Raw genomic sequence first — 57671 nt, forward strand, 5'->3', positions numbered from 1 at the left:
CCCGTGTAATTATGGGCTGCATCGTAGTTATAATAGTTGATCAAATCTCGATCATCACCAGTATTTTTCTGGTAATTGATAGCATTTGTCCAAAATGTAGATGGCGTTATGGTCCATTCAACACCAGCTCTTCCGTTAAAACCTTTTCTAATACGTTTTGTGTCACGGTCTTCATCTAAGAAACTTTTTGTTGTACCATCTGGATTTAAATATTCAGAATTTGTCTGACCAGCGCCTTCTGTAGTTCTGTAGTTGTAGCCAGCTGTTGTAAAATAGTTTAACTTTTCAGTTTTATAATTCAAATTGGCACTTGCGCCATACGTTTCAGGTAAACCTGTTGACGCAATAAAAGTTCCGTTGAAACCTTGGTTTTTTCCTTTTTTAAGAACAATATTGATAATTCCAGAACCACCTTCTGCATCATAACGCGCAGATGGATTTGTGATTACTTCAACTTTATCAATAGCATCTGCAGGAAGCTGTCTTAAGGCTTCTGCTATGTTTATAGCTTGTGAAGGTCTTCCGTCAATTAAAATACGAATGTTGTCGCTTCCTCTCAAACTTACATTTCCTTCTGTATCAACAGAAACAGACGGAACGTTGTCTAGAACATCGCTAACGCTTCCGCCTTTTACAATCATATCCTGTCCAACGTTGTACACTTTTTTGTCCAGTTTAATTTCGACTGTCGATTTTTCGGCGCGAACTACCACTTCGTTCAATTGTGCAGCATCTTCAGATAGGTTTACAACACCTAAATTGGTGTCATCCTGAATGCTTTTTTGCTTAATTTCAGTAGATTTAAATGAAATAAACTCCACTTTTATATCGTAAGTTCCGGGTGCAACCGCAACTTCAAATTCTCCTTTCGGGTTTGTGATACCACCTGCAACAACTTTTGTGTCATTTGGTTTGGTAAGCGAAATTGTAGCGTATTCTAATGGTTGCTTGCTTACTTTCTCGAAAACTTTTCCGGTGACTTTTACTTTGGGTCTGCCACCCGGACCTTGTTGAGAATAATTGTAAAAACTTGTAAACAAGAATACAAGTAATACAGCAAATTTGATTTTTTTCATTTTCTGGTTTTCTTTTTCTCTTTAGACGCCAAATGTAGTTTTTGGTTTAAAGAGAAAAATCACAAAAAAATGTTAATGAAATATTTTAGAATCAATCTAAAAAAGAAGCAACGAGTTCTGGGTCTCGTCCAATTATCGCTTTCCCATCTTTTACAACAATAGGGCGCTCGATCAAAATCGGGTTTTCTGCCATTGCGGTAACAATTTCGTCATTGCTCAAGGTTTTTCCTTTAAAATTTTCGATCCAAATTTTTTCTTTAGTTCTAACAAGTTGGATTGGTTCAAGATTTAATTGGACTAAAAGTGTTTTTAACTGATCAAAAGTTGGAGTTTCTGTTAAGTAAGGTATAATTTCAAAATTTTGATTCGATTGTTCAATAAAAGCAAGGCAATTTCTTGATTTTCCGCATCTCGGATTATGGTAAATTTGTATCATTTTGTTATATTTAAATGTTTAAAAAATCGTCAAACAAAAAAGAGGTATTTTCGCATACCAAAAGTAAGATTAACTTATCGAATTAAATTCTCATTTTTTTTAAAATTTTAAATTTATGTTTTTAGAACAAGGGATTAAACCCGAAAATAAATTTTGGAAATATCTTTTAGGATCTGTCTTTATTATTTCAGCGTCTTTTATAGGGCAAATTCCGATTACTGCGGCTGTATTTTATAAAACATTTATAGATCATACAGCTTTTCCAACTGCAAATGAAGGGGTAATGAAAATGTTTGAGTCTAACACAACTCTTTTTCTGGTCATGATTTCATTTGTTTTTGCTTTTGCAGGAATTTATTTTGTTGTAAAATATATCCATCATCAAACTCTATTGTCGGTTACCACTTCAAGATCAAAAGTAGATTGGAAGAGAATTTGGTTTTCTTTCTTTTTGTGGTCGTTTTTCTCATTGCTCAGTTTTTTGTTTGTATATTTAAGATCTCCTGAGCATTTTGTGTTACAGTTTAAATTAGTTCCTTTTTTGATCTTGGCTTTTTTAGGATGCATTTTAATTCCGATTCAAACTTCTACTGAAGAATATGTTTTTAGAGGATATCTAATGCAAGGGTTTGCCAATTTAGCTCAGAATAGATGGTTTCCACTCCTAATGACTTCTCTTATATTTGGCTCTATGCATTGGACTAATCCAGAAGTTGAAAAAATGGGAAGTATTATCATGATTTATTATATAGGAACTGGATTGTTTTTAGGGGTTATCACTTTGATGGATGAAGGAATGGAATTGGCACTAGGATTTCATGCGGCAAATAATCTCGTAGGAGCTTTATTGGTTACTTCAGATTGGACCGTTTTTCAGACGAATTCTATATTTAAAGATCTTTCAGAACCTTCGGCAGGAATTGACGTAATTCTGCCAGTCGTTGTTATTTACCCAATCCTGCTTTTTATTTTTAGTAAAAAATATGGCTGGACCAATTGGAAAGAAAAACTCACAGGAAAAATTAGTAATGTCGAATTAAATGCTTAAGAATATGCAAAACTTAACTCATAATAAAGTTCACAATTATTTTAAATTAAATGGATATCATTTAAATGCAAAAGATTTGTGTCAAATCGCTTATAGTTACATAAAAGAAGGTGATGCTTACGAACAGTCCATTGGAGAATTCTTTTTGGATTGGTTTGATAAAAAGGATTATATCGAAATGACGACTTCTGGAACAACAGGTCTTCCAAAGTTGGTTAGATTACAAAAACAAGCCATGATTCAGTCAGCGTTGGCAACAGGTGATTTTTTTGGTTTGGAGCCGGGAGACAAAGCTTTATTGTGTCTGCCAACGCAGTTTATCGCTGGAAAAATGATGCTGGTGAGAAGTTTAATTTTAGGATTAGAATTAGATGTGGTTTCACCAGGTTTACATCCATTACAATTCAATACAACGACTTACGATTTTGTTGCGATGGTGCCGCTTCAAGTTCAGAATTCTATTGCTGGACTTTCTAAAGTGCGAAAACTTATTATTGGTGGAGCAAAATTAGATTCGGCTTTAGAAGAAAAGCTTTTGCCACTAAAAACAGAGATCTACGAAACATATGGAATGACCGAAACAATTACGCATATCGCTGCAAAACGTTTGGGCGATTCTGTTTTTTCAATTCTTCCAAATGTAAAAATATCCCAAGACGATCGTCAGTGCTTGGTTATTAATGTCGCTTCTATTTCTGATGAGCCAATTGTAACCAATGATTTGGTTGAATTATTAAACGAACAGCAATTTAAATTTTTAGGTAGAATTGATAACGTAATCAATAGTGGAGGGGTGAAGCTGATTCCGGAGCAGATTGAGGCTAAACTAATCGGGAAAATTGCCAATAGATTTTTTGTAACAGGGCTTCCTGATACTACTTTAGGAGAAAAATTGGTTTTAGTTATTGAAGGAGAAAAACAAGAATTTGAACCTGATTTCTTTGATGTCTTAGGGAAGTATGAAAAACCAAAAGAAATAGTTTTCGTTTCAAAATTTAAAGAAAATGAAAATGGAAAGTTACTTCGTAAACCAACCCTTCAGGATTAAAATTCCAATATTTAAAATTCCAAATTCCAATGCTGTGCGTTTAGAACTTTGTCAAAGTTTTAAACTTTGACAAAGTTGGAATAAAAATAAAAAATCCCAAATTTCAATAACTCAGATTGAAAATTGGGATTTTAAATATTAAGCAATTCCAAGGTTGGAATTTGGAATTTAAATATTGGAATTTCTTATTTTTTACGTTCCAGTAGTGCCATATAGAACCCATCAAAACCAGATTCTGAAGCTAACATTTTACGGTCTTCAATAAAAGTAAATTGTTGCCCGATTTCTGTTTTTAAGAATTTCTCTACTTGCTCTTGGTTTTCTGATGGAAGAACAGAACAAGTAGCATAAACTAATTTTCCGCCTGGTTTTACAATTTTAGAATAGCTTTCTAAAACTTCGCTCTGAACTTTACGGATGTTATCGATAAATTCAGGTTGTAATTTCCATTTAGAATCAGGGTTTCTTTTTAAAACTCCTAATCCGCTACAAGGTGCATCAATTAAAACACGATCCGCTTTTTCGTGTAATTTTTTGATCACTTTTGTACTGTCAATAATGCGGTATTCGATATTAAAAGCGCCATTTCTTTTTGCTCTTAATTTCAATTGTTTCAATTTACTTTCGTACAAGTCCATTGCGATCAATTGTCCTTTATTTTCCATTAAAGAAGCCATGTGCAATGTTTTTCCACCCGCTCCAGCGCAAGTGTCTACAACGCGCATTCCTGGTTTTACATCCAAGAATCCAGCAACTAATTGAGAATTGGCATCTTGAACTTCAAATAAACCTTGTTTAAAAGCATCTGTCAAGAATACATTGGCTCTTTCTTTTAAAACAAGAGCTTCAGGCTGGTCTTTTAAATATTCAGTTTCAATATTTAAGTCCATTAAAGTATTGCGAAGACTTTCTTTAGTACCTTTTAAAGTGTTGGTTCTAAGAATAACTTTTGCAGGCTGATTTTGAGCAGCAATTTCTTTTGCCCAAACTTTTTCTCCAAGTTCTTTCACACCCAATTCATCCATCCAATCTGGAATAGATTCTTTAATTGCTCTCGTTTTAGATAATTCGTCAAAACGTCCTTTAATTTTTCTTTCAGGAGTTCCTTCTAATTGTCTCCAATCTGGAATTGGATAACCGCGTAAAACAGCCCAAACGGCAAACATTCTCCATAGATTGTCTCTGTCATAAGGTTCTTTTACTTCGGCAATTTCAGCGTATAATCGTTTCCAGCGAACAATTTCGTATATGGTTTCAGCAACAAACTTCCTGTCAGAACTTCCCCAACGTTTGTCTTTTTTTAATGCTCTAGCTACCACTTTATCGGCATATTCTCCTTCGTTGAAAATTGCATTTAAAGAGTCAATGGTAGTATAAACTAAATTTCTGTGTAATCTCATTTCTATATTTTGAGTTGCAAAGGTACTATTAATTGATTGAAAGTTAAATTTTTAATACTGAATCTTACTTTAGACTTTCACTAAATGAAAAAAACACTCTAGTTTAGAGTGTTTTTTGAAATTATTGTTAAGCTTTTATTCTTTTGAAATAATTCGCGTTAAACCAATATTTTCTGGAGCATGAAGCACCATCGGGAATTTCTCTATTTTAACAGAACTGCTGTCCAGACCGAAAGCTCTTTCTTCAGACAAACTCAGTTTTTTGATGAAGAAGTAAGAATTCATGATAATGTTTTCATGCCATCTTAAATCGTTGTCATTTGATAAGAATTTTTCAGACAATACAAATTTAAAGTCTCCAATAATATTGTTTTTGTTCAAAGATTCGTAACGGCTCGTAATATCTACTTCGCCACGTTTTACCATGTCTTTGATAACTTCTCTAAACATCAAATTGATTTTGGTTGGTTCTCTAAAACCTAAATTGAAATCAATTCTATAAATGTCGTCTTTAGCAATTTCGGTTACTTTATATTGCGTTTTATAAGGCTCAGTTAAAATATTAACGTGAACAAACCAATAAATATCAGCTCTTTTCGGACGTTTTTGAAGAATAGAATAAATGATTTTTTCCTCCAATTCGTCAACGCGATTAGCATTGGTCATGTAAACCAAATGTGTAGCATATTTCGGAATAGATAAATCTTGGCTTAACTCAACAAGAACTTGTTTGTAATCGTCAACCTTAACCACTTTTGTATAGTTTTTGTTGATTTTCTTAGCTAAATACCAGATTGTCATTACAGAAATCAGCAAACTCGCAATGATTAAGGTTACATAACCACCTTCTGCAAATTTGGTAATATTAGCAAAAAGGAAACTGAACTCAATCAATAAATAAATAGTGATCAACGGTACCATAAAATACAGTTTTACACGTTTCATGATTAAGTAGTAATTTAATAATATGGTAGTCATAATCATGCACAAAATGATGGCAAGACCATAAGCATGCTCCATGTTTCCTGATTTCTCGAAATGTAAAACGATTCCAACACAACCAAAAAACAATAACCAGTTGATTGACGGAATATATAATTGACCTTTTACTTCTGTCGGATATTTGATTTTTACTTTTGGCCAGAAGTTCAGACGCATTGCTTCGTTAATTAATGTAAACGAACCTGAGATAAGCGCTTGAGAGGCAATTACCGCAGCAAGAGTCGCAACTACAATTCCGAATGGTAAAAACCAATGCGGCATTATTAAGTAAAACGGATTTCCGTTTTCGCCTCCTAATTGTTGTAATGTGCTTCCTTCGTGGTGAATTAAATAAGCTGCTTGTCCGAAATAGTTTAAAACTAAAGTCGTTTTTACAAACATCCAGCTAATTCTGATATTTTTTCTACCACAGTGTCCCATGTCAGAATACAAAGCTTCTGCTCCAGTTGTACATAAGAATACGAAACCAAGAACAAAGAAACCATCTGGGTGTATCGATAATAAATGATAAGCGTAGTACGGATTGATCGCTTTAATTACTTCTGGATAATTCAATACCTGGATTGTTCCTAAAGTTCCCAGCATAGCAAACCAGATTAACATCATTGGGGCAAAGAATTTACCAACCAATTTGGTTCCGAACTGCTGAATGGTGAATAAAACGAATAAAATTGTAATTACGATATACACAATAGTTTGTGTTTGCATCGTTGGGTAGAATGCTCTAATTCCTTCTACTGCAGAAGAAATCGAAATTGGCGGCGTTATGATTCCGTCAGCGAGCAGGGCGCTACCTCCAATAATTGCGGGTACAATGAGCCATTGAATTTTTGTTTTCTTGACTAATGCATATAAGGCAAAAATTCCTCCTTCACCATGGTTGTCTGCACTTAAGGTAATAAGTACATATTTTATTGTAGTTTGTAATGTTAAGGTCCAAAAAACACAAGAAATACCACCTAAAACAATGTCGGCATTTATCGTGTGATCGCCCAAAATAGCCTTCATTACGTATAATGGAGAAGTTCCAATATCTCCATAAATAATCCCTAAAGTAATCAATAAACCCCCAATAGACAACTTACTATGTAAGTTTTTATGCGATGCGCTCATGTATAGTTTTATAAAAAGACGGTTGCAAATTTACTGTTTTAAAACAAATTAGCGACAATTAAAATTAAAAAGATAAAAAAAAGCACAATCGTAAAATTGTGCTTCTCTTTTTAAATATTATTTATTTCTAAAATTAACCTCTTCTGCCATTTCCTCTAGAACTTGAGCTATTGTCTCTTTGGCTTTGTCCACCTCTAGATTCTTGGTTTCCTCTAGAAGATTCTTGGCTCATACGTGGAGATTCTGAACGTTGGCTTTGTTGTGGTCTCGCAGAATAATCTCTGTTTGAATTGCTAGATTGGTTTTCAGAATAACTTCTTGAGCTTCTTTCAGCTCTTGGAGCAGATGTCTCACGATTAGAATATCCTCTAGATGTGTTAGAAGCATTTCCGTTTCCGTAGTCTCCTCTCTGCGTATTTTGTACTCTTACGCTGTTTTCAGCTCTTTGAGAATTATTTCCATTGTTATTTGAATAGCCACCACGGTTTGTATTTCTTTCTGTGCTTACACTTTCAGAATTTCTGCCAGTAGGGTTATAGCTTCTGTTGCTATTGTTGCTTCTGTCAACAGATGATCTGTTTGTTGCGTTTCTGTTTTCAGCATATGTTCTGTTAGAAACACCATTATCAGATGTTGTTCTTCCAGTGTAATTTCTATTTGTGTTATATGTATTTCTACTAGTTTCTCTGCTCGCTACACGTCTTTGGTCAAGTTCATATCTGTTTGATGTGTTTGCGTGTCTTTCAGCAAAACTGTAGTTAGGACGCATTCTTTCATAACCATAAGTACGTCTAGTTTCATAGATTGCGGGAGCTCTATAGCTTCTTCTCGTATTTACATAATTATATGTGTTATGTACATTGATGCAAACATTGATGTTATTTCTGTATCTGTAAACAGGATAAGGTCTCCATGCAGCATAGTACGTTGGGTAATAACCCCAGTACCAAGTTGAATAGTAAGGTCTATAATTTGTTACCCAGAATGAAGTGTAAATAACAGGAACAACACTGTAAACAGGCTCATAAATGTAATTTGCTCCATATAAGTAAGAGTTTCCAACAATTTGAACACTTACTTTATTGTAATTGTCTCTTTCTACATCAATAGTGGCAACGTCTTGGTAAACATCACGATCTAGAACCGCTTGGATAATAACAACGTGAGTTCTGTTTTCAACGCTTTCAATTACACGTAAGTAATCTACTTCGTCATCACCGTTAAGGTCGAGATTTGATATTTGATATTTTGGATCATTTAAACGTCTTTCAAAATCTTGAAGGTTAGCTGATTCTCCAAACATCGAAGCAACAGCTCTTAAATCTAAGTTATCGCTTATATCTGAGTTTTTTGCATAAACAGTAGTTTGACTTTGCGCAGAGCAAGAAGCAAGAACTAAGGCTGATATCGCTATTAAAAGTAAATTCGCTTTCATGGCTAATTTGTATTAAATTATTTTGTGTTATGCGATATCCAATTACTGTGCCACAAAATTTATTTGTTATAGCTTGGATTTTATAGTGTTGATTTTTAATGTGTTAAAAGTAGAAAAAAGATGTATTAGTGAATTTTTTATATAAAGTTCTGTAAATGAAATAATAAATAGTCTTCTTGAAAAAAATTAGAAAATTAATTTTCTATGTGGGAATTAATTGTATTTTAGCGTTAACCAAATTTTAAATTTCCTATGAAAAAACTAGCTTTATTTTGTGTTATTTTTATTTTGCTGATGTCTTTTAGGACATTTAACTATAAAACTGACGTTGTTTACAATAATGGCTTTACATCGATGACGATAGATACATTATTTAAAGACAGAATTAGTATTAGAGCAATTCTAATTGATAAAAATAAAGTTTGGTACGGAGCCGATAATTCTCGATTCGGTTATTATGACTTAGATAAAAAAGAAAAATTTGAAGAACATATTTATCGCGATACACTTAAATTAGAATTTAGAAGTATTGCGCAAACTTCAAAAGATATTTTTTTGCTGAGTGTTGCAAATCCAGCACTTCTTTATTCGGTTTCAAAAAAGGACCGCAAAGTTAAATTGGTCTACAAAGAAGTTAATCCGAAAGTTTTTTATGATAGTATGCAGTTTTGGAACGATAAGGAAGGAATTGCAATTGGAGATCCAACTGAGGATACTTTTTCAATTATAGTTACTCGAGATGGGGGAGAAACTTGGACAAAACTGCTTTCTGATAAATTGCCAACAAATAGCACAGGAGAAGCTGCTTTTGCTGCCAGTAACACTAACATCGTTATAAAAGGAAATGATACATGGCTAGTTTCGGGCGGAAAAAAAGCACGTGTTTTTTATTCTCCTGACAAAGCAAAAACATGGAAAGTTGTAGAAACTCCAATTGTACAGGGAAAACAAATGACAGGAATTTTTACTGCCGATTTTTATGATTCTAAACAAGGTTTTATTGCAGGAGGAGATTACGATCTTCCTAATAATAGAGCCAATAATAAAGCTTTTACAAAAGACGGTGGCAAAACTTGGCAATTAATTGGCCAAAATATGGGATTTGGTTATGCATCATGCATTCAATATGTTCCCGGCGGAAATGGTAGAGAAATTGTTTGTGTAGGTTCTGAGGGAATACAGTATTCTCAAAATGGAGGCGAAAACTGGATGCAGCTTTCTACAGATAACAGATTTTTTACCATTCGATTTGTGAACAGAAATACTGCAATTGCTGCAGGTCATAATAAAGTAGTTCGACTTAATTTTAAATAAAAAAAATAAGAACCCTAAATAATAAAGTAAGTATTATTATATAGGGTTCTTATCGCTGTTGTATCGTTAAGCTTAATCTTTATTTCCTTTGTCTCGATATTGCTGCAATAATTTTCGATTAAAGTCATCTTCAGATTTTTTAAGCAATAATATTTTCTTTGCAGGAAGCACTTTTTTCAAACTGTTCATGTATTTTTCACGAAGCTGATATATTTCTTTATCCGTGCTTTCAATTTGAGATAATAATGTTGCTGCTTCTTTATCTGAAAGGTTTTTAAAATTGTCATCTTTTAATTGTCTCAGATACGTTTTCATTTTCAAATACTTTAATTCATACTGCTTATCATCATAAGCATTATAAATCGGCCAGAATTTTTCGGCTTCAGTTGAAGTTAATTCTAATTCGGTCGTTAAAAATGACACTTTAAAAGCTTTAATCTTTTCTCGCTTTTCATCAATTTTTCCATTTTGGGCAAAAATTGAAAAACTTGTCAGAAATAGCAATAGCGGTAAAATATTTTTTATTTTCATTGTTAAGCTAAGTTGTTGAGTTAAGTTTGATTTAATTTTGTTCTGATATTAAGTGTTCGATGTTCGGGCTTGTTGCTAAAATATCTTCAAGAGTCTCATCTTCTAGAGTAACATCATTGCCTAATTTTTCAATATCGCTGTCATCTAATTTTTGAATCAAGTCGTATTGGCTAATATTAGAATGATACGACAAATAGTTTTCTAAAGTAGCTTCGTCTAGATCAGTTGAATTTGCTCTGTAATTATTTATGACAGGAATCAATAATGCAAAGCCAACTACAGCAGCGGCAGCCGTCCAAAGTGTTTTTTTGCGTTTGTAAAAAGGAATTACTTTAACCTCTTTTTCGTTTAATTGCTGTAAAACCTTTTCTGAAAAATCATCAAAATAGTTTTCTGGAGTTTTAAAGCCAGATTTTATTTTGGGTTCGTTTTCTAATTTAAATGTTTTCATAATACTTATAAGATAGTTTTAGTTACAAAAGGTTTAATTTGATGTAACATATAATTCGATTTTTTTTACTGCATGATGATATGATGCTTTAAGAGCTCCGACAGATGTTCCTAAAATATCTGCAATTTCTTCATATTTTAATTCTTCAAAATATTTCATTTTGAAGACTAATTGCTGTTTCTCTGGAAGTGTTACAATTGCCTTTTGAAGCTTGATTTGAATTTCGTCTCCGTCAAAATACAGATCGGCTTTTAAACCATCAATAGTTTTGTTTTGCAGATCTTCAGACGAAATACCGCTCAATTTTGCTTTTTGCGACAAAAAAGTCAGAGCTTCGTTGGTGGCAATGCGATACATCCAGGAAAAAAGTTTGCTTTCTCCTTTAAAGTTTTTAAGATTTTGAAAGACTTTTACAAAAGTGTTCTGTAATACATCGTCAGCATCATCATGATTCAAAACAATGTTTCGAATATGAGAATACAGAGGACGCTGATAATCAGACAAGAGTTTTTGAAACGCAACATTTTGCGTTTCAGGGGTTAATAATTGTTTTATAAATTCTTTCTCGTCTATCAAACTTTTTGTTTTGTAAACTTTTTTAATAGAAGTTAGACAGAATTTATAGTAAAAGGTTTAATGCGCCTTTAGAAATTATTTAAAATTCTGAATCTTCTTCTTGTGCAGGTGTTTGTGTTGGAGCAGGAGCTGGTGCAGCTGGTTTGCGTTTTACAGGTTCTGTACGTGGTTGTTCAGTACGTGGCTCGCTAGGAGTTTCGCCAGTGCTTTCTGGACTATAAACTGGTTCAGTAGTAACAGCAGCAGCGGGAACTACTTTTGGTTTTATTGGGAAATAAATTTCGGTTACCAATTTTGAGGAAGCTTTTACATCCAATTTGCTTAATGTCAAAATTTCAAGATGCGACCAGCTTAAATCTGGAATAATCTTTTGATTGTTGATGTAAGCTGTTGTTTTTGCAATTGCTTCATTTCTATGAGAGTAATCCCCGTTAAGCGTTGTTTTTACGGCATCAAAACCATTTAGTTTTCCTGCTAAAATATCACTTCCAGAAGCAGTTGAAATTTCTTTGTTGATTGGCAGACAGATCGAAATTTTTGCTAAACCAGTTTTAGTGTCGTAAGTATGATAAATGATAAAAGGTTTTCCTACTGCAGACAATCCATTTGTTTCGCTAAAATGAATAAGCTTTGGAATTACAATTCTAGCATTTTTGCTTATTTTGGCAATTTCGCTTGTAAAAGTCTGTTTGATGTAAGGAGTTTCAGTTTTCTTCACCACTCCGTCTACTGCAACAGCAAAAGTTTTGGTTTCGTAATCTAAGTTTTTGTCAATATTAGCCAAACTTTTTTCGTAGATAGTTCCAATAACTCGGTCAGAACCACCATGAAGCGCGGTGTATATTTTAAACAAAAAGCTCATTGTTCCTTTTCCTTTCCAAGTAACTTTTGTTTTCCCGTTCAAAGTGTCTTTTAAAGTCCAATTTACATCAGCTTCTGTACCATCAAATTGCATTTTCTGGTCGATGCTTTCACCATCTTTCGTTTTAAGGATAATAGAATTTCCTTTTCCGTCTGCACCATCCCAATAAAATGTAGCGCCATTTCCGCTAGTTTTATTTGCATAAGTCATTTTGATAGAAGGATCTTCAATAGACCATGATTCAAAATCTTCGTAATTTCTAAAGTCGTTCAAGTAGTTATAAACCGTTGCACGAGGCGAATTGATAACTTTACTTCTTTCTACAGAAAAATCTCCTTTCTGAGTAGCAACAAAAACAGTAAGAGCGACAAAGCTTAAAAGTGCAAAAAGAAATAAATACTTTAGAATTTTCATGGCAGATTAATTGGTTTCGGTAAAGTTATAAATTTTATTATGAGTCTTACTAATAACCCATAATTATTAGGTTTTATTTTATTGCGACCAGAATAATTTATCTTTTTAGAAAGATTTTAATTACGAACAAAAGGACAATGAAAAGTAGAAAGGCAAGGAGTACTTTGTAGTTTCCTTTGTAGAAAACTTTGTGTAATTTCAAATCTTTTCGATAAGCAAATATCATAATGATTACAAATGCAATAAAAAAACATACTCCAAATAGTATTTGTCCTTGACTAAACATAGTTATAAAAATTTTTAGCAAATTTAGAGATTTGTAAACGATTTGCTGCTAAATTGCCTTTTCATTTCATTGAATAAATTTTCAGATTTATTAGAAAGTGACTTAAATTAGCAAAAAAAAGAAAACTACTATATGAAAAAACAACTTGACGCCGTAACCGAATTTCACACTGCTTTTAAAATTGGCCACAGTGCAACTCCAATTGCCGATGTAGGAGCAGAGAAAAAATTACTTCGTTATAATTTAATGAAGGAAGAAAATGAAGAATATTACGAAGCGGTTCAAAATAATGATTTGGTTGAAATTGCAGATGCACTTGGAGATATGATGTATATTTTGTGCGGAACCATTATCGAGCACGGACTTCAAGATAAAATAGAAGCTGTATTTGATGAAATCCAACGCAGTAATATGAGTAAATTAGGAGAAGATGGAAAACCAATTTATCGCGAAGACGGAAAAGTAATGAAAGGTCCAAATTATTTTAAACCTGATTTTTCTAAATTATTATAAAAAAGTAATATTTAAACACATAGAAATATAGTTTTTAAATTGAGAGAGAAAGACGTTTCACTTGCATCAATACACATAGCTATGTGTTAAGAAACGTGTTTCTTTTTAATTATTCTCTTTACATCACTATAATTCTATGATTCTATGTGTTTAAAATTTATTTTATAGAATAGTGGTAAAAAAAGAAACCCGATAAAATTAAATTTATCGGGTTTCTTTTTTTATATGGTTTTGGATTATTGAACCTTAACTGTCCATCCAAAAGTATCTTCAGAAAGTTTGTTTTGAAGATTTGTTAATTTTTCTTTTAAGAAAGAAGCGTAAGAATTCTCGATTGGAGCCATTTCAAAATATTCATCTTTATAAGAGAATCCTTTGATAACGCTGATAACAGCAGCAGTTCCCGCTCCGAAGATCTCTTTCAGAGATCCGTTTTTAGCAGCTTCAACCAATTCTGAAACAATTACTGGGCGAACTTCAACTTTTAATCCTTCTTTTTCTGCCATTGCAATTAAACTTTTTCTGGTAACACCATCTAAAATTCTTTCGCTTGTTGGAGCAGTTAATAAAGTATCGTTGATTCTGAAGAAAACGTTCATTGTTCCAGCTTCTTCTAATTTTGTGTGCGTTGCATCATCAGTCCAGATAACTTGTTGGAAACCATCTTTGTTTGCCAAGTTAGTTGGGTAAAATTGAGCAGCGTAGTTTCCAGCAGCTTTTGCAGCACCGATTCCACCATTTGCAGCTCTACTGAAATGCTCAGCAATGATAACTTTTACTTCTCCTCCATAATATGCTTTTGCAGGAGAAAGTAAAATCATAAATTTATATTCGTCAGAAGGATTTGCAATAACTCCAGGACCTGTAGCAATCATAAATGGACGAATATACATACTAGCTCCGTTTCCTCTTTGAATCCAATCTTTATCTAATTTCAATAATTCATTTAAACCATCCATAAAAATAGCCTCAGGAACTTCTGGCATCGCCATTCTTACAGCCGATTTGTTGAAACGGTTGAAGTTTTCATCTGGTCTAAACAACCAAACATCATTATTGTCATCTTTATAAGCTTTCATTCCTTCAAAAATTGCTTGTCCGTAATGGAAGACTTTTGATGACGGGTCCATTAAAATAGGAGCATACGGCTTAATGACAGGGTTTTGCCATTGCCCATTTTTAAAATCGCATTCGAATAAATGGTCTGTAAATACAGCACCAAAACTTAAGTTGTCAAAATCTACTTCGTTGATTTTTGTAGAAGTAGCTTTAATGATTTCAATTTTGCTTGTTTGAGTTGTACTCATAGTTATGTAAGTTTTTTGTGAGATATTCTTCACTGTCAGAAATACTAAAGTGATGATATCGTGTAAAATGGAATTTATTGAATGCAAAATTACGTAAAAATATGTAAAATGCTTAGCGAAAATTCATTATTTAATGGTTTTGATTGAGATTTATTTATCCTATAATAAACTCAAATATTTGATTGGTTTTTATAAAGATTTTATGAAAAAAGTACGGTTTTTTAAGGCTTTACGCATTAGTTTTGATTAAATTTGATTATTAAAATGGCTTGAAAACCAATAAAAAGCCATTGTAAAATTCTGAAAAAAGTGAAAAGAGAAATAATTAAAACGCTAGATGGCTCAACTACAATTCGTTTGCCTGAATGGGACGAATGTTATCATTCTAAACATGGTGCAATTCAAGAAGCGAAGCATGTTTTTATTAAGAATGGATTGTCATTATTCGATAATCCTATAAGTATATTAGAAATAGGTTTCGGGACTGGTTTAAATGCTTTTATTACTTTTTTGGAAGCCATTAGAAAAAATCAGAAAATTGATTATGTTGGAGTAGAAGCGTATCCTGTTGATGCAGATGAAATTTTGGAAATGAATTATGCTGCTGAACTTGAGGCATTGGAATTTGAGAACATTTTCGAGAAAATGCATAAAAGTGAATGGAATGAAAAAGCAGAAATTTGCGATCTGTTCTCGTTAACCAAAAGGAAACAATTTTTTCACGAAATAAACGATTTTGAAATTTTTGATTTGATTTACTTTGACGCCTTCGGATATAGAGTACAGCCGGAGCTTTGGAGTACTGAGATTTTTCAGAAAATGTACAATAGTTTAAAACCAAACGGCGTTTTGGTTACATACGCAGCTCGAGGAGTTGTTAAAAGAAGTATGATTGAAGTCGGATTTACCGTGGAAAAATTAACAGGGCCTTCAGGAAAAAGAGAAATGTTTCGAGCTTTTAAAAAGGTTTAAATGAATTATTTAGAATAATTCTACATTGATTTATGTGTTTTAAGAAAACGTATTCGTTGCTAAATTTTTTAAAAAAATAAGTTAAAAGTAGAATTTATGTTGGTTATTTGTTTAAATTTGGTTCGAGTTTAAAAAATAGATAACCCCCGAAAATCTTATTTTATTATGTCAAAAATGATGTTTGATTACACGAAATCAATACTTGAAAGAGTTAGTTTCGATCCGGTACTTTTCTGCAAAGAGCTAGAAAAAGCTATCAAAACACTGTTACCTTACGAAATGGAACAATTGCAAGAGTGGTTACTGAATTTCGTTGTCGGAAAACCAGAATTAAAACCAAGTCTACAGCTAATTAAAGTATAAAAAGAAAGGAGCCAATTTGGCTCCTTTTTTATTACGCTTTCTTTTGTAACGGACTAATGATTTGAACATTCTGAAAAACAATTGCGCCTTTTACAACGCCTGCAATTGTAGATCTAAGTGCGTCAATGATTTGCATTTTTAATTCGCTCTTAGGGTAAATTAAACTTACCTCTCGAGCCGGTTTTGGTTCCTTAAAGTTACGGAGTTTCAGTTTATCGGATTCTTTTAAGTCTAAAGTGTGCAAGTACGGAAGTAACGTTGTGCCAAGGCCTTCGTCTGCCAATTTAATTAAGGTTTCGAAGCTACCGCTTTGAATCTGGAAATTAGTCTGGTCGGCGTCTGAGACACTTTTACACAAATTTAAAATACCGTCTCTAAAGCAGTGACCATCTTGTAAAAGCAGAATTTCATTCAAGTTTAAGTCGGCTACTTCAATTTCTTCTTTTTGGAAACTAGCGTGATGCTCTGGAATGTAAGCTACAAATGGCTCAAAATACAACACAATTTCTTTTATTTTTTCGTCTTCAAGCGGAGTTGCAGCAATAGCAGCATCTAAATGTCCGTTTTTTAGTTTCAGAATAATTTCCTCGGTATTCAACTCTTCAATTAAGAGTTTAACTTTTGGATATTTTTTAATGAAATTATTCAAAAACATGGGTAGAAGTGTAGGCATAATGGTTGGAATGATTCCTAAACGAAATTCTCCACCAATAAAACCTTTTTGCTGTTCTACAATATCTTTTATACGATCAGCTTCGTTTACGATGTTTTTTGCCTGACTTACAATTTTCTGTCCTATATCAGTAAGTTGGATCGGTTTTTTGCTTCTATCGAAAATTAAAATATTAAGTTCTTCTTCAATTTTTTGTATTTGCATACTTAAAGTTGGCTGTGTTACGAAGCATTTTTCAGCAGCAAGAGTGAAGTTTTTATGCTCAGCAACCGCTAACACATATTGCAATTGAGTTATAGTCATGTTGATAGTAATTTGTGATGCAAAAATAAGAAAATATAATTTTTATTTATGTTTATTTTAGTAAAGTTACTTTAATTTTGTAGTAAATTAGTGTAAAAAATTAAATTATGAAGACAAATATTTTAGGATTACCTGTAAAAGAATCAGAATTATTAGTAAAAGAACTGAATGTTTTATTGTCAAACTTTCAAGTGTATTATCAAAATTTGAGAGGAATTCACTGGAATATTCGTGGAAAACGTTTCTTTGATTTACATGTAAAATTTGAAGAGTTATATACAGATGCACAATTAAAAATAGATATGATTGCAGAAAGAGTTTTGACAATAGGAGGAACGCCTTTGCATACTTTTGAAGATTATATCAAAAACAATAAATTGACAGTTGGAAAGAATATTTCTAACGATGAAAAAGCAGTTCAGTTGATTGTTCACTCTTTATCAGATTTATTAAAAATTGAAAGAGAAATATTGAACAAATCTGACGAAATTAATGACGAAGGAACTAATTCTATGATGAGTGACTTCATTGCTGAGCAAGAAAAAACAATTTGGATGATGAATGCTTGGTTAGAAGAATCATTATAAAATATTGGTTTTTAGTAAAATAGAAGCAGAATGGAATGAAAATTGCATTCTGCTTTTTTGTTTATGTTAAATTTCTATAAAAATCTCTTTGATTTTATTTGTTTAACGCTATTTTTGCTTCAATGAAATTTATAGCTCGCATATTATTATTCATATTTATTGCCTTCTTATCGACCCCGACAATTGTTCAGGCGCTTAAGAAAGGAAATAATACGACTATATCTTTTAGTATCGCTGAAGAGGAAGTGCATAAAGAACTTAAAAATGTAGTTCACCCTACTATTCTTGAGCACGAAGTTTTGATTCCGGTTTATATCGAGAAAAAAACAATCATTTCTGAAAACATTGTCAAACTAGACAACATCTCTCCGAGCATTTTTGCTCCACCACCTAACGTAGCATAATACTTCCGATTATTTTGATCTTTAGCCGCATTTCTTTTGAGATGGGTTAAATCTTTAATGAATAATTTTTTTAGTATTATATTATGACAAAAAAAATCAATCTTTTTGCCAACCTTAAATCTGATTTTGCCTCAGGTTTAGTGGTTTTCTTGGTGGCTCTTCCGTTGTGTTTAGGTATTGCAATGGCTTCTGGAGCGCCGTTATTTTCTGGAATTATTGCTGGTGTTGTGGGTGGTATCGTTGTGGGATATTTAAGCCAGTCGCATATTAGTGTATCGGGTCCAGCTGCTGGGTTAACAGCTATCATTTTAACCGCAATTACCGATTTAGGAGCTTTCGATGTATTTTTAATGTCTGTTTTTATTGCTGGATTAATTCAATTAGCATTAGGATTTTTAAAGGCAGGAAGTATATCAAACTATTTTCCAACAAACGTAATTGAAGGAATGCTAGCGGGTATCGGAATCATTATCATCTTAAAGCAAATACCGCACGCTTTTGGTTATGATGCAGATTTCGAAGGAGATCAGGCTTTTGTTCAAAATGATGGAAGCAATTCGTTTTCATTTTTGTTTGATGTTTTAAATCATATTCACTTAGGAGCTGTTGTGGTTTCAGCAGTTTCATTGGTAATTTTATTGGCTTGGGAAAAAGTTCCTTTCTTAAAAAGAATAAAACTAGTTCCTGGAGCTTTGGTTGCTGTTATTGCTGGAGTAGTTTTAAACGAAATATTTGTATCTACAGGAAGCACTTTGGCAATTGCGAAAGAACATTTGGTTTCTTTGCCAGTTCCAAAATCTTTTGAAGACTTTAAATCAATTATAATTACGCCAGATTTTACTGCTGTTACAAATCCGCAAGTTTGGGTAGTTGCTATTACGATTGCCATTGTCGCTTCTATTGAAACTCTTTTATGTATCGAGGCTTCTGATAGAATGGACGTTCAAAAACGTTATACCAATACTAATGTTGAGCTTAGAGCACAAGGAGTTGGTAACATTGTGAGCTCTCTTTTAGGAGGTTTGCCAATGACTTCTGTAGTAGTAAGATCTTCTGCAAATAACAATGCAGGGGCAAAATCTAAAATGTCAGCCATCATTCATGGTGTACTTTTATTAATAAGTGTATTGTCTATACCAGCAATTCTAAACAAAATTCCATTGGCAACATTGGCTACTGTTTTAATTTTGGTCGGATATAAATTAGCAAAACCAGCAACCTTTATGCATTTCTGGGAAAAGGGGAAATACCAGTTTGTACCTTTCATTGCAACTTTGGTCTTTGTTGTTGCAACAGATTTGCTAAAAGGGGTTGCGTTGGGAATTATTATCAGTATCATTTTTGTTCTGAGAGGAAACTTGAAAAGAGCTTACGTCTTCAAGAAAGAAGAATATGAAGATGGCGATATCATTCATATCGATTTAGCGCAGGAAGTTTCGTTCTTAAACAAAGCGGCCATTAAACAGACTTTAAATGAAATTCCTGAAAACTCAAAAGTAATTATCAATGCTCACGATACAGAGTATATTGCGCATGATGTTTTGGATTTAATTCGTGAATTTAAAGAAACTAGAGCTGTAGATGAAAACATCAAAGTGAAGCTTAAAGGCTTTAAAGAAGCTTATGAATTGGAAAATACGCCAGAAAATAGTAATCATGTTACGATTGAACATTATTATGATGTGGCAAAAAGAGAACTGGTTAAAAGAGAAGTTGTTAAAAGCGAATAATTAAAATAAGGTGTTTTTAAGGCAGTAGAAATGTCAAAATTTAGGTAACTTTACATCAAGTTCGTTTTTTGCGACTATTATAACTTAGAAATTACCACACAAAAAAATAAAAAAATGAGAAAATTTTATGAGCAGTTATTAGAAAACAATAAAAAGTGGGTAGAAACTTCATTAGCAAAAGACCCTAATTATTTTGCTGATTTGGCAAAAGGACAACAGCCACCATTATTATGGATTGGATGTTCTGATAGCCGTGTTCCTGCAAACGAAATTGTTGGTGCAAAACCAGGTGAAGTTTTTGTACATAGAAACATTGCCAATATGGTTGTGCATTCTGATATGAACATGCTTAGTGTTCTAGATTATGCTGTAAATGTTTTGAAAATTAAGCATATTATCGTGTGTGGACATTACGGATGCGGTGGTGTGAAAGCTGCAATGGGGCATCAGTCTGTTGGAATTATCGATAACTGGTTGCGTCATATTAAAGATGAATACCGTCTTCACGATAAATACTTGAATTCTATTGAGAACGAAGAAGAGCGTTTTAATGCTTTTGTTGAAATCAATACTAAAGAACAAGTTTACAACTTAGCAAAAACATCTATTGTTCAAAATGCTTGGAAAAATGGACAAGATTTAATGCTTCACGGATGGGTTTACGGATTAAATTCTGGTTTTGTAACTGATTTGAATGTAACCATCAGTTCAAACGATGAATTGGATTCGGTTTATCAATTAGATCTTTAATAGATAGAAATAGAAATCGCCCTTGAAAAAGGGCGATTTTTTTATTCGTTTTCGTCTAAGTTCTCATTAAATGCAGATGGAAGCATTGTTGGAATAAACTTGATTAATATTGGCAGCAATAAACTTCCTCCTGGAAGTAAAAATATGGTCAAAGATGGAATGGTTTTGCAAATGTCTAAAAGCTGTTTTTTGACTTTCTTCTTCTCTTTTGCATCCAAATCTCTTGTTGTAGAATAAGCAAGAAGAACCATTAATTCTTTGCTCTGTACAATTTCTTTAATTAATCTGTTTTTATTTCTAATGATCAGTTTAACAACGCTATGTGTCATTTGATCATAGAAATGCTTAACAGGATTTGAATAATTAAAGTACGGAATCTTCTTTTTATGTGTTGTAATGAAAGTATTGGTTGTATCCATACTTTTGGTTACAAAATCATCTGAAACTCCCATTGTAGAACCTAAAGCATATAAGAAATACGATTCTTCGTTTTCTACAACGCCATCACTCCACAATGCCATTCCGGCCATATCAATTAAATAATAATGCTCTAATTCGTTTTTGAAATAGTCAAGCTGTAATGTCTCTAAAGTTTCAACCGTAACTTTTGAGAACTTGGAGTAACGTATAGAAGCTTCAAAAAGTTTTATTAAAAGATCGTCGTGTTGCGATTTTACAGTTTTAGTTTTTAAAGCTAATCCAACAATTCCGAGAACCGTTTCTTCAATTCTTTTTAAATATTTTTCAGGAATTTCTCCGTGCTCTAAATATTGTCTAAAAGCTAAAACATCAATAAACAATAAAGCATTCGTTACCAAATGTGAGAAGTTTTTACTGATGATGCTGTCGTTGGTTTGAACTCTTTGATCAATAATATTTTCTAGAGATAGAGAAGGAGTGTCTTTTGGCAATAAAATTTTAAACAAATTAAATCCTTCTGGATTCATTTGCTTGTAAAACTTTAAAGCTTCAGAAATAAAATTTTTAGGTTCCGAATTTCTTTTCTCTAAACAAAAAACATGATAGAGCGTATTTAGTAAAGCTACTTTAGAAATTTCGGTTTTAAACCAACCTTTTATTGGGATTGGAACTTGTGAATCTATAGCAATAATATGACCATAAATAAATCCTGTTTCTCTCACTTTATAGTAAAAAGAATCCACTGTTTCAAAAGGAATTGCTTCTGAAAACTTCTGTTCACTAAAAAACTTATCGATCCAGCCTGGTGCTGATGGGTTAATCATGGACTTAATTTTGCTGATGCAAAGCTATGTCTTTTTCTTGTTTTAGGATTCATTTTAAAATGAAATAACCGCTAGATTTTGTTAAAAATAGCGGTTATTCAAATTTTTCTTATTTAATGATTCCTGCGCAAGCAACTCTTCCTCCGGCATTTCCTGTTGGTTGAGTGGTAAAATCATCTGTTCCTGCATGTACAATTAAACCTTTTCCAAGAACATCTTTGTTAGAATCTCCACATCCAACGCACCATTCGTCGGTAGTTAAAGTGATAGATCCGTTACCTTTTGCATCAGCGGTAAAGTTTCCGATATCACCTTTATGATATTCTCCGACTCCCCATTTTCCGTGTTTTTTGAAAGTTGGATTCCAGTGTCCTCCAGCAGAACTTCCATCTGCAGAACTGCAATCTGCTTTTTCATGAATATGAATTGCGTGAACTCCAGGTTCTAATCCTGTGATTTTTGCTGTAAAAGTTACTTTGCCATTTTTCTCAACAAAAGTAGCGGTTCCAGCTACTTTACTATTGCTTTTTGGTTCTAATGCGACAGTCAGAGTTTTAGCATCGTTTGATTTTGTATTTGTTTTACAGCCAATGATTAAGGCTGTAATTATAGCGAAAGAAACAATTAGTTTTTTCATATCTACGGGCATTTTTAGTTAAAGATTAAGTAAATTTAACATAAAATAACGGAATTGATTAACTCTAAAAGTTAAAAAAAAGTCAAACTATACTTTATAATTTGATATTGATTGAGTTAAAAACCGAAAATATTGTTTAAATTCGTATAGGTTTTTAACGAATAATTTCTGAAAACCACTTGTCTAATTCGCTCACATTTAATCCTTAATGTTATGATGAAAAAGATTTTTATCCTCGTTTTTTTTAGTTCGTTTTTAATTTCCTGCAAATGCGCAAAAACGAATGCGATTTCTAAGCTTGATGGAACTTGGGAATTGAATTATATTTCCGAGCCTTCAACTACTTTTGATGCTTTATACCCAAATAAAAAGCCAACCATAAATTTTGATACCAAAGCAAGTCAGGTTTCTGGTAACGCAAGCTGTAATACATACTCAGGGAAATTGGCTGTTGACGGCAATAAAATTAATTTTACTCAACCAATGGCAGTAACCAAAATGATGTGTTTGGATGGATTGCAAGGTGAACAAACTTATTTGAGTACGCTTCAAAAAATAACTTCTTACGATATTACAGATGATGGTAAGACTTTAAACTTTATTTCTGGGGATATTGCCATGATGCGTTTTACTAAAAAATGATGTTATGAAAAGTGCAATACCAATTTTGCTGTTCTTGCTTAGTATTGTTAGTTTTTCGGTTTCTGGACAGGAAAAAACAAAAAAAGAACTTAAGCAAGAAAGAGAACTCAAGAAACAAAATGAAATCAAAGCGCTTATAGATAGTCAGGATTTTGTTTTTGAAGCTCAAAAAACAACGCCTCAAGGCGGTAGGTTAATTCAGCTGGACTATAATACTTATTTTTTAAAATTTAAAACCGATAACACAACCTGTGATCTTCCTTTTTTTGGACGTGGTTATAATGTTGGATACAGTACTGATGGCGGAATAAAGTTTGAGGGGAAGCCAGAGAATATTAGAGTAGAAAATAAAAAGAACAATACGATTCTAAAGGCAACGGTAAGAGGAGCCAATGATGTGTACGATTTAACGTTTTCTATCTTTTATAACGGAAGCACTACACTTTCTGTAAGCAGTAATAATAGAGGTCCAATTAGTTATGATGGAGTAATTTATGCTCCAAAAACAGCAGAGAAACAATAATGATTTAATTCAATACTAAACTTGTCGCAAATTCGTCTGAATATATGGTAAGAATCTTTTTTTGGTTATTAAAGTGGCAGTTTTCGGTTTTGTTTTTCTTTTTAGGTGTGTTCACGGTATCTGGTCAAGATTTGGAACCCAGAGTGTATGCTAATGTTCCTAAAAGCTTAAATGTAATTGCTGCAGGTTATGTTTTCATGAATGGAAATGTGCTTACAGATCCTTCTTTACCCATAAAAGATTTTACACTTCAAAGCCATAATATGGCTGTAAATTATATTAGAACTTTTGGGTTGGCAGATAAACTGGCTCGTATACAAGTAGCACTACCTTTTACTTTTATGGATGGATCTGCTGTAATTAGTGATCAGCTGATTACGGGCTCAAGAACTGGTTTTGCAGATATGAAAGTGCGTTTCGGAATTAATCTACTAGGTTCTCCTGCACTTGATAAATCTGAATTCAGAAGTTTTGAGCAAAAAACAATTCTTGGAGTCAGTTTAGTTACTTCAGTCCCGACAGGAAGATATTATGGCGATAAACAAGTAAATATTGGCACAAACCGCTGGGCTTTTAAACCCGAAATTGGGGTATCGAAACGATTTGCTCATGTTTATGCCGAGGCTTATGGCGGTGTATGGTTTTATACGGATAATAATGATTATCTAGGAAAAAAATTAGAGCAAAAACCAACCTATAGTCTTCAGGCGCACGCAAGCTATTATTTTAAAAACCAAATGTGGGTCGGCTTCAATACGACATGGTTTTTTGGAGGTCGAACAATTACTGACGGAGTTTCAGATGATAGTCAGATTGATAACTGGCGCGTAGGAGGAACTTTTTCCACTCCAATTGCAAAAGGGCAGTCTATTAGATTTCAATATCATATTGGAGCATATACGAATAATGGGCTAAATTATTATGCGCTTTCGGCAGTTTACCAATATTCTTTTTTTTAGAAAATGATTTGGGATTAACGCATTTAAAATCAGTATATTTGAGTATGCATATATTTTTAAAAACAAATTTAAAATTGAAACTATGAAAAAATTAAGTCTTATTCTTATTCTGGCGGCAGCCTCGTTTTCATCTTATGCGCAGTCTTCTTACAAAGAAGATTTAGAAGTAGTACAAAGTGTTTATGGAAAATCTAAAGCCGACCTGGTAAAACAGTACATGAATTTATCTGATGCGCAAGCGGCAGCCTTTACTAAAGTGTACGATGATTATGAAACATCTCGAAAAGCTTTAGGGCAGACAAAGTTTCAATTGCTAAATGATTATGCAGCTAATTATGAAACTTTAACTGATGCAAAAGCGGATGAATTGGCAAAAGCTACTTTAAAAAATCATGTTGATTATGAGAAACTTTACTCTAAAACTTATAATCAGGCAAAAAAAGCAATTGGTTCTATAAATGCGGCGAAGTTTATTCAGCTTGAGGTTTATCTTCAAACGATAATCAGAAGTGAAATTCTGGAAGCTATTCCATTTATTGGCGAAATGGATAAAAATAAGACTAAAATGATGTAAAATATTCGTCTATAAAAAAAACGGGAATCAATTTGATTCCCGTTTTTTTTTATTTTTCAGTTTTAACTTTGTAAATCTCATTTACCATTCCGTCGCGGAAACTATCCAAAGTAAGTTCCCAAAACATAATTCCGCCTAATTTTTTTGCTTTTGCGTATTCCGCTTTTGCTTTGATCGATTTTAAATCGTCTGATGTTGCAAAAGTTTTCGTTGAAGCGTTGTACCAATATGGTGCTTGAGCTTTTTCATCATAAAAATATTTCCAGCCGTTTGCTTCTGTATATGTTGTAGCGTAGTTTTTAAAGTCAACACCTTGAAAATGTTCCCCAGCTTGATACAATCCGTTATTGATGTTTTCTACGTTTTTCCATTGTCTAGTGTAGAATGCACCTCCAATAACTAATTTTTCAGCAGGAACACCTGCTTTTAATAAAAACTCAACAGCTCTATCGGTAGATTCTTCTTTCGGATTTGTGCTGTATAATGGCGTATGATGACCAGTAACTTTTGAATATCCGTTCACTAAATCATAACTCATAATATTAATACGATTTACAAATGGAGCAACAGCTTTCCAGTCTATAGACTCATCTAGACATTTTTGGAAACCTCCTGCGGCAAAGCTCAATTCATATTTTTTACCTAAAGTTGAACGTAATATTTTAATCAATTCTGTAAAATTAGGTTTATCAGCAGGTTGGTACAAATGCCCAGGAAGACCTTCAATTGATGGGTATTCCCAATCTAAATCTAAACCATCAACTTTAAAATAGTCGCTTACTTCTTTTACAGATTTTGCAAATTTTAAACGGCCTTCTGCAGTAGAAAAAGCTTCAGAACAAGGTTCGCAGCCTCCCCAGCCACCAAGAGATACAATAATTTTAAGCTGTGGATTTTTTGCTTTAAGCGAAACTAAATGTTTAATTGTAAGAGAATCTTTGGCAGAATCAACACTTAATTTACCATCTTTTAAATGGCAAAAACTGAAAATAATCTGGTTTAATTTTTCAACTTCATATTTATCAATAAGTTGAGAATCGCCAGTGTAATAGGCAATAATATCCATTTTTTTGTTCTTCTGTGCGAAAGTAGCGGTGAAGCAAAAGCACAATAAAAATGATGCAATTAGGTTAATTTGTTTCATTATTTTGTTTTTTATAGTTTTTAGAACGTTAAATATACTGTAATACATTTGATGTTTAACCATTCTGTTAGAGCCTAGAAGCTAATTTTAACAAATATTTTGCAAATAACTGCAAAAATATTGCGTCGCATAAGAAATATCTTTCGTTGTAAATATCAAAAAAATAAACCCGCACAGTTTCGGACTTGTGCGGGTTTATAACAAATTAAAAGCTAAAAACTATTTTGAAATTAGAAGCAGTAAGTATCTTCTGCGACTAATTTTGCTGCAATTTTTTCTCTAAGTGCCACAACATTTGGCAGGTTAGTATATTTAGTGAAACGTTTAAGTCCCATTAACATCATACGTTGTTCGTCACCTTCAGCGAAAGAAGCGATTCCTTCTTTTCCTCTTAAGTTTACAATATCTACAGCTTTGTATAAGTATAATTTTGCCATAGCAATTTGCTCCTGAACTTTATCTTCGCCTTGAGCTTTTGCTAATTTTTCAGTTCTCAAAATAGTACTTTCAGCCATGTAGATTTCGATTAAGATATCAGAAGCTGCCATCAATAATTGTTGGTGAGCATCTAATTCAGGACCATATTTTTGAACAGCGCTACCAGCAACCATTAAGAAAACTTTTTTCAAGTTTGCTACGATTACTTTTTCTTCTGCGAATAATTCAGAGAAATCTGGAGTATCAAAAGATGGAATTCCCATTAATTCTTCTTGAACTTTCATTGCTGGTCCAAGTAAATCAACGTGTCCTTTCATTGCTTTTTTGATCAACATACCTACAGAAAGCATTCTATTGATTTCATTTGTTCCTTCGTAGATTCTAGCGATACGAGCATCTCTCCAAGCACTTTCCATTGGAGTATCTTCAGAGAATCCCATTCCACCAAAAATCTGAATTCCTTCGTCAGAACAAGATTGAACGTCTTCAGAAACGGCTACTTTCAAGATAGAACACTCGATAGCATATTCTTCAACACCTTTCAATTCAGCTTCTTGATGAGAAGTTCCTTCTGCTTCACGAGCAGCGATTCTATCTTCGATATCTTTTGCAGCACGGTAAGAAGCACTTTCTCCTGCGTAAGCGTTAGTTGCCATTTCAGCTAATTTAGAACGGATAGCTCCAAAAGATGAAATAGAAGTATTGAACTGAATTCTTTCGTTAGCATATTTTACGGCTCCAGAAGTAACTCTTCTTTGAGCATCTAAACAAGCAGCAGCTAATTTAATACGACCAACATTTAAAGCGTTCATTGCAATTTTGAAACCGTTTCCTCTTTCAGATAACATGTTTTCAACCGGAACTTTTGTTTCGTTGAAGAAAACCTGACGAGTAGAAGAAGCACGGATTCCTAATTTATGCTCTTCTTCATTCATAGAAATTCCGTTTGACGGATCGTTTTCTACGATGAAACCTGTAATATTTTTATCATCTCCAATACGAGCAAAAACAATGAAAACCGAACAGAAACCTGCATTCGAAATCCACATTTTTTGACCTGTGATAGAGTAGTATTTTCCATCTTCAGATAAAACAGCTTTTGTTTTTCCTGAGTTAGCGTCAGATCCTGCGCCTGGTTCAGTTAAGCAATAAGCTCCAAACCATTCTCCAGAAGCCAATTTCGGAACGTATTTTTTCTTTTGTTCTTCAGTACCGTAAAGTGTAATTGGCATAGTTCCAATCCCGGTGTGAGCACCAAAAGCAGTTGAGAAAGAACCTGTGGCTCCAGAAATGTAGTCACAAACTAACATTGTAGAAACAAATCCCATTCCTAATCCGCCATATTCTTCTGGAACTGCAACTCCAAGAAGTCCAAGTTCACCAGCTTTACGCATAGATGATTCTGTATAAGCATAATCTTTTTTCTCAAAACGATCTTTATGCGCCCATAATTCTTTGTCAACGAACTCTTTTACAGAGTCACGCATCATTAACTGCTCTTCTGAGAAATCTTCTGGTGTGAAGATATCCTCGCATTTTGTTTCTTTAACTAGGAATTGACCTCCTCTTGTTTTGTCGCTCATGACTTTTTGTTTTTTAGATTGATAGGATGAAAAAGAGGCAAGAAGCAAGAAGAAAGATTTTAACCTAACTTATTGATGAAGCCTGTAGTCATCTTTTGAAATTCAATTATTTTGTTTTCTAATTTTTCTGTTTTTTCTTTTGTTAAATAGTCGTTTTGACAAGCTATTAACAGTTGTGTTTGTAATTCAAATGACGAGCCTAAACTAATATTCAGATAATGCTGAAAATGTTTGTTTCCTCTATTCGATCCTTCGGCAATATTCGAAGGCATTGATACAGAACATCTGTTCATCTGATTTGCTAAACTATATGTTTCTAATTTTGGAAAAGTGGCAGTTAGTTTATAGATATCATTAGTAATTTCCATAGCTAAAATCCAAATTTTCAAATTCTTAAAATTGTGTCTCATGTTTTTTTGAGGCAAGATAAGAAGAAAAATTAAAAGTAAGTTTTTTACTACTTTCTTAAAATACGCTTTTAGAAAATCTACATTCCAAATTTAAGTCTTGTTTCTTGCTTCTTTCCTCTCAAAAAAAAAATTACAACACTTCGTAAACTCCAGCGCTTCCTTGCCCAGTCCCCACACACATCGAAACGATTCCATATTTGTTACCTCTACGTTTCATCTCGTCGAATAACTGAACAGAAAGTTTAGCTCCAGTACATCCTAGAGGGTGACCTAAAGCAATTGCTCCACCGTTTACGTTTATGATTTCTGGGTTAATATTTAATTCGCGAGTAACTGCTAAAGCTTGAGAAGCAAAAGCCTCGTTTAATTCAATTAGCTCGATATCGTTTAATGTTAATCCCGCTTGTTTTAATGCTTTCGGAATAGCTTTTACAGGACCAATACCCATAATTCTTGGTTCAACACCAGAAGAAGCAAAATTTACCAAACGTGCAATTGGCTCAAGGTTTAATTCTTTTACCATTTCTTCGCTCATGATTAAAACGAATGCAGCACCGTCGCTCATTTGCGAAGAGTTACCAGCCGTTACACTTCCGTCAGCAGCAAAAACGGGTTTTAAACCTGCTAAAGCTTCTTTAGAAGTTCCTGCTCTTGGTCCTTCGTCTTTATTTACAACGTATGATTTTGTTTCTTTTTTACCATTTTCATTGATGAAAGTCTGTTCAACAGTAATTGGAACGATTTGTTTATCGAATTTTCCTTCTGCTTGCGCTTTCAAAGCTTTCATGTGAGAGTTGTAAGCAAACTCATCCTGATCTTCTCTTGAGATTTTGTATTGGTTAGCCACCGCTTCAGCAGTTAAACCCATTCCCCAATAGTAATCTTCGTGACCTGCAGCGGCAACTTTATAATCTGGAGTTGGTTTGTAACCTCCCATCGGAATATAACTCATACTTTCTGCACCACCCGCAATGATACAATCTGCCATTCCTGATTGGATTTTAGCCGTCGCCATTCCGATAGTTTCTAATCCAGATGCGCAGTAACGGTTTACTGTAACACCAGGAACGTCTTCCACTTTTAATCCCATCAAAGAAATCAAACGTCCAACGTTAAGACCTTGTTCTGCTTCTGGCATGGCATTTCCTACCATAACGTCGTCGATACGTTTTTTATCAAAATTAGGCAACTCATCCATCATAAACTGAATGGTTTCTGCAGCTAATTCATCAGGTCTTTTAAATCTAAAAACACCTTTTGGAGCTTTTCCAACTGCTGTTCTATATGCTTTTACTATATATGCTGTTTTCATTTGTTTTTGTTTTTTTAAGATTTATAGAAGCAAGAGCCAAGAGAAAAGACAAAACTTTGTTTTGAAATCTTGCTTCTTGCATCTTTCTTCTACTTTTCTAGTTACGAAGCGGTTTTCCTTTAGTCAACATGTATTGAATTCTCTCTAAAGTCTTACGCTCTGTACATAAACTCAAGAAAGCTTCACGTTCGATATCTAATAAATATTGTTCAGATACTAAAGTAGCTTCAGATAAATCACCACCAGCCATTACATAAGCCAGTTTGTTAGCGATTTTCTTGTCGTGCTCAGAAATGTATTTTCCAGCCTGCATTTGGTCAGTTCCAACTAAGAACATACCCAAAGCTTGTTTTCCTAGAACTTTAATATCATTTCTTCTGATTGGCTGAGTATAACCTGCTTCTGCCATTAACAATGCATGTTTTTTAGCTTCAGCAATCTGACGATCTTTGTTTACTACAATAATGTCTTTTCCATGTTGAAGAAGTCCAGTGTCAAAAGCTTCATAACCAGAAGTTGAAACTTTAGCCATTGCGATTGTCAAGAAATACTCTTGAAGAACATTCAATTCCACGTCGTTTTTGCGGAATAAATCTGAAGCTCTTAAAGTCATTTCTTTAGAACCACCACCACCAGGGATAACTCCAACACCAAATTCAACTAATCCCATATAGGTTTCTGCAGCCGCAACTACTTTATCAGCATGTAAGCTCATTTCGCAACCACCACCAAAAGTCATTCCGTGAGGCGCAACAACAACTGGAATTGAAGAGTAACGAACACGCATCATGGTGTCTTGGAACAATTTAATTGCCATGTTCAATTCGTCATATTCTTGCTCAACTGCCATCATGAAAATCATTCCAATATTAGCTCCAACAGAGAAATTCGCTGCTTGGTTACCAATAACTAAACCTTGATATTCTTTTTCAGATAAGTCGATTGCTTTGTTGATAGCCTGAAGTACATCGCCACCAATTGTATTCATTTTAGATTGGAATTCTAAGTTCAAAATTCCGTCTCCTAAATCCTGAATAATTGCTCCACTGTTGCTCCAAACTTTTTTGCTTTCGCGGATGTTGTTCAGAATAATGAATGAATCTTGTCCAGGAACTTTTACTTGTGATTTTGTCGGAATGTTATAGAAATAAGTCGCTCCTTCTTTTACAGTATAAAAACTTTCGCTTCCAGAAGCCAACATTTCAGTAACCCATGCAGCAGGCTCTAAACCTTCAGCTTTCATGATTTCAATTCCTTTGGCAACACCAATGGCATCCCAGATTTCGAATGGACCATTTTCCCATCCAAAACCAGCTTTCATGGCATCGTCAATTTTATATAATTCGTCTGAGATTTCAGGAACTCTGTTTGACACGTAAGCAAACATTCCAGCGAAACTCTTACGGTAGAATTCTCCCGCTTTGTCTGTTCCTTTAACTAAAACTTTAAAACGATTGATTGGTTTATCGATAGTTTTTGTTAGTTCAAGAGTAGCAAAATTTGCTTTTTTCGCAGCGCGGTATTCTAGTGTATTTAAGTCTAAAGAAAGAATATCTTTATCTACTTTTTTGTAGAAACCTTGTCCAGTTTTGCTTCCTAACCAATTATTTTCCATCATTTTGTTAATGAAATCAGGAAGTTTGAACAATTCGTGTTGTTCGTCATTTGGGCAGTTTTCGTAAATACCATTAGCAACGTGTACCAAAGTATCTAAACCAACAACGTCAACCGTACGGAAAGTAGCCGATTTTGGACGGCCAATTACTGGTCCAGTCAATTTATCAACTTCTTCAATAGTTAATCCCATTTCTTTGACTAAATGGAATAAACTCTGGATTCCGTAAATACCAATTCTATTTCCAATAAACGCCGGAGTATCTTTAGCAACAACCGAAGTTTTTCCTAAGAATTTAGATCCATATTCGTTTAAGAAATCCAATACTTCAGTAGAAGTTTTTGGACCAGGAATAATTTCAAATAATTTTAAGTAACGCGCAGGGTTAAAAAAGTGAGTTCCGCAGAAGTGTTGTTGGAAATCTACGCTTCTTCCCTCACTCATAAAGTGAATTGGAATACCAGAAGTGTTTGAAGTAACTAAAGTTCCCGGTTTACGGAATTTCTCGATTTGTTCAAAAACTAATTTCTTAATGTCTAAACGTTCAACAACAACCTCGATAATCCAATCAACATTAGCAATTTTTGCCATATCATCTGTTGTATTTCCAGTCGTAATTCTATTTGCGAATTTCTGACTGTAAATAGGAGATGGTTTCGATTTTAATGAATTCGCCAAATGTTCGTTTACCACACGGTTGCGAACGGCTTTACTTTCAAGTGTTAATCCTTTTTTAGCTTCAGCTTCGGTCAGTTCACGCGGTACAATGTCCAGAAGTAAAACTTCGACACCAATGTTAGCAAAATGACAAGCTATACCTGAACCCATAATTCCGGATCCAATTACAGCAACTTTTTTAATTGTGCGTTTCATATTGTTATTATTTGTTTGTAGGAGGAAAAGAATATTATTCTTTTTCTGTGTTTTCTGTTTGATTAAATATGTTTTTATCGTGAATCAGTTCGTTGATGATTTCAGAAACTTCGATAAAATGATTCAGTTTTTCTTCCGAAACATGTTTTCTAACGGTTTCATTAAACTTTAGAACTGTATTTTTAGATAAATCTCTTTTTTCTTTTCCAAACTCGGTTAGATAGATCAAAACACCTCTTCCGTCGCTTGGGTTCTTTTTGCGAACAATTAAACCTTTTTCTTCCATAGATTTCAAGGTTCTTGTTAAGCTGGTGGCTTCCATTCCCATTCTTGGGCCAAGAGCCGTTGATGGAGTTCCTTCTTCCTTGTCCATACTTAAAAGAGCAAACCCTGTCGCCATTGTTGCATCGTATTTTGCAGCCTCTTCATTATACATTCTTGAAACAGCTTGCCATGTCGCTCTTAAAATATAATCTATCGTTTTGTCTTTCATAGGTAACTATATCGATTTCAAATATAATTAAAAAATACTATGCATGCATATAATTTTTTAATAATTTTTTGGTTAGTTGTAAAATATCCCTGATTTAGAGGGTTTTGGTTGTTTATTTTAAGTGTAATATACTATTCTTTTTTTAGATTTTAACATTTTTGATGCTGTAAAAATCCTTTTTTAGTTTTTAAAACGCATTTATTTCTGTATTCTGTAAAAAATCATGCATTTATTTCAGTTGGTTTTTCAGAATCGTAACGCGAAATCGCTTCTTGAAGGGTCTTTTTCATACGATTTCTCAGACCTTCTGGCTTTAAAATCTCCAAACAGCTTCCAAAACCTAATAAAAGTCTTTCCATTTCGTAATTTGGGATTACATATATGTGTATAATGACGCTTCCGTCTTCGTTTTGTTTAATTAGCCGCTGAGAAGTATGCAGAGGTTTTGTAAGTACATAAGGCGCATTTGAAGCATCAATCCATAATTCAATTCGTCTAGCATTTAATCCCGAATTTACTGTAACACCAATTACATCTTTATAAAAATTATCAGCATCAAAATCTTCTTCTAGATAAGGATGGTTAAAATCGTAATCGATAGAAATGATTCTGTCCAAAGCCAAATTGGTAATCGGCTGTGAGGCTTTTTTCTTTCCAATCAAAAACCAGCGGTTATTAAATTCCTTTAATATAAAAGGATGAAAATGGAATTTCGTTTCTTCGGCAGATTTAAAAGATTTATACGTAATAATCAGAACCATTTTCTTGATAATAGCCTGATATATTTCGTCCAGATAATGCAATCCTTTTAGCTTCTCATTTTTATCCAGATAAATAACGGGTTTAGTGTGCGATTTTTCGGAGTAGATTTTATCTTCCAATCGCTGTAGAATATCTGATACATCATTAAATAAAGAGAAATCCTTAAACTGCTTCAGCATAGAAACCGTTTCGGTTAAAACATTCATATCGGTTTCCGTCAGCGGAATATCGGTTATCGAAAAATCTTCGTCTTCATATTTATAATACTTTTTATCATAAACCACGATTGGCGCATTATAACCCAATTTTTCACTTCGCATCAATTGAATATCCATTTGAATGGTTCGTTTACTAATTGGGTTTTGGCGTCCTTCATATTCAAATAAAGCCTCTGAACATTCTTCGATTAAATCTTCGAGTGTCCATTGCCTGTATTTATTCTGAAGGCATTTATCGATGGTTTTGTATCGAATTAAGGCGTTTTTGTTTTGTGACATTGCTTTGTGTGTTTTTTGCTCGCAAAGTCGCGAAGGCGCAAAGTTTTTATTTTTAAGCCACAGATTGTATGGATTAAAAGGATTAAAAAAAATCTCTTAAATCTGCTCAATCTGCGAGAGAAAAAACTTTGCGACTCTGCGTCTTTGCGAGATTCAATTTTTAGCTTAATAACTTTATTTCTTTCTCAATATTAGCGCGAGCTTTTTCTTCGTATAAATTCCGAAACTCATTGGTTTGAAAAACAAACTCATTCTCCGAAAAATGCTTCAACGCTTTTGCACGCCCGGGTTTGTATAGAAAATCAGGATAAATGCGGTATTCTTTTCTAATTTGTTCAAAATAGATTTTATAATCTTCCCAATCTTTGGCTAGAATTTTCAAATCAAAATCGATTAACCAGTTTATATCTTCAATCGCATTTTGCTGATGTTGCTGTGTTGCGCAGATCGCGTCAAAAACTAATTGTCTATTTAGATTGACATTTTCAGGTAAAATAGCCAACGCAAACTCAGCACTTTTGAGTTCGTTATCTTTTTTAGAAGCCGAATACACAAAATCATGATAAAAAATCGAAAATAATATTTCGTTTGGATTTTGAAGTTTATCACGGTACGTTTCGAAACAGGCAATCATTTCTTTTAAATGCGTGAGATTGTGATAATGCCTTGATTTTTTGGAATATGCCTTTTCTAAATCTAACCAGTTTTGCTGAATTTCATTTGCTGAAAAGCCAATATTCGAAAGTAATTCAGAATAGATTTTCTCTAAATTCATGTTGTTTTTTACTCAAATTTAAAATTCTTTTTTTACTGCGCAAAATAATTGCGTAGTAGTTTTGAAATCTTTGCTCAAGAAATAAAACAATAACCATTGTCTAATTTTAAAAACCAGAAATTATGAAATTCAATTTTTTAGCAAAAGAGAAAAACAATATAGTTAATCACGAAAATGCTCCGGCTTTTTCTTTAACATCAGAATACGAATTATACGCAGCAGTTGTAACAACAAGCTTAAGTGCTTCATTTTATGAAAAAGATACAACTCGTTTAGAGCGAATCAAAAACTTGATTAAAAAATGTAATCCAGTATTTGTTGCAAAATTGGCAGTTTATACACGTAATGAAATGCATATGCGTTCTGTGCCATTGGTTTTGATTGTAGAATTGGCTAAAATTTATTCTGGCGATTCATTAATCAGTAAAATGATAATTAATGTTATACAACGTGCAGACGAGATAACAGAATTGTTAGCGTATTACCAAATGGCAAACGAACGTAATGGCGTTAAGAAATTAAACCGTTTATCAAAACAAATCCAAAAAGGTTTAGCGGTTTCATTCAATAAATTTGACGAATACCAATTCGCAAAATACAATCGCGATGGTGTGGTTAAATTAAAAGATGCTTTGTTTTTGGTTCACCCAAAAGCAAAAGATGAAGCACAGCAGGCAATCTTTGATAAATTGGTAAATAACACTTTGCAAACGCCATATACTTGGGAAACTGAGTTGTCGCAATTAGGTCAAATAAAGTTTTATAACGAATTTGAAAAACAAAAAGCATTTACTCAAAAATGGGAAGAATTGATTGATAGCGGTAAAGTAGGTTACATGGCTTTGTTGCGTAACTTACGAAACATCTTAGAAGCGAATGTTTCTGGTTTTCATATCCAAAAAGTATGCGATTATCTTTCTAACGAAAAAGCAGTCGCAAACTCAAAACAATTGCCATTCCGATTTTTAGCCGCTTATCGTGAAGTGAAAGATTTGAATTTCAAATACACTTCAATGGTTTTAGATGCCTTAGAAGATGCTGTTATGGCGAGTTCACAAAACATGAAAGGTTTTGATGTAAATACATCAGTTGTAATTGCTTGCGACGTTTCGGGTTCGATGCAGCAGCCAATTTCACCAAAAAGTAAAGTATTGCTTTATGATATCGGTTTGATGTTGGGTATGTTAATGCAAAGTCGTTGTAAAAATGTGGTAAGCGGTATGTTTGGTGATCGTTGGAAAATAATCAATATGCCAAAACGAAGTATATTGGCCAACGTCAACGAATATTACAAACGCGAAGGTGAAGTAGGTTACGCTACAAACGGTCATTTGGTTTTGGAAGATTTAATCGCCCGAAAAGAAATTGTAGATAAAGTAATGTTGTTTACAGATGTTCAAATGTGGAATAATGCTTACACAAAAGATTCATTTGCAAACTCCTGGAACCGATACAAAAGTATCGCACCAAATGCAAAATTGTATTTATTTGATTTGGCTGGTTACGGTCAGTCACCAATAAACATCGAAAAAAACGATGTATATTTAATAGCCGGTTGGTCAGATAAAGTGTTTGATGTTTTGAATGCTTTAGACGATAAAAGCAGCGCTTTGAATTACATTAATCGAATAGAATTGTAAACTTTTAATCTACTGCGCAAAATAACTGCGCAGTATGATTTGAATATTTGTAAAAGAAATAAGTTCATTGAAAATAGAATAAAAAACAAGTGTCGTAGATAAGTGTTACTTCGCATTGATAACGCCCGGGACGTGGGTTCGAATCCCACCAATTCTGTTTAATGACAGAAATGTAGCTCAGTGGTTAGAGCAGGATATGTCACTTATCGTTTGTTGCCTTGTTTTAAAAATAAAAAAGAATGTCGTAAATAAGAGTTACTTCGTCTCAAATTTGGGGAGGAATAGCGAAGTTGTAAAATCAGCAAGGTTATCCAGTTCGACTCTGGCAAGACAAGCCCCGTTTCTCTTATTGCTTTTTACTTCTTTTTAAAACTGAAAAATGTCGTGTATGAGAGCTACTTCGTTTAGGTTGAATATTAACTCTTATAAATTATTACTTTTTCAAAAAATAAGATGCCGTCTATAAAGCGCTACTTCGCGGCATGATAATATTAGGTTCGAATCCTAAAAGTCGCTTATAGAATATTGCTCTTAAAAAAAGAGTGTCGTCAGGAAATGGTTACTTCGTTCCAAGAAAATTAGACCATTCCTAAGTGTTACCTCTTTTAAAAATTAAAAAATGAATGTTGAAAACATCAATTAAATAAAATTAAAGACACAGTTTGTCATTTCGAGGAACGAGACTCGAGCGATAGCGAACAGGCGAAGCAAATCTCCACGAGAAGCTAGACAAAGATTGGTGATTTTGATTGCGGAGTTACTTGCGAAGATTTCTCGTTCCTCGAAATGACAAACTTTGTGTTTAATGCTTAAAGAAAAACCTTAGCGACTCTGCGACTTTGCGAGAACTATCTCTTCGCTGAGAAAAAAAGAAAAAAACTACGCAGCAGTATAAAACCTTTGCATCTATGAACCTCAGTCCCGATAGCTATCGGGATTGTCCCTTAAAAAAGAAAAAATGAAAACACAAATAAACGGTACAGATATATTAGAATTAGGATTCCCAGAAGGAAAAATAATTGGGATTGCCTTAAAAATAAACAGCAAACGAAACGGATTCACAAGAGACGAAATGATTACCAATTTCAAAAACGTCTTAGAAACTCCGGAGAATTATATTGACGATAAAATCTTCAGCAGACTGGCTGTGGCTTTAATCGAAAAATCGAATGAAAAACCAGAAGATTTCATTGCTTTAAATCAGAATCCGAATGCATATTCGGCTTACGGATTGGATCATATCGAAGACGGAGCCAGAAAACAAATGGAAGTTGCCATGAAACTGCCTGTTACGGTTGCCGGAGCTTTAATGCCAGACGCGCACCAAGGTTACGGATTACCGATTGGCGGAGTTTTAGCCACAAAAAATGCCATTATTCCTTATGGTGTTGGGGTTGATATTGGATGTAGAATGGCATTGTCGGTTTATGATATTCCTGCAGCTTTTTACTTTGAAAACGAAGCTAAATTCAAAAAAGAATTAATGGCGAATTCTATTTTTGGAGCAGGTCACGGATTTCACGGTCAGTACAAATCAGATCATGCGGTTTTGGAGAACGAGACTTTCAATATGAATCCGTTTGTGAAGAACTTGAAAGATAAAGCTTGGTCGCAATTAGGATCTTCAGGTGGTGGAAATCACTTTGTGGAATTCGGAATCATGGAATTTGCTAAAGACGATGCGGTTTTGAATATCACAAAAGGAAAATACGTCGCTTTGTTAACACATTCGGGTTCACGCGGAATGGGAGCAACGATTGCAGGACATTATACTAAAATCGCCAAAGACGAATGTAAACTTCCAGAAGTAGCCAAAAACTTGGCGTATTTAGATATGAACTCGCAATTAGGACAAGAATATTGGCTGGCGATGAATTTGGCGGGAGATTACGCTTCGGCTTGTCACGAGATAATCCATAACAAAATGGAACGTGCCTTGGGTGCGACGATTTTAGCCAAAGTCGAAAACCACCATAATTTCGCCTGGAAAGAAATCTGGAACGGAGAAGAAGTAATCGTACATAGAAAAGGAGCAACCCCAGCCGGAAAAGGCGTTATGGGAATCATTCCGGGAAGTATGACCGCACCAGGATTTTTGATGAGAGGAAAAGGTGAGGAGAATGCCATTAATTCGGCTTCGCATGGAGCAGGAAGACAAATGAGCAGAACCCAAGCCATAAAAAACATCACACAAACCGAAATGAAATCGATCCTGAAAGATCATGGCGTTACGCTTATCGGAGCAGGTCTAGACGAAGCCCCAATGGCGTATAAAGATATCAATCAGGTGATGGAAGCGCAGAAAGAATTAGTGGATGTTGTAGCGAAGTTTACACCGAAATTGGTGAGAATGGCAGATGATGGAAGCAGGGAGGACTAGTGGTCAGTGGTCAGTTTTTTAGTGTTCAGTCTCGGTCACAGTTTTCAGTGTAGAGGCGCACTGCAGTGCGTCTAACGCCCAGTTTGTCATCCTGAGGAACGAAGGATCACACTAGAAACTCTACAAAGATTGGCGATTCTCTTTGAGGAATATTGGATGTGATCCTTCGTTCCTCAGGATGACAAACGGTGTGGTTAAAGATTTTTCACGCTCCCGATAGCTATCGGGATTGCGAGATTAAAAACAAAAACTTAGCGTCCTAGTGCCTTAGTGGCAAAAAATAAAAAATAATTTAAGGCAACAGAGAGAAAAAAACCTTAGCACCTTAGCCTCTTAGAACCTTAGCAACTTTAAAAAAAATGAATTACATAGACATAGGAATCAACCTAACCAACAAACAATTCCAAAACGACATAGACGATGTCGTACAAGACGCGCTCGATGCCGATGTATCGCAAATGATACTCACAGGCACCAGCGTACGAAATAGCGAAGAATCTGCGAAGATTGCGCGACAATACCCAAGCGTATTATATGCTACGGCGGGAATACATCCGCATGATGCGAAGAGTTTTGATGCGCAGAGTATTTCGAAACTCAGGAAATTATTAGAACTGAAACACGTAGTTTCTGTTGGGGAATGCGGACTCGATTTTGATCGTGATTTTTCGCCCCGAAACAAACAGGAAGAATGTTACAAAGCCCAGCTCGAATTGGCGATTGAAGTTCAGAAACCGTTGTTTTTGCACGAAAGAAGCGCTTTTAGTTCATTTATGAATATTACGAAAGACTATCTGCCGAAACTGCCAAAAGCCGTTGTACATTGTTTTACGGGAACGTTGCAGGAAGCCAAAACCTATCTCGATAACGGATTTTATTTGGGTTTTACGGGAGCGATTTCAGATGCCAAGCGTTTCAGCCATTTAAAAGAAGTCATTCAGTACGTACCGCTCGACCGAATGATGATTGAAACCGATGCGCCATTTATGCTTCCTAAAAATGTTCCGAACAGTCTCTTAAAGAAATACCACGAACGCCGTTGCGAACCTGCTTTTCTGCCATATGTTGCCGGAACAATTGCACAGTTTAAAGGAATTACTTTGGCTAAAGTAGCGGAGGAAACTACTAAGAATTCTAAAAGCTTTTTTGGGATTTAAGTCTTAATTATAAAGATTATTTGTTGGCTTTTAAATCAGGTGTTTGTACTTGTTTTGAAGGCTTTTTGATTGTATATATTTGAGGTAGAGAAATAATGAAAATAAATTCATGAAAAAAATATGCAAAATAATATTATTAGGTCAATGTTTATTAAAATTTAAAACGATATAAAATATTTTTAAATTAATTTTATCTCATACATTGTGTATTTTTACACAAATTTGATAGTAATAAATAATGAATTCAGAAGATAATAATTTACAGTCTTTAAAAGAAAAGTTAAATTTAGAACTTCAAAAGGAAGTATCTGATAATGATTTGATTCTTGAGCTTTCTCATCAAATTGCAAATCTAGATTTAAACAATATTCGTTTTTCTGTTGATGCTGGTGTAATTAATAGGTTGGGTAGAGAACTTGTAGGAAGAAATGAAACAGCTGTTTCAGAACTAGTTAAAAATGCTTATGACTCTGATGCATTATCTGTGAATTTGTATTTTGAACAATGTGATAGGCCCGGAGGAAAATTAGTAATTGATGATACTGGATTAGGGATGACAAGGGATCAATTAGTGAAAGGGTTTATGACAATATCTTCTAGTGATAAAATACATAATCCAAAGTCGTTAAGATATGGTAGAACACGAGCTGGACAAAAAGGTATAGGTCGCTTTGCTACTCAAAGAATAGGAGAAATTTTGACAATAATAACACAAACTCTTGATTCTGATAAAGCATTAAAAGTAACTATTAATTGGGATAAATACGAAATTGATTCTAATTTGCTTTTGATTTCAAATAAAATAGAAGAAATTCCAAAAGAAAAAGATGAAGGGACAACTCTTATAATTGATAAAGTAAGAGAGGGATGGTCAGATTCAATGATACAAAGAGCTTATAAATATATATCGGATTTGTTACAACCTTTTCCTTTATCGGAGCGACTTGAAAAAAATGAAAAAGATCCGGGTTTTAAAGTTACTTTTTATAGAAATGGAAATTTAATTATTGATGAAGAAAGTGCATTTTTTCAACACGCACTTGCAGAAATTGAAGCATATGTTGATGAAGAAGGACAGGGTTATTATTCATTTAAAAGTGATAAGTTATCAATTCCAGAGGAATTGTATTTAGTTGGTAAAAAAGATAGGGAGGATAAATATGATGCTTTAAGAAATGTCCATTTGAAAGCGTACTATTTTATATATAATGGAAATCAAACTTCATTCATACCAAAAACCGTCAATTCATATATACTTGAGAATGCAAAAGAACATGGTGGAATTAGGCTTTATAGAAACGGATTTAGAGTTTTGCCTTATGCTGAAAAAAATGATGATTGGCTTACGTTGGATGCCTCTATGAGAAGAAGAAGTATTTTGGCTGCGCATTCTAATTTACATTTTTTTGGTTTTGTTGAGGTTATTGATAAAGATGGAATAAATTTTCAAGAATTATCAAGTAGAGAAGGATTATTAGAAACTCTTGCATTTGCAGAGCTTAAAGATTTTGGATACAAGGTTTTAACTGACGTGGCAGTCAAAATTTCGCAAATAAGATTAAAAAAAGGTACAGCAGGGCAAAAAGATTGGGATAAAAAAACATCTTTGGATATAATAAAGGAAGTTAAACAAGAATTTAATGAAATAATTATAGACGATGAGATTAATAAAAATCAAAATAATCCCGATTCAAAGCAAGATATTTCGATAAAATTAAAAACAATTAATGAAAAGATAATTGAGTTAGAATTAGTACAGCAACAAGAAACTTCGGAAAGTGAAGAAAAGACTAAAGAATTAGTTAAAGAAATACAAATGTTGAGGATTTTAGCTGGTTTGGGACTAACTATTGGCGAATTTGTCCATGAAGTAAATCATTATGAACCAGCATTTAAATACGATGCTGAGTATTTAACAAATTTCGTCGAAGATTCACATGCTAAAAATGTGGGTTATAGGTTGCAAAAAAATCTTGAGGCATTTACCGTTTACACGTCTTTTTTTAAAGATGCTATTTCTAAAAATGTTAATCGGGAATTAAAACCAATAGAACTTCGAGAACCAGTTTCTAGTTTTATTGAAATTATTACACCAGATTTAGAAAGAAGTAATATCGCTTTAGAAAAGCCAAATTTTAATGGCTATAATTTGTTTACTTGTCCAATGCATTCTTCAGAATGGTCTTCCATTTTATTTAATTTTTATACTAATTCAAAAAAGGCTATTGCAAAAAAAGCTGTACTTGGAAAAATTAGTATTGATGCCGGAAAGATTGGCAAGAAAGTGTATTTGGAGTTTTCTGACAATGGCATTGGTATTGCTCCTGAAAAAGAAGATCAAATTTTTGATGCTTTTTACACAACGAGCAATCCATCAGGAAATAATTCAACTGAATTAGAGGAATTGTCAGGAACAGGCTTAGGACTTAAAATTGTAAAAGATATTATTGAAGGTTATGGTGGAGAGGTTTTTGTTACAAAACCAAAAGAAAATTATTCCACAACAATAAGAATAGAATTACCAAAAACTGAAATAAATGATTATGAATAAATATAAAATTTTTTATATTGATGATGAAAAAGATAGTCTAATTAATCCTATTAAGGAGAAATTAGAGTCTAAAAATATCTTGGAGGTTACTTTAAATAAACCTAAGAATTTTGAAAGTGAACTAGATATATTGACTCAAGATCTTAAAAATTATGATGCTTTAATTTTAGATTTGCAATTAAATGGCCCCCAGGAAGACACGTTTGATGAAAATGGGGAAAAATTTAAAGTACGATATCAGGCTCCTCCCTTGGCTCAAATGCTTAGAACTTTAGCGTCTGAAGGCTCTTTGCCAGATATGCCAATTATATTGTGTTCAACTGAAACTAAAATTAAGGATTCATTTAGTAGAGATTTTACTAGTCATGATTTATTTGACTGGACATTTTTGAAAGATGATATAAATGAAATTACTATCAAGAAAATAGTTTCCTTAATTGATGGATATAGAGTTATAAATTCAGACAAGAAAAACTTTTCCCATTTTCTTAATAGGGATTATAAAGAATTAGATGAAAGAATATTGTCACGATTTGTTTGTGAAGATAATCCTCCTCCGCATGAAATAGCTAGAACTATATTTAAGGATATTATTCAGCCAATAGGTCTTTTGGTAAATGAAGTAACTTTAGCTGCTAGATTGGGGATTAATATTTCAGAATCAAAGGATTGGGGTAAGCTATGTGGCTATTTTTCTTCAGGTGAATATAAAGGAATTTTTAATGATAGTTGGAAAAGATGGTGGAATGATTTAGTTATTGATATTTTTGAAGGTATTACAAGTGAGAATCTAGCTAGTTTAGATGCTGTATCACGAGTTACTCTTTTAATTGAAAAGACAGGTTTAAGAGAGTTAGTTGTTGCTGAGCCAATAAAATTATTTGAAAGTAATAATTACTGGAATGTTTGTGAAGTTACTGGTATGCCATTAGATCCATTTGAAGGCTTTAAAATTATAGGGAAGGAAGAACCAAAGCCATGGCAAGATTATGCATATGTATCTTTATTTGCAATTGTAGAGAAACCTAAAATTGTTGATAAAATGGGAATAAAAATTCATCCAACAGAAATTGATAGACTAGCTATTGAACGAATAAAAATTGATTAGATGACAATAGATAATAAAAATTATAATTATCGCCTAGAGTTGGCTAATGAATTAAATACTTTAAAGGCAGTTTTAAATTCAAATCAAATAAATAAAAAATCAATTGATTCAATTGACAGAGCTATCAAAAGATTACAAAATAAAACTGATTTACCACCAACAAAGTTTGATGAAAAAGAAGGTAAGGAATTAGGGACGCCTTTGAGCTGGGGATATAAAATAAGTGATTTTACATTAGAGATTGATATTTCAAATAATATTCAATATCCTAAAACAGTGAAAAAAGCAATACTAGAATTTAGTATTGATTTGAAAGGTGAATATTCGGAAGATGGTAAAGGTACTAAAGACCCATTTAAGCATTTAGAATTTAATATTGTGATTGAAGGAAAATCGAGAGGTCAAAAAGATCATATACTTTCGTATCATTTGGATAGACATATAGAAGGCGGTAATCCATCTAATGAAGTTCATCCAATTTATCATTTTCAAATGGGTGGACGAAAATTGAGTGGGTATAATTCTGTTGGAAAAAATTTTGGGAATCATTTAATTTTAGATAATCCACGATTTATGCATTACCCAATGGACTTTATTTCTGGTTTGGACTTTATTTTATCAAATTTTGCTCCAGTTTTATGGCGAAAAGTTAAAAAAGATCCACGCTATATCAAGATTTTAAGGAATGCCCAAGAGAGAACATTAAAACCATTTATAGCAAGTTTCGCAAATCATTTTGGATTTCATACAATTACTAAAGATTGGAATACAAAAGATATTTGCCCTCAAATAATATAATGAAACAAGAAGCATTAAGATTTTTAAAAGCATATTCTTTTGATCCATATAAAATAGATAGATTATTAGTCTCTGCTTTTTTATATTCACGAAAAATTTTATCAATTGAGAATGAAAATATAAAAAGACTTTTGATTACAGAAAATTGTGATGATTATATTTCATTACAAAATTTTTTAAGAATTCAGGAATTATCAACTTTTGAAGATTTAATTAAGGCTTTTGAATTCGTAATATCACCAGAAGACAAAGTGATAACAGGTGCTATATATACACCTGATTACATTAGAAATTATATTCTGGACAATACATTTTCTAATTATAGCAATTTTGATAAAATAAAGATATGTGATCCGGCATGTGGTTGTGCTGGTTTTTTATTTAATGCAGCTAAAAAATTAAAGAGTTTGTCTAATAGGTCGTATTCTGATATTTTTAAATCAAATATATTTGGTTTAGATATACAAGAATATTCTATTAATAGATCAGAAATATTACTTTCATTATTAGCGATAAACGATGGAGAAGACAAGAAAAAGTTTAAGTTTAATCTTTTTAATGGAAATGCTTTAATTTTTGAATGGAATAAAAAAATTTTAAATTTTAAAGGTTTTGACATTGTTATAGGAAACCCTCCATATGTGTGTTCTCGTAATATTGATCTTACGACAAAAGAATATTTAAAATTTTGGAGCGTCTGTTTATCAGGCCATCCAGATTTATATATTCCTTTTTTTGAGATAGGATTAAGTGTTCTCAAAAGGAATGGTATTTTAGGATATATTACAATGAATACATTTTTTAAGAGTGTAAACGGTAGAGCATTAAGAGAATATTTTCAAAGAGAAAAAAATAAATTTGTATTAATTGATTTTGGAGGAACACAAATTTTTAATTCTAAATCAGCATATACATGCATATGTTTGATAAAAAAAACAAATTCAAGATTTTTGGAATATTTAAGATTGACTAATCCTAAAGAACTTGATTCTTTAACTTTGGATTTAACTAAAATTTCTTATTCATCACTTGAAAGTCTCAATGGATGGAATCTTCAAAAAATGGATCTTTTAAATAAAATTGAGTCTATAGGTGTTCCTTTAGGAGAAAAATTTAAGACTAGAAATGGAATAGCAACCTTGAAAAATGATATTTATATTTTTGATCCAATTAAGGAAGATGATAAATATTTTTATTTAGAAAATGGTGGTTGTTATCCTATTGAAAAGGAAATATGTAGAGAAATTATAAACCCTAATAAGCTTATAAAGATTAATTCGATAGACTCTTTGAAGAAGAAAATTATATTCCCTTATTATTATGAAAAGGAGACTCCAAAATTAATTAAAGAAAATGATTTAAAGAGTAAGTATCCAAAAGCATATAATTATTTAAGAGATAAAAAAGATATACTAGAAACAAGAGATAAAGGAAATGGGAAGTATGAAAATTGGTTTGCTTACGGTAGAAATCAGTCACTTGAAAAATTAAGATACAAACTTTTTTTTCCACATATAACACCAATGATTCCTAATTTTGTTTTAAATCTTGATGAAAATTTATTGTTTCATAACGGGTTAGCTTTAATTAGCGACAATGAAAGAGATTTGTTGTTTATGCAAAAAATAATGAGCTCTAAAATTTTTTGGTTTTATGTTATAAATTCGAGTAAGCCTTATGGAGCAGGATATTTTTCTTTAAGTAGAAATTATATTAAAAGATTTGGAGTTTATGATTTTACTGAAAATGAAATTAATCAGTTAATAGAAGAAGATGATGAAGAAAAAATTAATGATTTCATTGGTTTAAAGTATGGAATTGATATGAACTTGTTAAGCTGATTCTAATTTTTAATGATTAAAAAGAAAAGTAGAAAGAATATTTTAATACTAAGTTTTAATTTTGAAAAAAAAAAGTAAGTTTTTTCTTTCTTTTAAAAATAAAAGTATATCTTTGCAGAGCAAAAACATTACACCAAGGAGAAATCCTTAAAAAATTATTTTTAAGTTTAATATAAGCGAACCCACGTTACGTTGAGGGTGCTAGTGATAGCCCTAATCTCATTCCTTGGAATGTTTTTGCACAACCGATCGTGGGTTTCGTGTGTTTAATATTTTCAGAACTATGCAAAAAGAAAATCAAAAACCAACACATCGAGATGTAGTACCATCCGTAATTAATTTCCTTTCAGACGAATTGTTTGAGGGAAATTACAAAGAACAGCCTATGTATTTGCAGGAAATCTTCGAGCTATTAATGCATACAGAGTTTGGCGACGATATCAATTTAAGGCAAAAAATACTGAGCTGTTTAAGAACCAGCCGAAATCTGGCAGAAACCTTATCGCCATTTTCAGAGAAACAGATTTATAAGGCTTGTAGTAGCAATGGTAAATTATCTCAATAAAAACTCAAATCCCGACAATGTCTATTTGTCGGGATTTTTTTTAGTATCAGCCTTTACGAAAATCCGTGTAATGAGACGCGGATAAAACAGATTTACTTCGTAAAAACGCAGATTAAAACGGATTACTTAAGAATAAATAAAAAATCTGTTTTTAATCCGCGTCTTCGCGTTAGCGAATCCGTATAATCCGCATCCTCAATGCGTTTTCTAGGTAGATTTTTTTAACATTAAAAAGACATTATTTTAAGTAAAAATCGCTTTAAAAATCTTACATTACGGCTCCAAAATAAAAGCCCGTAAAGATGAATATAAGCATCTCAGTTAAACAATTAGGAAAAAAACATCCGCTCCTTCAGGAAAAAAGTATCGCTCTAGATATAGAAAATCCTGTCATTACTACACAAAAACTCATAGAATCGATTGTTGATCATCAGGTACAATTGTTCCGTTCTTCATCTTTTGAGTTTGAAGACGAAGACAAAATCCATCTTCCAAAAGAAAATTATTTACCCATTCTTACCGATACCGGAAAAGTTGGTTTTGGCGCGCTTTACAACCACAACCAAGTAGATTTGGCCAAAGCGCAGGAAAATGCCATTTTAGCTTTCGAAGATGGTTTATACGCTGTTTTCTATGGAGACGATCAGCTGGAAACGTTAACAGAGGAAATCGATTTATCTCAAAATAAAAACCTCACTTTTATCAGGCTGACTTTCTTGGCGGGAAGCTATTGGTAATTTATAATTGTTAATGGTGAATTGTGAATTGTGAATGTTGTGCTTTTTGCTGAAAAACAAATCACATTTTGCTTTTCACATCCCAACAAATAATCTATCCCGATAGCTATCGGGACTACAGTCTAAAATCTAAAATAAACAATCATGACGATAGAAGATCTTTTAAAAAGTAAAGTAATTGAAAATCCAATTAAGAGATTTAAAAAAGAATTGGAAGAAATTGTAAACAGTAATCTGCTTTCTAAATTACTTTCTGGAAAAAAACTGAAAAAAGAAGTGGCGGAGTTTGGTCTGGAACTCTTGAAACTTCAGGACAATTATTACAGCAATTATATTTCGCTTGGTTCGAAAGAAGCCGAAAAGTTTGCGGCTTTGGTAAAAGAGAATATCTGGGAAGATAAAAACTATTACGACTTGCTACTTTACTTTTTTGGCGAAGAAAACGCTGCATACGTAAAAGAAGCTTGGAACAGATTGCCGCAAAAGATGTATCAGAACGGGTATACGCGACGAGCTTTTAGGGCACCAAATCATAAAAGTTATCTGTTGGTCAATCAGATCAATTTTCTGCGTTCTTTGCTAAACGGACCTTACAAATATAATTATCAGGACAGCAGTACTTTTTATTATAATTTAAGCATTGAAGATGAAATTCGTTACGATACCGAGATTTCAAATTCTATCAATAAATTTATGGTGTGGTCTTCGGCGCTGGATGCTGGCAAAGAAGGACTTTTTCAATTGTTTGAAGACATTATTTTCAATAAAGACACACACGGAAAAGTGTCTAGAAATATCATCAAAGCACTTTTAAACAGCGAAAAACAGCAGCATTGGGAGTTGGTAGAAAAACTGCTTCTTGCAGCGCAGCGTCAAGAAGGTTTGCGCCAGACGATTCTGGAGGCTTTAGACGAAACGAGCATTGGCGCTTTGCAATACATGATAAAAGTGCTTATTGATAATAAACTGACTCGTTTTTCATCGGTTGTAAGAGCGATTGACACGTGGACAGGTTTGGGCTGGGATTCTGAGAAAGAAACTACGGTTCGTAATATTATCGAGTTGGCTTCGGGTTATTTTACCAAACCAGAAACGATTGCGACTGCCGCAAAAAGCAAAAATAATAACGAAGTCTATATGGCGCTTTGGGTTCAAGGTGTTTTAGATGTCGAGAAAACAGTTCCGTATCTGCATGAATTATTAGAAAAAGGTTCGGTCGAAAAGAAATCTTTGGCTCTGAAATTTGCAGGAGAAACCAACGATCCTTATATCGAAATGCCTCTCTATTTTAAAGCGTTAGAAGATGAGAATCTGCAGGTTTTGGCATTTGCAGTTCCGAGAATGAATGCTTTGTTGGAAGCCAATACAAAATCAAAGTTTTATATCGAAAATACAGATTATCCGAACTTCTTTGATAAAGTTTACAATCTTGCACAAAGCATTACCGAAAAAGAAAAGACTTTTGAAGGAAAAGTATTTTCGTGGCTAAATGCAAAGTTTGAAAGAGATACGCTTTATGCCGCAGCGATTAATTTGGTTGGCGATAACAACGAAAGATTGGAAGCGGTTTTACAACATTTTGAAGGCTTCTCGATCAATTTAAGAGAGAAACTGACGAGAAATTTATTGGGCAGTTTTTACAGTTATTCTTACTATAGCAATCAAAACAATCAAACCAAAACAGAACCGACTGAATTTCAAAGAAATTTTGCTTTGCGAATTTTAAAAGACAGGGGAGAATCTCTTGTGGCTTCGGCGGTTAATGTTTTAAAAGATTTGAGTTTAACCGAAGATGAATTGACTATTTTTCAGGAATTATTTAAACGTAAAAATTCTAATTTAAAGAAAAATCTAACGTCGATTCTAATCAAACAAGAAGATCAGAAAGTAGTCAATTTTGTTAATCAGACCATAGAAAAAGGAGATTTAGAACAGCGTATGTCTATGCTGGACGTAATGCTTCAGCTTCAGAAAAACAATAAACTGACGGATAAGGTTAACGATTGGGTAAAAGACTATCTGCAAAGGCCAAAAATTACCGAGAAAGAAACCAAATTTATTGAGCAGTTAGAACCTTCAAAAAAACAAGACCTTTTAAGCGCAGAAAACGGTTACGGATTTTTTACTCCAAACGAAATTTCGGCTTATGAACTTCCTAAAGTAGGAGCAGATTCTTTGTATGCAAAAGCAGTAAAAGAACATCAATACGGTTTCTCCAAATCGATGTCGCATATTAAAGGCGAAATTGCAAAGCTTTATAAATTGTTTGAAGAAAACAGAAATTACGAATACGAAACTGAAAATTACGATAATAGCAAATCGACGGTTTTATTGGGGAATTCTTTTAGACCATTAAAAAATCTAAAAGACGAAAAGAATTCAGAATTGGCAGCGACTAATTATCCGTTGTATGAAGTTTGGGAAGAATGGTTTACCAAATCAGGTCTCGCCAATAGAGATCTGTTTTTAATGACGCTAGTAAGCAATTGCGATCGAAAAATATGGAGAGATTTTCTAGAAAAGCATGTTTTTTATTATAAAGAGCTGCTGCCTCATCAAAATAAAAGAGGTTACGATTGGGACAATGCAATTTTGAATATTCTGAATGCATTGCAGATTAAATATGTTTTTAGTGAAAAGGCTGATTTCTTAATCGACGCTTGTAGCGCATTATATGCCGATCTTCCGGAATCTGTAATAGAGTTTGAGTATAAGCCTGCTAAAGATGAGTATTATTATAATAACAATAATGGAAATGGCTGGCAGAGTCAAGGCTTTTTTGATATTTATCTGAACAAAATTGGTTTACTTGATTTAACAGAAGAACAAAATACTAAAGTCTGGAATCTATATAGATGGAGACAATTAAACGGTTTAGAAAAAAACAGATCTTTTGCCAAACCGCCAATTCATTTGTATTGCGTTGCGTTTGAGCAAAAAATAATTACCGAAGGTGAATTGTACGAGGGAATTTTAGAACCAGAAAGAATTTCTGTTTTAACCAGCGAGAAGAAGCATTATAGACATTTTGGAAGCGAAGATTTAATTAAAAAGTTTCCATTCTTAGTTCCGATGATTGATAAAATCAGAGAGACGTTTTTGGATGTTGAGGTTAAGAGAGGAGATTCTAATACTACGGTTACACATCTGGTTCAGAGTTTCCAGAAGATTTTTGGAGCAAACCGCTTAGTCGAATTGATTACTGCGCTTGGAAAAGCAAGTTTGTACAAAGGTTATATTTATTCATGGAGCTACACTGATTTAACGAAACAGAAATTATTTAGTTTCTTGTTGAAAAGATGTTATCCGTTAGAAACTGATACACAGGAAAGTTTTAATGCTTTAATTAAAAAAGCTAAAATCTCTGAAGAAAGACTGATTCAGACTGCAATTTATGCCCCACAATGGCAAAAGTTCATCAGCAGTTATTTAGATTGGAATGGTCTGGACGAAGGAATCTGGTGGTTTCACGCACACACCAAAACGGCATCTTACAGTGCTACAAATTCAGAATTAGAAAGTGAAGCGGCGAGGTTTTCGACTTTAGATTTGCAAGATTTTAAAGATGGTGCTGTAGATAAAGATTGGTTTATATCGGCTTACAAAAAATTAGGAAAAGCCAAATGGGAACTTTTATACGAATCTGCGAAATACGTAACAGACGGAAATGGTCACAGACGTGCCAGATTATATGCTGATACGATTACGGGAGATTTGAAAATTAGAGAAGTTACGGCAAAAGTAAAAGATAAACGTGACCAAGATTATTTAAGAGTTTACGGCTTGGTTCCGTTAAGCAAAGCAAGTCCTGAAAAAGATATTTTGGCGCGTTACGAGTATTTGCAACAGTTTAAAAAAGAAAGCAAAGAGTTCGGCTCAATGAAACAAGCGAGCGAAGCTTTGGCGATTCGTGTGGCGCTAGAAAACTTGGCAAGAAATGCAGGTTATCCAGATCCAGTTCGTTTGACTTGGGCAATGGAAACGAAGCAGGTTCAAAATATTTTATCAAAAGAAACTGAAGTGGTTTTAGACGATGTTACGATAAGTTTGGTCATTAATAATGAAGGAAAAGCTGATTTGGTTACTTATAAAGCAGGAAAAGAATTAAAATCGATTCCGCCGAAATACAAAAAAGACAAAGGAATTCTAGAACTGACGAATTACAGAAAAACCATGCGTGAGCAATGGACTCGCTCAAGAAAAGGTTTGGAAGAAAGTATGATTCGCGGCGACGAGTTTTTATTCGCAGAAATGCAGAACCTTTTTGAACACCCAATTATTTCTAAACATCTGGAGAAATTAGTTTTTATTTCTAATGACAATCAGATTGGTTTTTATGTCGATGGAAGTTTAGTTACCGGTTTAGGAGAAATGATTTCGTTAAACGAAAAGCAGACTTTTAGAATTGCACACTGTTTCGATTTGCATAAAAATAATGTTTGGACAGATTTCCAGAAATATTGTTTTGATAATAAATTGCAACAGCCGTTTAAACAGATTTTTAGAGAATTGTATGTTCCAACGCCTGATGAATTGAAAGAGAAATCGGTTTCAAGACGTTATGCAGGGCATCAAGTTCAACCGAATCAAACTTTGGCTTTATTGAAAACAAGAGGCTGGAAAGTAGATTACGAAGAAGGATTACAGAAAGTTTTCCATAAAGAAGGCTATCAGGTAAAAATGTACGCGATGGCAGATTGGTTTTCGCCTGCAGATGTTGAGAGTCCGACTTTAGAAACTATCGAATTCCATTCTTTAAAAGATTATAAAAACATTGCTTTTGAAGATGTCAATCCGAGGATTTTCTCAGAAGTAATGCGTGATATTGATTTAGTAGTAAGCGTTGCCCATGTTGGCGGAGTTGATCCTGAAGCGAGTCATTCTTCTATTGAAATGAGAGCAGTATTGTTAAGAGAAACATTGCGCTTATTTAAAATTAAGAATGTAGAAATTACAGGAAACCACGCCATCATCAAAGGACAATTGGCAGAATACAGCGTTCATTTAGGAAGTGCGGTTGTGCATCAGATGCCAGGTAAATATTTATCGATATTGCCAATTCATCCGCAACACAGAGGGCGTTTATTCCTTCCATTTGCAGACGACGATCCGAAATCGGCTGAGGTTATGTCTAAAGTTTTATTGTTTGCTAAAGACAATGAAATTCAAGATCCAACTATTTTAAGTCAGATTGATAAGACGTATGCATAATTAGATATTTTTGAACCTTACAGGTTTTTAAAACCTGTAAGGTTTGGTCTTTGCAAAAGGCAATTTGCGAGAAATGCTTTTGTTATAAAAAATATATTTTAAGCGTATTTTGTTAAATTAATCTAAAATATACTACATTTGTATCTGTAATTAATAATAGAAAAATATATATGAAACTTTCAATAAGCACATTTTTTGAACCTTTAGCCGGAGATTCTTCAGCTGAAAGCTCAGGATGCGTATATATTTTTATGAAATTGTAAGATAGAAATTAGAGTCAAACTCGTCATAAAATAGAAAAGCGTCCTCATTTGAGGACGCTTTTTTTGCTTTTAGAGCAATTTGAATTTGCTGATGATGACAAAAAAAGAGATTGAAAATGATTAAAAAGAAGATTTAACTAAAAAAACTAAAAAAATATTTAGCCAAAATGTTTAATGATTAATAAAAATAGAAAGATATAGTCTTGGAAAGTAATCTGATGAGTAACAGTCATTTGATACAAAATGGAGATCTGCACTAGTTTGCGGACAGGAATTTCTTTGTCTTTATTTTTGGTTTAACTAGTTGATAATCAGAAAATTATTCTTAAAAAATATTTGGAAATATGATTTTTTCCATCATATCTTTGCCGAACAAAATTGAAACAAAGCGTTTCAGCAAACAATAACAAATAGCAATTACAATTGCAATAACAATATAAAAAATAAATAAAATGAGTTTTAAATTATACATACACAACCCAGAATTAGTAGCCGCGACTTCGGATCGTGAATGCTTTTACATGTCGGTGCATCAATATAGGCAATAGGATAGTTATATCGTATTTGTTATAGAAGCACCTTTAATCGGGTGCTTTTTTTTTGCCTTAGTGACAAAGGAATAAAGGGACAGAGGAGCAAAGGTTTAAAAAGCTTAGGAGCTTAGCATCTTAGTGCCTCAGAAACTTAAAAAGAAAGTTTAACAATAAAAATTTAAGGATGAATCAAAAAATAGGACTTAGGTCAGACTATAGTGGTCAAACAGATAAAGTGGAATTTAATGAGTTGCCATTTGCCTCGAGAAGAGAGGTGGATTTAGAACTTATTAACCTATGGAATAGAAAGGTGAGTTTTAAGGAAATTATATATATCATTTAGAGATACTTCTCTAGTAAAGCAAGCGTGCTTTTGAACTTTTGTGATATTGGATTTCTTAGAAAAGCCTTCGATTTCCTGAGATTCCCAAGAATTACAAAATCAAAATACCATGCAAAACAATACATTACAACAATATAAAAAAGCAATTAGAAAAAAATACGAAATAGAAAAAGAAGGCAAATACTTTGATTATTTGTACAAGCCTTCTCGTGGAAAACTTCGTGATTTGTGCTGGCTAATTTTCGAAAACAACCCAACAAAGGATGACTTGAACGTTTTCAGCAACCTATTGGGCTTAGATTTCGATCATAGCAAAAAGAATAAGTTTAAGGAGAAAAAAGATAAGTTCAGACCTATCGAAACTTTCTTCAAGGGGGAAACAGATCCGTCAAACATTGATGCTATAAACATGGCAGCTATTTTGGTAGATTTTGAACCACGTCCTTTTAAAAAGTTTTACGAAATGTCTAAAACTGAAGAAATAAAACCAGTTAAACGGATTGAGAAAGCTAAAGCAGTTTTTGAAAAAAAGAAATTTGCTAAAAAGGAAAAGCATGAAAAAAAGTCTAAGAAAAGAAGTTTCTTTCTAGATTTTAAAAGCATGTTCTTCTAAAAACAAGAGATATTCGGTAGAGACGCACAGCAGTGCGTCTATCACCGAGTAATGCAAATCTATCCGAATTTAGTTTTTTATTTTCTACGCAGAATAATTGCGTAGTTTGATTTGAATATTTGTTCAAGAAATAAAACAAGTTCTTTTATAAAATGAAATGCATCAAAGTTTCGGCTTTGGTTAAAAATATCAAACAAGTCCAGTTGCGTGTTTCTGTATAGCACCATTGTAGAGAACTTTCCGCGAAAGCGAATTATGTTTTTCTATGCAACTTGATTTGGAGGTTTTGGTGGTTTTCCAAAAAATTATCACACGATCTATTTGTCGTGGGTTCGATTCCCATCCGTAGTAATGCGGTAACTCAGTTGGTTAGAGTAATAGAATGTTTATGCAGGTTCGAATCCTGCACCGAACACGTTTCGGTTGGACGAATCCGGTAAGTCAACAGACTGAAAATCTGTAAACAGTAGAGACCATCACTCTTAAAAAGATGACCAGTAGAAAAAACTGATTTGTCTTTGTCAGTAAAACTAGGATTTTAGAATCTGATGCTTCACACTCTGATAAAGCCAGTGCGAATCGCAATGTGTTTTGAAAAGTTTGTTTTCTTTTTGATTTGATTGTTAAGAGAATTTGGGGATTCTCTCAATAAAATAGAATCAGAAACAATTCAGGTAGACAAATAACAAACTATTCGTCCGTTTTTCTTAGAGGAGAAAGGCAAAGAGGTTTTTTTATTAAGAAGAAAATAGAAAAAAGAGAATAGAGTATAGAGGTTTTAAAGATTTTTGAACATGAAACTTTAAACTTTAAACAAAAAAATATTATGATAAAAAGAATTAAAATCGAAACTTACCAAGTAGGCTTGGTGTTCGAAAATAGAAAATTAGAAAAAGTATTAGAAGAAGGATTACACTGGATTTTTGGGAACAAAAACATTATGATTTACGATCTAAACGGATCTTTTCAGGCTCCTTTTGAGTTGGATATTTTATTGCAAAATGAAGTATTGGCATCTCTTTTGGAAGTTGTTGAGGTTGCCGATAACGAAATTGTATTACAATTCGTAAAAGGAAATTTCAAAGAAGTTTTAACGGCAGGGAAATATGCTTTTTGGAAAGGAGTTGTAAAAAATGAATTCATTAAAGCAGATTTGTCTAAGATTGAAATCACAGAAAATATTCCAATAAACTTATTGGAAAATGTTAAGATGAGATACTTCACAAGAAAATTCATTGTGGCAAGCAACGATAAAGCTTTGTTGTATGTTAATGGCACTTTCGTGAAAGAATTGAAATCTGGGACACATTATTTCTGGAATAATGCCATTACAATTGAAGTGAAAACTGTTGATGTAAGACAACAACAATTAGAAATTTCTGGTCAGGAATTGTTGACTAAAGATAAAGCAGGATTGAGAATCAATTTCTTTGTGAGATACCAAGTGGTTGATATTATGAAAGCTTTGATAGAAAACAAGGACTTTGAAAAGCAGTTGTATGTAGCAATGCAATTGGCTTTGAGAGCTTTTGTTGGAGGCTTGACTTTAGATGAATTGTTAGTCAAAAAAGATGCTATTGCCGATGCAATTTTAGAAGAAGCAAAAACTAAAATCGAAGATTTAGGTTTGAAAATTTCTGATGCTGGAATTAGAGATGTAATTCTTCCAGGAGATATGAAAGAGATTATGAATCAGGTTTTGGTTGCTGAGAAAAAAGCACAGGCCAACAGCATCATGAGAAGAGAAGAAACGGCTGCAACAAGAAGTTTGCTAAATACAGCTAAGTTGATGGAGGAAAACGAAATGTTGTGGAAGTTGAAAGAGATGGAGTACGTTGAAAAAATCGCTGATAAAATTGGAGAAATCACCATTTCTGGTGGTGGAAACGTAATTGGTCAATTGAAGGAAATCTTCGTGAAATAAAATCTCTTTATGAGAGAATTATAAAATTTAAAAAAATGAAAACAACAGATAAAATAATTATTATCGATTTAGAAGCCACATGTTGGCAAGGCGCAGTCCCGAGCGGACAGCAAAATGAAATTATTGAAATCGGATTGGCGGTTTTAGATACCGAAACTGGAGAAATTTCAAAGAACAAAGGAATTTTAATCAAACCACAGCGTTCAAACGTCAGTCCGTTTTGTACTGAATTAACCACTATTACTCAGGACTTACTGGATAAAAATGGAGTAAGTTTTGAAGAAGCCGTTGATTTGTTAATCGACGAATACAATCCAGATTTGTACACTTGGGCAAGTTACGGGCAATACGATCTGAATATGTTGAAAAAACAATGTAAATCGTTTGGAATTCCGTATCCGATGGGAGAGGAGCATATCAATGTAAAAGAGCATTTTGCCGAAAAGTTTGGCTTGGTCAAACCAACCGGAATGAACGGCGCGCTTGCATTGCTGAATATTCCGTTAGAAGGAACGCACCACCGTGGAATTGATGATGCTAAAAACATCGCTAAGATTCTGCATTGGTGCCTGAAAAACTAGAATGGTTTAAATCCACTCTCCGGCGGCATTATAATCGTCTGGAAGATAAGTGAGATATTGAACCATTCGCGGTTTTTCACCTTTATTTGGTGTCGCACAATGCGGAAGTGCCTGATGCCAAATAATAAAATCTCCTGCATTGCCTACAATTGGTTTTGCTTCTAGCGTTTGTAAAGCTTTCTCTCTTGGATTTTCATGAGGTTCTACTTCGTCTAGCCATTGATCAATTTGATTATGAAAACCCGGAACGCAATGAAAAGCGCCATCATTTGGCCCACAGTCGGTTAAATACAGCAATCCCTGAAGGCCAAAAGTCAAAGGCTTTTTCAAACTCATATCCCAATGAAGCGT

Annotated in this window: 49 protein-coding genes (2 of these 49 cut by a window edge); 27 read left to right on the forward strand and 22 right to left on the reverse strand. The window is 33.4% G+C overall.

Annotation, left to right across the window (positions count from 1 at the left end):
* Together DM397_RS18830 and DM397_RS18835 are read right to left on the reverse strand one after the other, a co-directional pair.
* Positions 1 to 1076, reverse strand: the 5' portion of a protein-coding gene (locus tag DM397_RS18830; RefSeq protein WP_111379009.1) for an outer membrane beta-barrel family protein. 1375 nt of this gene lie to the left of the window's left edge; only the first 1076 of its 2451 coding nucleotides appear in the window; its start codon is at positions 1074 to 1076; its stop codon lies beyond the left edge, outside the window.
* A 91-nt stretch (positions 1077 to 1167) separates the two neighbouring features.
* Positions 1168 to 1512: an arsenate reductase family protein gene (locus DM397_RS18835; RefSeq protein ID WP_111379010.1), complete on the reverse strand. Its 345-nt coding sequence runs from the start codon at positions 1510 to 1512 to the stop codon at positions 1168 to 1170.
* A gap of 115 nt (positions 1513 to 1627) precedes the next feature.
* Here DM397_RS18835 and DM397_RS18840 point away from each other — a divergent pair, with 115 nt between their 5' ends.
* Together DM397_RS18840 and DM397_RS18845 are read left to right on the forward strand one after the other, a co-directional pair.
* Complete coding sequence (locus DM397_RS18840; RefSeq protein ID WP_111379011.1) at positions 1628 to 2560, forward strand: CPBP family intramembrane glutamic endopeptidase; 933 nt, start codon at positions 1628 to 1630, stop codon at positions 2558 to 2560.
* 4 nt (positions 2561 to 2564) lie between these two features.
* Positions 2565 to 3608, forward strand: coding sequence for an AMP-binding protein (locus DM397_RS18845; RefSeq protein ID WP_111379216.1), 1044 nt, complete (start codon positions 2565 to 2567; stop codon positions 3606 to 3608).
* 185 nt (positions 3609 to 3793) lie between these two features.
* Here DM397_RS18845 and DM397_RS18850 read toward each other — a convergent pair whose 3' ends face one another.
* The 3 genes from DM397_RS18850 to DM397_RS18860 form a co-directional block, all read right to left on the reverse strand.
* Positions 3794 to 5008 carry an RsmB/NOP family class I SAM-dependent RNA methyltransferase gene (locus tag DM397_RS18850; RefSeq protein ID WP_111379012.1) on the reverse strand — a complete coding sequence of 405 codons (1215 nt, stop codon included), beginning with the start codon at positions 5006 to 5008 and terminating at the stop codon, positions 3794 to 3796.
* A 135-nt stretch (positions 5009 to 5143) separates the two neighbouring features.
* Positions 5144 to 7123: a KUP/HAK/KT family potassium transporter gene (locus tag DM397_RS18855; RefSeq protein WP_111379013.1), complete on the reverse strand. Its 1980-nt coding sequence runs from the start codon at positions 7121 to 7123 to the stop codon at positions 5144 to 5146.
* A 133-nt stretch (positions 7124 to 7256) separates the two neighbouring features.
* The gene (locus tag DM397_RS18860) at positions 7257 to 8558 is read right to left on the reverse strand and encodes a hypothetical protein (RefSeq protein ID WP_111379014.1); all 1302 of its coding nucleotides are present in this window, start codon (positions 8556 to 8558) and stop codon (positions 7257 to 7259) included.
* A 252-nt stretch (positions 8559 to 8810) separates the two neighbouring features.
* Here DM397_RS18860 and DM397_RS18865 point away from each other — a divergent pair, with 252 nt between their 5' ends.
* Positions 8811 to 9872, forward strand: a complete 1062-nt coding sequence (locus DM397_RS18865; RefSeq protein WP_111379015.1) for a beta propeller repeat protein — start codon at positions 8811 to 8813, stop codon at positions 9870 to 9872.
* 72 nt (positions 9873 to 9944) lie between these two features.
* Here DM397_RS18865 and DM397_RS18870 read toward each other — a convergent pair whose 3' ends face one another.
* The 4 genes from DM397_RS18870 to DM397_RS18885 all read right to left on the reverse strand — a co-directional run bounded on the left by DM397_RS18870 (position 9945) and on the right by DM397_RS18885 (position 12706).
* Complete coding sequence (locus DM397_RS18870) at positions 9945 to 10403, reverse strand: sensor of ECF-type sigma factor (protein ID WP_111379016.1); 459 nt, start codon at positions 10401 to 10403, stop codon at positions 9945 to 9947.
* Positions 10404 to 10434: 31 nt separating this feature from the next.
* Positions 10435 to 10854, reverse strand: coding sequence for a hypothetical protein (locus DM397_RS18875; protein ID WP_111379017.1), 420 nt, complete (start codon positions 10852 to 10854; stop codon positions 10435 to 10437).
* A gap of 33 nt (positions 10855 to 10887) precedes the next feature.
* Positions 10888 to 11430: an RNA polymerase sigma factor gene (locus DM397_RS18880; protein ID WP_111379018.1), complete on the reverse strand. Its 543-nt coding sequence runs from the start codon at positions 11428 to 11430 to the stop codon at positions 10888 to 10890.
* A gap of 79 nt (positions 11431 to 11509) precedes the next feature.
* Complete coding sequence (locus tag DM397_RS18885) at positions 11510 to 12706, reverse strand: SRPBCC family protein (protein WP_111379019.1); 1197 nt, start codon at positions 12704 to 12706, stop codon at positions 11510 to 11512.
* Positions 12707 to 13124: 418 nt separating this feature from the next.
* On the opposite strand from DM397_RS18885, the gene DM397_RS18895 reads away from it, so the two are divergent.
* A complete protein-coding gene (locus DM397_RS18895) occupies positions 13125 to 13505 on the forward strand; it encodes a pyrophosphohydrolase domain-containing protein (RefSeq protein ID WP_057116704.1) in 381 nt (126 codons plus the stop codon).
* A 236-nt stretch (positions 13506 to 13741) separates the two neighbouring features.
* On the opposite strand, the gene DM397_RS18900 is transcribed toward DM397_RS18895, so the two are convergent.
* Complete coding sequence (locus DM397_RS18900; RefSeq protein ID WP_111379020.1) at positions 13742 to 14812, reverse strand: branched-chain amino acid aminotransferase; 1071 nt, start codon at positions 14810 to 14812, stop codon at positions 13742 to 13744.
* Positions 14813 to 15121: 309 nt separating this feature from the next.
* Between DM397_RS18900 and mnmD the strand changes: the two genes are divergently transcribed.
* Together mnmD and DM397_RS18910 are read left to right on the forward strand one after the other, a co-directional pair.
* Positions 15122 to 15784 (forward strand): tRNA (5-methylaminomethyl-2-thiouridine)(34)-methyltransferase MnmD, encoded by a 663-nt coding sequence (gene mnmD / locus DM397_RS18905; RefSeq protein WP_111379021.1) that lies wholly within the window; start codon positions 15122 to 15124, stop codon positions 15782 to 15784.
* 165 nt (positions 15785 to 15949) lie between these two features.
* A complete protein-coding gene (locus DM397_RS18910) occupies positions 15950 to 16147 on the forward strand; it encodes a hypothetical protein (protein WP_111379022.1) in 198 nt (65 codons plus the stop codon).
* 31 nt (positions 16148 to 16178) lie between these two features.
* Here DM397_RS18910 and DM397_RS18915 read toward each other — a convergent pair whose 3' ends face one another.
* Complete coding sequence (locus DM397_RS18915; RefSeq protein WP_111379023.1) at positions 16179 to 17123, reverse strand: LysR substrate-binding domain-containing protein; 945 nt, start codon at positions 17121 to 17123, stop codon at positions 16179 to 16181.
* A gap of 107 nt (positions 17124 to 17230) precedes the next feature.
* Here DM397_RS18915 and DM397_RS18920 point away from each other — a divergent pair, with 107 nt between their 5' ends.
* The 4 genes from DM397_RS18920 (at position 17231) to can (ending at position 20594) form a co-directional block, all read left to right on the forward strand.
* Complete coding sequence (locus DM397_RS18920; RefSeq protein WP_111379024.1) at positions 17231 to 17710, forward strand: Dps family protein; 480 nt, start codon at positions 17231 to 17233, stop codon at positions 17708 to 17710.
* A gap of 122 nt (positions 17711 to 17832) precedes the next feature.
* On the forward strand, positions 17833 to 18114 hold the full coding sequence (locus DM397_RS18925; protein WP_239457881.1) for a hypothetical protein: 282 nt from the start codon (positions 17833 to 17835) through the stop codon (positions 18112 to 18114).
* Positions 18115 to 18197: 83 nt separating this feature from the next.
* Positions 18198 to 19844: a SulP family inorganic anion transporter gene (locus DM397_RS18930; RefSeq protein ID WP_111379026.1), complete on the forward strand. Its 1647-nt coding sequence runs from the start codon at positions 18198 to 18200 to the stop codon at positions 19842 to 19844.
* Between the two features lie 114 nt (positions 19845 to 19958).
* The gene (gene can, locus DM397_RS18935) at positions 19959 to 20594 is read left to right on the forward strand and encodes a carbonate dehydratase (RefSeq protein ID WP_111366243.1); all 636 of its coding nucleotides are present in this window, start codon (positions 19959 to 19961) and stop codon (positions 20592 to 20594) included.
* A gap of 41 nt (positions 20595 to 20635) precedes the next feature.
* Here can and DM397_RS18940 read toward each other — a convergent pair whose 3' ends face one another.
* Both DM397_RS18940 and DM397_RS18945 read right to left on the reverse strand, forming a co-directional pair.
* Positions 20636 to 21838: an LETM1-related biofilm-associated protein gene (locus tag DM397_RS18940; protein WP_111379027.1), complete on the reverse strand. Its 1203-nt coding sequence runs from the start codon at positions 21836 to 21838 to the stop codon at positions 20636 to 20638.
* A gap of 109 nt (positions 21839 to 21947) precedes the next feature.
* Positions 21948 to 22475 carry a superoxide dismutase family protein gene (locus DM397_RS18945; RefSeq protein ID WP_111379028.1) on the reverse strand — a complete coding sequence of 176 codons (528 nt, stop codon included), beginning with the start codon at positions 22473 to 22475 and terminating at the stop codon, positions 21948 to 21950.
* Positions 22476 to 22688: 213 nt separating this feature from the next.
* Between DM397_RS18945 and DM397_RS18950 the strand changes: the two genes are divergently transcribed.
* The 4 genes from DM397_RS18950 to DM397_RS18965 all read left to right on the forward strand — a co-directional run bounded on the left by DM397_RS18950 (position 22689) and on the right by DM397_RS18965 (position 25173).
* On the forward strand, positions 22689 to 23117 hold the full coding sequence (locus DM397_RS18950) for an META domain-containing protein (RefSeq protein WP_111379029.1): 429 nt from the start codon (positions 22689 to 22691) through the stop codon (positions 23115 to 23117).
* A gap of 4 nt (positions 23118 to 23121) precedes the next feature.
* Positions 23122 to 23640: a DUF4251 domain-containing protein gene (locus DM397_RS18955; protein WP_111379030.1), complete on the forward strand. Its 519-nt coding sequence runs from the start codon at positions 23122 to 23124 to the stop codon at positions 23638 to 23640.
* 44 nt (positions 23641 to 23684) lie between these two features.
* Complete coding sequence (locus DM397_RS18960) at positions 23685 to 24599, forward strand: transporter (RefSeq protein ID WP_111379031.1); 915 nt, start codon at positions 23685 to 23687, stop codon at positions 24597 to 24599.
* Positions 24600 to 24681: 82 nt separating this feature from the next.
* Complete coding sequence (locus DM397_RS18965) at positions 24682 to 25173, forward strand: hypothetical protein (protein ID WP_111379032.1); 492 nt, start codon at positions 24682 to 24684, stop codon at positions 25171 to 25173.
* Positions 25174 to 25222: 49 nt separating this feature from the next.
* Here the strand turns inward: DM397_RS18965 and DM397_RS18970 are convergent, their stop codons facing one another.
* From DM397_RS18970 to DM397_RS19005, 8 genes are all read right to left on the reverse strand, one after another.
* Complete coding sequence (locus tag DM397_RS18970; protein WP_111379217.1) at positions 25223 to 26317, reverse strand: glycoside hydrolase family 18 protein; 1095 nt, start codon at positions 26315 to 26317, stop codon at positions 25223 to 25225.
* 230 nt (positions 26318 to 26547) lie between these two features.
* On the reverse strand, positions 26548 to 28338 hold the full coding sequence (locus DM397_RS18975) for an acyl-CoA dehydrogenase family protein (RefSeq protein ID WP_111379033.1): 1791 nt from the start codon (positions 28336 to 28338) through the stop codon (positions 26548 to 26550).
* 59 nt (positions 28339 to 28397) lie between these two features.
* Complete coding sequence (locus DM397_RS18980; RefSeq protein WP_111379034.1) at positions 28398 to 28748, reverse strand: four helix bundle protein; 351 nt, start codon at positions 28746 to 28748, stop codon at positions 28398 to 28400.
* Positions 28749 to 28878: 130 nt separating this feature from the next.
* Positions 28879 to 30060, reverse strand: a complete 1182-nt coding sequence (locus DM397_RS18985; RefSeq protein ID WP_111379035.1) for a thiolase family protein — start codon at positions 30058 to 30060, stop codon at positions 28879 to 28881.
* A gap of 97 nt (positions 30061 to 30157) precedes the next feature.
* Positions 30158 to 32548: a 3-hydroxyacyl-CoA dehydrogenase/enoyl-CoA hydratase family protein gene (locus DM397_RS18990; protein ID WP_111379036.1), complete on the reverse strand. Its 2391-nt coding sequence runs from the start codon at positions 32546 to 32548 to the stop codon at positions 30158 to 30160.
* Positions 32549 to 32582: 34 nt separating this feature from the next.
* Complete coding sequence (locus DM397_RS18995) at positions 32583 to 33041, reverse strand: MarR family winged helix-turn-helix transcriptional regulator (protein ID WP_073416662.1); 459 nt, start codon at positions 33039 to 33041, stop codon at positions 32583 to 32585.
* 221 nt (positions 33042 to 33262) lie between these two features.
* The gene (locus tag DM397_RS19000; protein ID WP_111379037.1) at positions 33263 to 34300 is read right to left on the reverse strand and encodes a helix-turn-helix transcriptional regulator; all 1038 of its coding nucleotides are present in this window, start codon (positions 34298 to 34300) and stop codon (positions 33263 to 33265) included.
* Positions 34301 to 34460: 160 nt separating this feature from the next.
* Complete coding sequence (locus tag DM397_RS19005; RefSeq protein WP_111379038.1) at positions 34461 to 35075, reverse strand: HD domain-containing protein; 615 nt, start codon at positions 35073 to 35075, stop codon at positions 34461 to 34463.
* A gap of 122 nt (positions 35076 to 35197) precedes the next feature.
* On the opposite strand from DM397_RS19005, the gene DM397_RS19010 reads away from it, so the two are divergent.
* The 13 genes from DM397_RS19010 to DM397_RS19070 all read left to right on the forward strand — a co-directional run bounded on the left by DM397_RS19010 (position 35198) and on the right by DM397_RS19070 (position 57320).
* Complete coding sequence (locus tag DM397_RS19010) at positions 35198 to 36715, forward strand: TROVE domain-containing protein (protein WP_111379039.1); 1518 nt, start codon at positions 35198 to 35200, stop codon at positions 36713 to 36715.
* A 958-nt stretch (positions 36716 to 37673) separates the two neighbouring features.
* Entirely contained in the window at positions 37674 to 39095 is a 1422-nt protein-coding gene (locus DM397_RS19015; RefSeq protein WP_111379218.1) for an RtcB family protein, read from the forward strand.
* A gap of 359 nt (positions 39096 to 39454) precedes the next feature.
* Positions 39455 to 40252, forward strand: a complete 798-nt coding sequence (locus DM397_RS19020; RefSeq protein WP_111379040.1) for a TatD family hydrolase — start codon at positions 39455 to 39457, stop codon at positions 40250 to 40252.
* Between the two features lie 238 nt (positions 40253 to 40490).
* Positions 40491 to 42803 carry an ATP-binding protein gene (locus DM397_RS19025; protein WP_111379041.1) on the forward strand — a complete coding sequence of 771 codons (2313 nt, stop codon included), beginning with the start codon at positions 40491 to 40493 and terminating at the stop codon, positions 42801 to 42803.
* Complete coding sequence (locus DM397_RS19030) at positions 42796 to 43911, forward strand: hypothetical protein (protein WP_142479096.1); 1116 nt, start codon at positions 42796 to 42798, stop codon at positions 43909 to 43911. The genes DM397_RS19025 and DM397_RS19030 overlap by 8 nt, the downstream gene beginning before the upstream one ends.
* On the forward strand, positions 43912 to 44709 hold the full coding sequence (locus tag DM397_RS19035; RefSeq protein ID WP_111379043.1) for a hypothetical protein: 798 nt from the start codon (positions 43912 to 43914) through the stop codon (positions 44707 to 44709).
* Positions 44709 to 46550 (forward strand): Eco57I restriction-modification methylase domain-containing protein, encoded by a 1842-nt coding sequence (locus DM397_RS19040; protein WP_111379044.1) that lies wholly within the window; start codon positions 44709 to 44711, stop codon positions 46548 to 46550. The genes DM397_RS19035 and DM397_RS19040 overlap by 1 nt, the downstream gene beginning before the upstream one ends.
* Positions 46551 to 46833: 283 nt before the next feature.
* On the forward strand, positions 46834 to 47115 hold the full coding sequence (locus DM397_RS19045) for a hypothetical protein (RefSeq protein WP_111379045.1): 282 nt from the start codon (positions 46834 to 46836) through the stop codon (positions 47113 to 47115).
* Positions 47116 to 47417: 302 nt separating this feature from the next.
* Positions 47418 to 47852 (forward strand): hypothetical protein, encoded by a 435-nt coding sequence (locus tag DM397_RS19050; RefSeq protein WP_111379046.1) that lies wholly within the window; start codon positions 47418 to 47420, stop codon positions 47850 to 47852.
* Between the two features lie 144 nt (positions 47853 to 47996).
* Complete coding sequence (locus tag DM397_RS19055) at positions 47997 to 53063, forward strand: DUF4132 domain-containing protein (protein ID WP_111379047.1); 5067 nt, start codon at positions 47997 to 47999, stop codon at positions 53061 to 53063.
* A gap of 1248 nt (positions 53064 to 54311) precedes the next feature.
* Entirely contained in the window at positions 54312 to 54815 is a 504-nt protein-coding gene (locus tag DM397_RS19060) for a hypothetical protein (protein ID WP_111379048.1), read from the forward strand.
* Positions 54816 to 55641: 826 nt separating this feature from the next.
* A complete protein-coding gene (locus DM397_RS19065; protein ID WP_111379049.1) occupies positions 55642 to 56739 on the forward strand; it encodes a slipin family protein in 1098 nt (365 codons plus the stop codon).
* A gap of 35 nt (positions 56740 to 56774) precedes the next feature.
* Entirely contained in the window at positions 56775 to 57320 is a 546-nt protein-coding gene (locus DM397_RS19070) for a 3'-5' exonuclease (RefSeq protein WP_111379050.1), read from the forward strand.
* 6 nt (positions 57321 to 57326) lie between these two features.
* Here DM397_RS19070 and DM397_RS19075 read toward each other — a convergent pair whose 3' ends face one another.
* Positions 57327 to 57671, reverse strand: the final stretch of a protein-coding gene (locus tag DM397_RS19075; RefSeq protein WP_111379051.1) for a phytanoyl-CoA dioxygenase family protein. Its footprint extends 570 nt past the window's final position; 345 of the gene's 915 nt are visible here — the last part of the coding sequence; its start codon lies off the right edge, out of view; it ends in the stop codon at positions 57327 to 57329.

Source organism: Flavobacterium nitrogenifigens (assembly GCF_003254565.1).
GTDB lineage: Bacteria > Bacteroidota > Bacteroidia > Flavobacteriales > Flavobacteriaceae > Flavobacterium > Flavobacterium nitrogenifigens.

Coding starts and splice junctions, on each gene's coding strand:
- DM397_RS18835 (WP_111379010.1), bottom strand. CDS start 1,512: ATGATACAAATTTACCATAATCCGAGATGCGGAAAATCAAGAAATTGC.
- DM397_RS18840 (WP_111379011.1), top strand. CDS start 1,628: ATGTTTTTAGAACAAGGGATTAAACCCGAAAATAAATTTTGGAAATAT.
- DM397_RS18845 (WP_111379216.1), top strand. CDS start 2,565: ATGCAAAACTTAACTCATAATAAAGTTCACAATTATTTTAAATTAAAT.
- DM397_RS18850 (WP_111379012.1), bottom strand. CDS start 5,008: ATGAGATTACACAGAAATTTAGTTTATACTACCATTGACTCTTTAAAT.
- DM397_RS18855 (WP_111379013.1), bottom strand. CDS start 7,123: ATGAGCGCATCGCATAAAAACTTACATAGTAAGTTGTCTATTGGGGGT.
- DM397_RS18860 (WP_111379014.1), bottom strand. CDS start 8,558: ATGAAAGCGAATTTACTTTTAATAGCGATATCAGCCTTAGTTCTTGCT.
- DM397_RS18865 (WP_111379015.1), top strand. CDS start 8,811: ATGAAAAAACTAGCTTTATTTTGTGTTATTTTTATTTTGCTGATGTCT.
- DM397_RS18870 (WP_111379016.1), bottom strand. CDS start 10,403: ATGAAAATAAAAAATATTTTACCGCTATTGCTATTTCTGACAAGTTTT.
- DM397_RS18875 (WP_111379017.1), bottom strand. CDS start 10,854: ATGAAAACATTTAAATTAGAAAACGAACCCAAAATAAAATCTGGCTTT.
- DM397_RS18885 (WP_111379019.1), bottom strand. CDS start 12,706: ATGAAAATTCTAAAGTATTTATTTCTTTTTGCACTTTTAAGCTTTGTC.
- DM397_RS18895 (WP_057116704.1), top strand. CDS start 13,125: ATGAAAAAACAACTTGACGCCGTAACCGAATTTCACACTGCTTTTAAA.
- DM397_RS18900 (WP_111379020.1), bottom strand. CDS start 14,812: ATGAGTACAACTCAAACAAGCAAAATTGAAATCATTAAAGCTACTTCT.
- DM397_RS18910 (WP_111379022.1), top strand. CDS start 15,950: ATGTCAAAAATGATGTTTGATTACACGAAATCAATACTTGAAAGAGTT.
- DM397_RS18915 (WP_111379023.1), bottom strand. CDS start 17,123: ATGACTATAACTCAATTGCAATATGTGTTAGCGGTTGCTGAGCATAAA.
- DM397_RS18920 (WP_111379024.1), top strand. CDS start 17,231: ATGAAGACAAATATTTTAGGATTACCTGTAAAAGAATCAGAATTATTA.
- DM397_RS18925 (WP_239457881.1), top strand. CDS start 17,833: ATGAAATTTATAGCTCGCATATTATTATTCATATTTATTGCCTTCTTA.
- DM397_RS18930 (WP_111379026.1), top strand. CDS start 18,198: ATGACAAAAAAAATCAATCTTTTTGCCAACCTTAAATCTGATTTTGCC.
- can (WP_111366243.1), top strand. CDS start 19,959: ATGAGAAAATTTTATGAGCAGTTATTAGAAAACAATAAAAAGTGGGTA.
- DM397_RS18940 (WP_111379027.1), bottom strand. CDS start 21,838: ATGATTAACCCATCAGCACCAGGCTGGATCGATAAGTTTTTTAGTGAA.
- DM397_RS18945 (WP_111379028.1), bottom strand. CDS start 22,475: ATGAAAAAACTAATTGTTTCTTTCGCTATAATTACAGCCTTAATCATT.
- DM397_RS18950 (WP_111379029.1), top strand. CDS start 22,689: ATGATGAAAAAGATTTTTATCCTCGTTTTTTTTAGTTCGTTTTTAATT.
- DM397_RS18955 (WP_111379030.1), top strand. CDS start 23,122: ATGAAAAGTGCAATACCAATTTTGCTGTTCTTGCTTAGTATTGTTAGT.
- DM397_RS18960 (WP_111379031.1), top strand. CDS start 23,685: ATGGTAAGAATCTTTTTTTGGTTATTAAAGTGGCAGTTTTCGGTTTTG.
- DM397_RS18965 (WP_111379032.1), top strand. CDS start 24,682: ATGAAAAAATTAAGTCTTATTCTTATTCTGGCGGCAGCCTCGTTTTCA.
- DM397_RS18970 (WP_111379217.1), bottom strand. CDS start 26,317: ATGAAACAAATTAACCTAATTGCATCATTTTTATTGTGCTTTTGCTTC.
- DM397_RS18975 (WP_111379033.1), bottom strand. CDS start 28,338: ATGAGCGACAAAACAAGAGGAGGTCAATTCCTAGTTAAAGAAACAAAA.
- DM397_RS18980 (WP_111379034.1), bottom strand. CDS start 28,748: ATGAGACACAATTTTAAGAATTTGAAAATTTGGATTTTAGCTATGGAA.
- DM397_RS18985 (WP_111379035.1), bottom strand. CDS start 30,060: ATGAAAACAGCATATATAGTAAAAGCATATAGAACAGCAGTTGGAAAA.
- DM397_RS18990 (WP_111379036.1), bottom strand. CDS start 32,548: ATGAAACGCACAATTAAAAAAGTTGCTGTAATTGGATCCGGAATTATG.
- DM397_RS18995 (WP_073416662.1), bottom strand. CDS start 33,041: ATGAAAGACAAAACGATAGATTATATTTTAAGAGCGACATGGCAAGCT.
- DM397_RS19000 (WP_111379037.1), bottom strand. CDS start 34,300: ATGTCACAAAACAAAAACGCCTTAATTCGATACAAAACCATCGATAAA.
- DM397_RS19005 (WP_111379038.1), bottom strand. CDS start 35,075: ATGAATTTAGAGAAAATCTATTCTGAATTACTTTCGAATATTGGCTTT.
- DM397_RS19010 (WP_111379039.1), top strand. CDS start 35,198: ATGAAATTCAATTTTTTAGCAAAAGAGAAAAACAATATAGTTAATCAC.
- DM397_RS19015 (WP_111379218.1), top strand. CDS start 37,674: ATGAAAACACAAATAAACGGTACAGATATATTAGAATTAGGATTCCCA.
- DM397_RS19020 (WP_111379040.1), top strand. CDS start 39,455: ATGAATTACATAGACATAGGAATCAACCTAACCAACAAACAATTCCAA.
- DM397_RS19025 (WP_111379041.1), top strand. CDS start 40,491: ATGAATTCAGAAGATAATAATTTACAGTCTTTAAAAGAAAAGTTAAAT.
- DM397_RS19030 (WP_142479096.1), top strand. CDS start 42,796: ATGAATAAATATAAAATTTTTTATATTGATGATGAAAAAGATAGTCTA.
- DM397_RS19035 (WP_111379043.1), top strand. CDS start 43,912: ATGACAATAGATAATAAAAATTATAATTATCGCCTAGAGTTGGCTAAT.
- DM397_RS19040 (WP_111379044.1), top strand. CDS start 44,709: ATGAAACAAGAAGCATTAAGATTTTTAAAAGCATATTCTTTTGATCCA.
- DM397_RS19045 (WP_111379045.1), top strand. CDS start 46,834: ATGCAAAAAGAAAATCAAAAACCAACACATCGAGATGTAGTACCATCC.
- DM397_RS19050 (WP_111379046.1), top strand. CDS start 47,418: ATGAATATAAGCATCTCAGTTAAACAATTAGGAAAAAAACATCCGCTC.
- DM397_RS19055 (WP_111379047.1), top strand. CDS start 47,997: ATGACGATAGAAGATCTTTTAAAAAGTAAAGTAATTGAAAATCCAATT.
- DM397_RS19060 (WP_111379048.1), top strand. CDS start 54,312: ATGCAAAACAATACATTACAACAATATAAAAAAGCAATTAGAAAAAAA.
- DM397_RS19065 (WP_111379049.1), top strand. CDS start 55,642: ATGATAAAAAGAATTAAAATCGAAACTTACCAAGTAGGCTTGGTGTTC.
- DM397_RS19070 (WP_111379050.1), top strand. CDS start 56,775: ATGAAAACAACAGATAAAATAATTATTATCGATTTAGAAGCCACATGT.